This window comes from Pseudomonas saxonica, from assembly GCF_007858365.1.
GTDB lineage: Bacteria > Pseudomonadota > Gammaproteobacteria > Pseudomonadales > Pseudomonadaceae > Aquipseudomonas > Aquipseudomonas saxonica.
Genome location: NZ_VFIO01000003.1, coordinates 401,707 through 456,960, shown reverse-complemented (window position 1 = coordinate 456,960; position 55,254 = coordinate 401,707). Strand labels below are relative to the sequence as shown.

Genomic DNA, 55,254 nt, shown 5'->3' with positions numbered 1-55,254 from the left:
GAGTTTTGCTGCCAACCTGCAGCAGGTGGGTTTCAATGCCACTCACGGCGCACCGGCGGCACGCAATGTCAGCGGTTTGATCAGTGGTGATTTGGGCAAGGGTGAGCTGCGGCTCGACAGCAAGGATTTTTCGCTGCACCTGGACCCGATCTTCGCCAAACCCTGGCAGTACCTTCAAGCCAACGCCTTGCTCAAGTGGACGTTGGACAAGAACGCCTTCACGCTGATTGCACCCTATATCAAAGTGCTGGGCGAAGAGGGCAAGATTGCTGCTGACTTCCTGATCCGCATTCATCTGGATCATTCGTCAGAGGACTACATGGATCTGCGGGTGGGGCTGACCGATGGTGATGGTCGCTTCACTCCCAAGTACCTGCCCGAAGTCTTGAGTCCTGCACTCACTGAATGGCTGAGCACGGCCATTATCAAAGGTGCAGTTGAAGAGGGCTTCTTTCAGTATCAAGGTTCGCTCAGCCACGATGCAGTTGCAGCAGCGCGCAATATAAGTCTATTTTTCAAAGTGCACGGGGTCGAGTTGGCCTTTCAACCCGGTTGGCCTCACGTGCGCGATGTTTCGGGTGATGTATTTATCGAAGACAGCGGTGTACGCATCATGGCCAGCAAAGGCCTGTTGCTCTCCACCAAGGTACGTAATGTAGCGGTCAGCATCCCGCATGTTCCCACCGGAAAAGTCAGCCATTTGTTGTTGAACGGCGATTTTGATGGTGGTCTGGGCGATGGGCTGAAAATTCTTCAGGAGGCCCCCATCGGCACCGCTGAAACCTTTGCCGGATGGCAGGGCGAGGGCCCACTCAAAGGCCGTGTCGACCTCGATATCCCTCTGGAAAAAGACGTAGAGCCGAAAATTCTAGTCGACTTCAACACTGACAAGGCGCGCTTGAAAATCAGCGAGCCCGAGTTTGAGCTGACGCAACTCAAGGGCGCCTTTCGTTTTGACAGTGATAAAGGCCTGAGTGGTAAAGGCATCAGCGCACGGGCGTTCGATCGTCCTGTCACGGCGCAGATTTATGCCGATGGCAAACCCGGCAGGCTGAACACGCGTGTGGTGGCTAACGGTCAGGTCGGTGTTAAACAGTTGACCGACTGGCTCAAGTTCAATCAGCAAATTCCCGTGAGTGGTGTCTTGCCTTATCAGTTGCAGCTCACGCTGGACGGCGCGGACAGTCAGTTGCGGGTCAACTCCAATCTGCGCGGAGCGGTAATCGATTTACCTGCTCCTTTCGGCCTGGCTGCCAATGAAGTCCGCGACACAGTATTTCGCATGACCTTGCAGGGGGCCGAGCGCCGCTACTGGTTTGACTATGGCGATCTGGCCAACCTGACGTTTGCCGCACCCAATGGCAAGTTTGAAGACGGGCGGGGGGAGTTGTTTTTGGGGGGAGGCACCCCGGTGTTGCCGCCCACCAAAGGTGTACGCATTCGCGGCGTCTTGTCGGAACTGGATATAGCACCCTGGCAGGCTCTGGTGGAGCGGTATGCAGGCAAGGACCCGGGAGGCAGTGCAAAGCAAATGCTCAGCAGTGCGGATTTTAAAGTGGGCAAGTTGACCGGATTTGGCACACAGCTTGACCAAGTCAGCTTGAACATGAAGCGTACGGGCTCGGCGTGGGGCTTACAGATCGACAGTAAACAAGCTGTGGGTACGGTGAGACTTCCGGACGCCAAGAGCGCGCCCATCGTGGTCACGATGCAGACCATCCGTTTGCCCGCCCCTGATCCCAAAGCGGTGACCGACGACAATGCCCCGGATCCACTGGCCTCAGTCGACCCACGAAACATCCCGGCGCTGGACATCATTATTCGCCAGCTCTATCAAGGGCCGGATCTGCTGGGGGCCTGGTCATTGAACATTCGTCCGACCGGCCGTGGCATCAAAATGAGTTCGCTCAACCTGGGGCTCAAGGGCTTGCTGCTTGATGGCTCAGGTGGCTGGGAAGGCGTTGCCGGTGCTACCAACAGCTGGTATCAGGGACGTCTTGGCGGTCGCAATCTGGCCGATGTGCTTAAAAATTGGGGGTTCGCGCCGAGCGTGACCAGCGAAGACTTCCATGTCGACGTGGATGGTCGCTGGCCGGGTTCACCGGCCTGGATCGGTCTTAAGCGCTTCTCGGGCACACTGGATGCATCGTTGAGAAAAGGCCAGTTTGTTGAGGTTGATGGCAGCGCTCAGGTGTTGCGCATTTTTGGCCTGCTGAACTTCAACGCCATAGGCCGCCGCTTGCGTCTGGACTTCTCTGACCTGTTTGGCAAAGGCCTGAGTTATGACCGGGTCAAGGGTGTGTTGAACGCCAACAATGGCGTGTACAGCACGAGCAAACCTATTTTGATGACCGGGCCGTCCACTAATCTGGAGCTTAATGGCACGTTGAACATGGTGACTGATCAGGTCAATGCCAAACTCTTGGTCACATTGCCGGTCACTAACAACCTGCCGCTTGCTGCCCTGTTGGTAGGCGGTCCGGCGGCAGGCGGGGCGATGTTTTTGCTGAATAAGTTGATTGGTGATCAGGTGTCGCGTTTTGCCAGCGTGCAGTACAGCATTCAAGGCCCATGGACGGATCCGAAGATCACCTTCGACAAACCTTTTGAGAAAAACTAGGAGTAGCATGGTACGGGTTCGGGCCTAAACGCTTCTACACGATGCTTATCAGGAAAATGCCATGTCGCTTGCAGTGATTCAAATGGTCAGCCAGAGCGACGTGCTGGCTAACCTGGGCCAAGCCCGGCGGCTGCTTGAGCAAGCGGCCGAGGGCGGAGCGCAACTGGCCGTGCTGCCCGAAAATTTCGCTGCAATGGGCCGGCGTGACATCGCCGATATCGGCCGCGCAGAGGCACTGGGCCAGGGTCCGATTCTACCGTGGTTGAAACAGGCCGCTCGCGACCTCAACTTATGGATAGTGGCAGGCACATTACCCCTACCGCCTGCCAATCAGCCCGATGCCAAGGTCAATGCCTGTTCATTGCTCATCAGCGCTGACGGCGAGCAAGTTGCACGTTACGACAAGCTGCACTTGTTCGATGTTGACGTGTCTGACAGCCGTGGCCGTTACCGTGAGTCTGATGATTATTCACCGGGTGAGCGCGTGGTGGTCACCGACACCCCGGTTGGCAAGCTGGGCTTGACGGTCTGTTACGACTTGCGTTTTCCCGAGCTATACAGTGAGTTGAGGGCGGCAGGCGCTGAACTGATCACCGCGCCTTCGGCCTTTACGGCCGTGACCGGGCAGGCCCATTGGGAGGTGCTGATTCGCGCCCGGGCTATTGAAACCCAGTGCTATATCCTCGCCGCCGCTCAGGGCGGTGTTCATCCTGGCCCGCGCGAAACCTGGGGGCATGCCGCAATTATTGACCCCTGGGGACGTGTGCTGGCACAACAGGCACAAGGCGAAGGGGTATTGCTGGCCGAGCGCGACAGTGCAGAGCAGGCGTCTATCAGGGCGCGCATGCCGGTGGTCAACCACCGGAGATTTTTTTCGCAGGGCGCACAGCGGCCTGCAACGCACGACTAATTTTCAGGCCCGTGGGTTCAGCACTCAAAGATGCTGAAGCAGGGGCCAAGACGGAGTGAATATGAGCGAGTTGTTGACCTCAGTCAGCGAACACCTGTTGGCACCGGGCGGTGTCACCATCGAAAGTCTGCAAAGTGTGCTGGGCGATCTGGCCGGGCCGGGTATTGATGCGGCAGATTTGTATTTTCAGGGTCAGATTTCCGAATCCTGGGCACTGGAAGACGGCATCGTCAAAGAAGGCAGTTTCAACCTCGATCAGGGTGTAGGTGTGCGCGCCCAATCGGGTGAGAAAACCGGCTTTGCTTACAGTAACGCTATTACCCTCGAAGCCTTGGGGCTGGCCGCCCGGGCTGCGCGCTCAATCTCCCGTGCCGGGCAGAACGGTACCGTTCAGGCATTTACGGCTCAGGACGTTGCCCAGCTGTACGCGCCGGATAACCCGCTGGAAGTCATCAGCCGTGCCGAAAAGGTAGAGCTGCTCAAGCGCATCGATGCCGCCACCCGAGCGCTGGACCCGCGTATTCAGCAAGTTACCGTCAGCATGGCCGGCGTCTGGGAACGTATTCTGGTGGCGTCTACTGACGGTGGTCTGGCTGCCGATGTACGTCCATTGGTGCGCTTTAACGTCAGCGTGATCGTTGAGCAAAACGGCCGTCGCGAACGCGGTGGGCATGGCGGCGGCGGGCGTACGGATTATCGCTACTTCCTCACTGACGACCGTGCCATGGGGTATGCCCGTGAAGCGTTGCGTCAGGCACTGGTCAACCTTGAAGCTGTGCCTGCGCCTGCGGGTACCATGCCCGTTGTCCTGGGCTCTGGCTGGTCTGGCGTGCTGCTGCACGAAGCAGTTGGGCATGGTCTGGAAGGTGACTTCAACCGCAAGGGCAGCTCAGCCTACAGCGGACGCATGGGCGAAATGGTTGCTTCCAAACTGTGCACCATCGTCGATGACGGCACCTTGGCGGGTCGTCGTGGATCGTTGAGTGTCGATGACGAAGGCACCCCGACCCAATGCACCACGTTGATCGAAAACGGCGTGCTCAAGGGCTACATGCAAGACAAGTTGAATGCTCGACTGATGGGCGTAGCCCGTACCGGCAATGGTCGTCGTGAGTCGTACGCGCATTTGCCGATGCCGCGCATGACCAACACCTACATGCTGGGCGGCGAAAGCGATCCGGCAGAGATCATCGCCTCGGTGAAGAAAGGTATCTACTGCGCTAATTTGGGCGGCGGTCAGGTCGACATTACCAGCGGTAAGTTTGTGTTCTCCACCAGCGAGGCCTACTTGATCGAGGACGGCAAAATCACTCGCCCAGTCAAAGGCGCGACCCTGATTGGCAATGGGCCGGAAGCGATGAGCAAGGTGTCGATGGTCGGTAACGATCTGGCGCTGGACAGCGGTGTGGGCACGTGCGGCAAGGATGGACAGTCTGTGCCGGTAGGCGTGGGCCAGCCGACCTTGAAAATTGACGCGATTACGGTTGGCGGTACAGGCGCTTGAAGGGCGGTGAGCGGGTTGCTGGGCAACCCGCTCACGTACGAGATTTAACGCAGACCGCGTTGTGTCTCGTCCAACCCACGAATGTACTTGAACAATTTACGGCTGGAAGCCGGTGCCTTGTTTTGAGCCAGTTCGTGTTTGGCCTGACGGATGATCGAACGCATTTGCTGGCGATCAGCCTCAGGGAACTCGGCGACAAACTTTTCCAGTACGGCGTCATCGCCCTCAATCAGGCGATCACGCCAGCGTTCCAGACCATGGAAACGCTCGTTGTATTGACGCGAAGAGGCATCGACTTGATCGATCAGCGCAAGAATTTCATCCAGCGGTTGATCGCGCATCAGCTTGCCGATAAACATCATATGGCGCTTGCGCGCAATATTGGCCGTGTGTTTTGAAGCATCTGCCAAGGCCCGGCGCAGTGCGTCGGTCAAAGGCATTTTGTTGAGCAAGTCAGGCTTGAGTGTCGTGAGACGCTCGCCCAGTTCAACCAGAGCATGAAGCTCGCGTTTGACCTGTGATTTGCTTTTTTCGCCGTCGAAGGCGTCGTCGTAAGAATCAACCATGGTGGCAGTCCGCAAAGAAACGCCGCCATGATAACCAGTCGGGGGCCGCTTGTCCGGCCCGGTCGCTCGGCGGCCCTACCGAAAACAGAATTTGAGTGGAGAAAACCATGAGTGCAGTACAAAGCGTTGGCCCGCAGGCCCTGCCGGCACTGCAAGAGCAGGTCGAGCAAATCATCGCTGAAGCCAAGCGCCAAGGCGCCAGTGCCTGTGAAGTGGCGGTATCACTTGAGCAGGGTTTGTCGACGACTGTACGTCAACGTGAAGTCGAAACCGTTGAGTTCAACCGCGACCAGGGCTTCGGCATTACGCTCTATGTGGGACAGCGCAAAGGTTCGGCCAGCACCTCGGCTACGGGCCCTGACGCTATTCGCGAAACCGTCGCGGCAGCGCTGGCGATTGCCAAGCACACGTCTGAAGACGAAAGCTCGGGCCTGGCCGATGCCAGCCTGATGGCTCGCGACCTGAAAGATTTTGATGTGTTCCACACGTGGGATATCACTCCGGAACAAGCCATCGAAAAAGCGCTGGCCTGTGAGGCTGCGGCATTCGAAGCAGACAGTCGCATCAAAAATGCAGATGGCACCAGCCTCAGCACGCATCAAGGGTGCCGTGTGTATGGCAACAGCAACGGCTTTATCGGCGGTTCGGCATCAACCCGCCACAGCCTGAGCTGCGTCATGATCGCCGAAGGCGACGGGCAGATGCAGCGCGACTATTGGTATGACGTCAACTGCCAGGGTGAGTTGCTGACAGATGCTGTGATCATCGGTAAACGAGCGGCTGAGCGCGCTGCCCGTCGTCTGGGCGCACGACCGGTGCCGACCTGTGAAGTGCCGGTGCTGTTTTCGGCTGAATTGGCTGGCGGTTTGTTTGGTAGTTTTCTGGGGGCCATCTCAGGCGGCAATCTGTATCGCAAGTCATCTTTCTTGCTGGATGCGATGGGTCAGCAAATTTTCCCTGAGTGGTTGACGCTGGATGAACGCCCGCACCTGATGCGTGCGATGGGCAGTTCATCGTTTGATAACGATGGCCTGGCGACTTACGCCAAACCCTTTATCAAGGACGGCGAACTGGTGTCGTACATCCTCAGCACCTACTCGGGTCGCAAGTTGGGCATGCCGAGCACAGCCAACGCAGGCGGTGTGCATAACCTGTTTGTGACACACGGCGATGAAGACCAGGCGGCCTTGATCCGAAAAATGGACCGTGGTCTGTTTGTCACCGAGTTGATGGGCAGCGGCCTGAATATGGTGACGGGTGACTATTCCCGCGGCGCAGCAGGCTTCTGGGTCGAAAATGGCGAAATCCAGTTCCCTGTGCAGGAAGTAACGATTGCCGGCAATATGCGTGAGATGTTCAAACAGATCATTGCGGTCGGTAACGATCTGGAGTTGCGTAGCAATATCCGCACCGGCTCGGTATTGATCGAGCGCATGACGGTGGCGGGCAGTTAAGCTTTTTACAATTCATCAAGGCGTATCACTGTTGCGGTGATACGCCTTTTTTGTTTCTCGACCACAGGAATCAGAATGGTTGACTGGTGCACAGACGAGCGCACGAGACTCGAATGAGCACAGGTATACATATGTAGATAAGTTTAGAAGATCACCGGGTTCAGACTGCTCTGGTATTTATCCTCCCCTATACCCTGTAGCTCTACAGCATGGGTATCGGGATAACTGAGCATTCTTGAGTGTTTCCCTATGAGTGAAGTTTTTCAATTATCTGACGCCTTGAGTTCCGATCTGGTTGGCATCAGTCCAGAGGCCGAAAAAACACACGTCCTGAAATGGATGGCTATAGATGCTGAAATTCAAACCCTGTTGACCGACCAGCCCAGCCTGTCTTCAGTTATTCAAAATAAATTCAAAACCACTTTTACGGATGTCACCGAGGACATCGAGCCTGCGCATCTGCTGATTGTTTCCAAGTCGGGGGCAACGGTGCAAAGCGATGTTTCGACGGTGCCTCCTCCTCAATTTACAAATGTCATCGATACGGTAATCGAAACGTTGCGGGACAATGTGTTCCCTTCCTATTCCGCTGCAACCACAACGCTGATACGCGCCGGTGACTCCTCAGAGCTGGGGATTGATATCGCCCGTTTTGAGCTTTTTGTGGCGGATATACGCCGATACCTCGGGAGTTATATCAGATTACAAACCGCCGATTTCTGGCTGGCCAGTACTCCGCTTACCGGAACACGGTCAAGAAAGGACTGGCTTATAACCAAGCTCAGAGACGTACTGCGGGCTGAGTGCGAGATGCTCAACTTCGACAACACCCTGACGCCCGAACAGGTGCAAGTAGTGGACCTGATCGTGCGATACCCCTCGTTGTCGACCCGCGCTGCGTTAGCGGCCTATTCACGCCCGGCGGTCTATGCCTTAGCGCTGAAAGGGCAGAGTGGGCTTGCTCCTGTTTATTTTGCAGGGGCATTTGTGATGACAGCGCGCGATGGCTCCGGGGTGGAGGATCAATTCGGGGCTTTCACTATTGCGCCCAAAGGACCCTCGGTAGAGATCGATTATCAGGCAAACGCCGGTGTGGTGGTGCTCTATACGCCATCAGGCGGCCTGCAAGGTTTTAGTTCATTGCAGACGCTGCAAGCGGAACTAGAGCGCCGTTGGCGTGCAGTCACGGAATTCGAGTCCATGCTGGAGCTGACCTCATCCGCTGATTTGCCGCGCATCATGGCGTTGGAAAACGGGCCACAGGCAACACTGGAGCTGTTTTTCAGCGAGATCAAAGAGTCGGTCTTCGAGCATTGGTTCAAGGTACATGACGAGCAACGCCAGCAAAACTTGATCCATATTCTGTCTCATGCCGCGACTGCGAACGGTGCTGAGCTGGAGGGTGAACTGGCCCATGTGATCGATTATGCCCATCGGTTCAGGCAAGCCAGTGCGTTTAGTGCAAGAGTGCACAAACACTTATCGAAAAAAACCCGTGATTGGCTGGTTAAAGCCAACAGCGAAGATCGGGCCAGATGGCTCGAGGCTGCAGAGAAGTACAAAACGCAATCATTGCTTGCCAATGAAGATGGGGAGCCTTCACCTCATCAATTTGGCGATAAAGCCTTTCTTCTGCGCTATGCCCGAGAACACATTCAGCAGCATATTCAGTTGGAATATGGCATCCATATTGACCCGGATACGCTATTTATTACGACGACTGCCGCAGAGGCTGGATCAGGGCCGGTTATCCCTGTCAGTGGCTTTACCTCTTCCTCTTATACGTCGGTAAACAGCCTGTCCCGTACCGGCCCTTCCATCAACATGGTCAGTACCTCAAGGACAATGACCCAACTGTCTTTGGAGAATGTCAGTAAGTTTGATGTTGACTATGCCCTCACTGCCCGTATCAGCACAGGCAGTGCAACAGGGCCGCGGTCAACGCAATTGAGTGCATCTCAAGTCAAGAACATTATCAGAACGGTGAACATCGGGGATAACTACCAAGCCTTCCTGCAGGATAAGTTGATCGATTCTCCCAGGGCTGTTTCCCGACGTGAAACAGCCATGCAGTTAATGATTGCGCAGATGCGGATGGATGCACTGGAGGCAAAGATATCCAAAGATTTTTCTCCGGATCGCCTCGATCGTGGTTATCGCTGGGTCGAAGCGGTACTGGATAAAGCGCAACAACTGAAGCCTGTCGCCGAGGTGGAGGGGCATACAATCACGGTGTATCAACTCCTGATAGATGGGGCCACGGTGCGTGGCGTTCTCATTATCGCAACGCCTGCACTTGCTCCCGAAGCCTCATGGTCCAGTTTTGAGTGGTCCAGCCAGCATCCACAATTCAGTGTTAGCTCACTGGTTGTTTATACCCCTGAAGCACCAGATGGTAAGCGTTTTCGTGAGTTTGAAAATCGTGCGCACTTTGCCAATAAGTTTTTGCATGATGCTGCATTTACTGAGTATTTATCGGGGCGGGTCAGCATGGGGCATCAAACGCGGGTCAGTCAGCTGCTCAGGCAGGGGCTGCGCGCTCCCGATGTGAAGCTGTTGGTTATCGCTGATAATTTTATTGAACAGGGCTGTATTGCGCTGGCTCGACATGCGATTGCCAATGCCGATGCGTTAAGTAACTCAACGTCTGAAGTCAACGAGCTGACTGTTTGGAACAGTATCGAAATGGCCGTGGACATTGTGACATTCGCATTGCCTTTGAAAGCCACCATGCCTATTGCCCTCGGCCGGAGTTTGGTGTCGCTTTGGAATGGATTTGACGCATTAAAACGTGACAGTCAACTGGAAGCGCTCAGGCATTTTTTAGGCATGGTCGCGCATTGGGTGGATGCGAGCGTCGATCTCGGTGTCGCTGTTATCAAACTGCCGAACACGGGTGTCGTGACCTCGCCACCCGCACTTGATCCCAAACTGGCTTATACCAAAAATCTCACTGATCTGACCTTGCGTACTGATGGTGCTTACGCAGGCGTGTATGAAAAAGTGCCCAAGCAGGGGGGCTATTCTCAGTATTTCATTCAACAAGAGAAGCATTGGTATCAGCTCAAATATGACAAAGACCGCTTGGTCTGGCGGGTGATCGACATGCGTCGTCCGCAAGCCTGGTATCGGTCGCCCATTAGCAAAGACAGCGAGGGTATATGGCGGGTCAGTACTCCTGAATTAAGTTTGCTTGGCGGTGGCCCATCCACGCTCGCACCTTTTCGCGTTCGAGTGGCTTTTCCTAATCTCAGTCTCGAAGAAGCCCGAAGACTACTGGATCAATATAATTTTCCGGAGGGGAGAAGGGCTCATATGGAGCTTGCTATGGCTGAGTATCTGGTTAAACACAAAGAGCTACCGTTGTGGTCACATGCATACCTGAAACCCGGCCTGGAAGCCGCGAGACAAGCACGATTGCAACAGCCGCAGGACACTTCCAGTGTGTTGCTGAGCAACAAGCGAAAGGCGCCGGAGATTGCGCAGGAACAACCGGTTGCCCGCCCGCTGCAACCGGGGACTTCAACCAGTACGCCTCACTCCGGGGTTTCAATAAAGGACAGTTGGAAAAGTTGGGGGCAGAACGTTGAACCGGGGCTTTCCAGTATGGCGAGTATCAACCCGCCTATTTTCAAGGTGACTGCCCCTGAACGTACTTACAGAGCAATAAAAATTGATGATCTGCACTATGAGATTTTGCCTCAGGGCCTTGAAGCTCAAACTAACCGCGTTCTCCTCGTCAATCCTCACAAGCCGTGCAAAAGTTTCCAGCAGCTGGAAAAACTCATTCGTGAGAACAAATATTTTCAACCTCGACTGGCTGAATTCGCCAACGGTAACTGGACGATAAAAGAGCCATTTTTCTACAAACCCCTAAGTAACTTTGTGCGTACGATTTTTCCGTCGATGACTGCTCAATCACGCATCGAGCTTGCCCGCCGACTCTTTCGGTTTGCTGATCCGGGCAATACCGAATTGACCACCAGCCGCATGCTCAATATCAACCAAACTCTGTATGGTTGGATCACCAAGAGCTCTGCACTGCTGAGTGTGCATCTGGGGGATCCTTTCGCGCTGTTGGCACATGGGCCCCGCATCGGTGAGCGTATTTATAATGTAGGCACGAAAGTGAGCGCCGGAATGTTCAGCCGAATGGACTTTGTATTGCTGGCGAGTGAACACGCCTTAATCACAAGGGCTGCAACCGCGCTTAATCAATCACTTAATGACGTGATGAAAAGTCTTTTGCAACGACTTGGGTATGAAATCTACCCAGGGGTGTCCGGTTATTCCCACCTTGTGTTCCGGCGCCGTGGCAGCAAAACCCTCAATTTCATGCAGCTGCATAAAACTGACTCACCACTGATCACCATGACCAAAGCACTCACAGACTCGCTTGAGGAGCTGATTAGTGAAAATCCTTTGTCTCCATTGTCTTTGGCATTGAGCAACGCGAGAACTGAAGGGAAATTGGTCTTTTTGATTGGGGGCTTGCAGCAAGCTGCTCCATCGGATTTGCCTGTCGGGTTCGTTTACCGCGTGTAGCCCTTTAAGGACGGCCCTTCGGCAAGGCGCAAATGCCCCAAGGCTTGTTTTGATAATCAATATCGCTTAATAATGAATCTCATTATCGAGTGAGCCAGGGTCATGAGTTCAGCCTTGCATGAAGGGCCTTATCTGGAAAGCTGGCGGTGGATGAGCCGCCAGATCCGTTGCGGGCTGGCGCCCGACGAGCCGCGTCTGATTGACCATTATCTGGCTGAAGGCCGTTATCTTGCTGCCTGTACGGCCACTTCCCCGTGGGGAGTGGCTGTGACCTCTTTCAGGCTGTTGCTCGACACGGCAAGCGATACCGCCTTGCCCTGGCATTGGCGAACCGTCTGTCTGGACAACGCGTGGCGTCCGCTTCGCGACCTCGAAACTCAAGCCCTGTGCGCGTGCCGACTCAAACGCTGGCAAAGCTTTGCCTGGCAATTGGCAACCTGCGAGCTCGAGCCATCGATTTCTTTAACCGAACTGTTGCAAGGATTTCACGATGAGTAATACCCGTATCGAACGTGACAGCATGGGTGAACTGCATGTGCCTGAAGATGCCCTGTACGGCGCTCAAACCCAGCGTGCGGTGAACAACTTTCCCATCAGTCATCAGCGCATGCCCGCACAGTTCATTCGGGCACTGATCTTGGCCAAAGCCGCAGCAGCCAAGGCCAATATCGAGCTCAAGCAAATAACCGAGGAGCAGGGTAAAGCCATTGTAGAGGCCACTCAGATCCTGCTGTCCGGCGATTATATGGAGCATTTCCCGGTCGACATATTCCAGACGGGGTCGGGTACCAGCTCCAATATGAATGCTAATGAGGTGATCGCCACACTGGCGACGCGGGTTCTGGGTGAGCCGGTCAATCCCAACGATCACGTTAACTGCGGGCAAAGCAGTAACGACATCATCCCTACCGCCATCCATGTAAGTGCGGCTCTGGGCCTGCATGAAGAACTGCTACCCGCGCTGACTCATTTGGTGCAAGTGATAGAGCACAAGGCAGAAGAGGTTCATGCCTACGTCAAAACCGGCCGTACCCATCTGATGGACGCCATGCCCGTGCGCATGAGTCAGGTGCTCAATGGCTGGGCGCAACAACTCAAAGCCAATATCGAGCATTTGCATAATTTACAGCCGGCCCTGCAGTCACTGGCTCAAGGTGGCACGGCGGTGGGTACTGGTATCAATGCTCATCCGCTATTTTCCGAATTATTCAGTCAGCAACTCAGCGCGCTGACTCACCTGACATTCACCCCTGGCAAAGACCTGTTCGCATTGATCGGATCGCAAGACACGGCGGTTTCGGTTTCAGGCCAGCTCAAAGCCACGGCTGTGTCGCTGATGAAAATTGCCAATGATCTGCGCTGGATGAACTCAGGCCCATTGGCCGGTTTGGGAGAAATCGAGCTGCAGGCCTTGCAACCGGGTTCTTCGATCATGCCGGGCAAGGTCAACCCGGTGATCCCGGAAGCCACGGCAATGGTTGCAGCTCAGGTCATCGGTAACGACGCGGTGATCACTGTCGCCGGTCAGTCTGGCAACTTCGAGCTCAACGTCATGCTGCCGGTGATTGCCCAGAACCTGTTAAGCAGTATTGAGCTGCTGGCCAATTCGTGCCGCTTGCTGGCCGACAAAGCCATTGCCAGCTTCAAGGTCAACGAGGCCAAGCTCAAGGAGGCGCTGTCGCGCAATCCGATTTTAGTGACTGCGTTGAACCCGATCATTGGTTATCAAAAGGCCGCAGAAATCGCTAAGACCGCCTACCAACAAGGGCGTCCGGTGATTGATGTAGCGCTGGAGTTCACTGACTTGCCCCGTAGCCAGCTTGAGGTCCTGCTCGACCCCGAGAAACTGACCGACGGCGGCGTTTAACTCACGACACTGCTTTGGAGGTTTCACATGGAGCACTGGAAACGCACGATCGAAAGAGCGAACCGCTGTTTCGCTCAGGGCGAACTGGTCGACGCCCGGGAGCACTACTTGCAGGCCCTTGCTCTGGCACAGGTTCTGTTTGAGCGCTGGAGTGATGCCGACGAAGCAGTGGCTGCGTGTGTGATATCGCACCACAACCTGGCGGATTTGCATTTGCGCCTCAACCAGCCAGAAGAAAGCGTTGAGTACCTCTGTGCGATTCATCAACGATTACTGCACACCATGCAGAACGACCGTTTGGTCCCCGCGTTGCGCCAGGCTGCGCTGCGTCATAGCAGCAAGACCTATGTAGAACTGTTGAATTTCATTGGCGAATACGGTGAATACCCGCGCTCCAGCCTGTTGCTTAAAAACAGCGTGGCTCAAACCACCCTGGAGCGTTCAGTACACAGCGGCCATCACTCAGGAGTACATTGATATGACTTACACATTGCCTGCTTTGCCTTATGCCTATGACGCCCTTGAGCCGCATATTGATGCGCAAACCATGGAAATTCATCACACCAAACACCACCAGACCTATATCAATAATCTCAATGCGGCTGTGCAGGGAACCGAATGGGAAGACTGGCCAGTGGAAAAACTGGTCGCCAGCGTTCAGCAATTGCCCGAGCAACTGCGACCGGCAGTGATCAATCATGGCGGTGGACATGCCAATCACTCTCTATTCTGGGAAGTGATGAGCCCTAAAGGGGGAGGTATTCCAGAAGGCGCACTGCTTAAGGCGATTGATGAGCAGTTGGGAGGGCTTGATGCGTTCAAAGAAGCCTTTACCAAGGCTGCATTGACCCGTTTTGGCAGTGGCTGGGCATGGTTGAGTGTCACGCCACAAAAAACACTGGTCGTCGAAAGCAGCGGTAATCAGGACAGTCCGCTGATGAATGGCAACACGCCGATTCTTGGGCTGGATGTGTGGGAGCACGCGTACTACCTGCGTTACCAAAACCGTCGTCCCGAATACATCAGTGCGTTTTATAACGTTATTAATTGGCCAGAAGTGGCGCGTCGTTATCAGGCCGCTATTGGCTGACTCAACAGGATTCAGGCAGATTATGGGCACGCAAATATTAGCGGTCGGGGGCGTGCGAATGTTTCGCTATGCCCTTGGCACGCTCTTGCTGTTGGCGGGCACGGCCTTGCTGGTAGCCAAGGGATTGGTCTGGCTGGATCTGGAGCCCAGGATGTTACGGGCGCTGCAAGGCGGAGCGCTCTGCGCGTTGGGTACGGCGCTGGGCGCGGTGCCGGTGCTGGTTATTCGCAAGATGCCGGTGGCGGTCAGCGATACCTTGTTGGGCTTTGGTGCCGGGGTGATGCTGGCCGCCACGGCCTTCTCGCTGATTGTTCCCGGCATAGCAGCGGCTCAAAGTCTTGGCTTGTCAGCTTGGGCCGCCAGCGGGTTGATCAGTGCGGGTATCTTGCTGGGCGCTTTCTTTTTGTTTCTGGTGGACCGCAAGGTCGCGGGAGGCGGGCCAGAAGTCTTGGTCAGTCGTCCCGGTGAACCCGTGATTGCACCGCGCATCTGGTTGTTCGTGATTGCCATCGTGGCGCATAACATCCCCGAAGGCATGGCGGTCGGGGTGTCGGCAGGCGGCGGAATGCCAGACGCCGATAGTCTGGCGATGGGCATTGCGCTTCAGGATGTGCCAGAGGGGCTGGTAATTGCATTGGTGTTGGCTGGCGCGGGCATGTCGCGGGTCAGGGCATTCTTGATCGGGGCTGCCTCAGGCCTTGTCGAGCCGGTGTTCGCCTTGCTTTGTGCCTGGTTGGTCAATCTGGCCGAAGTATTGTTGCCAATGGGGTTGGCATTGGCGGCGGGGGCCATGCTGCTGGTGGTCACGCAAGAAGTCATCCCCGAATCACGCCGCAATGGCCACGAAAAACTGGCCAGTCTGGGCTTGTGTGTAGGGTTTTGCTTGATGATGGTGATGGATACGGCGTTGGGTTAAGCGTGGCTTACTCGCCTTCATCAAAGTAGTTATTGATGAGTTTGGTTAGGGCATCAAGGGCTTCCTGCTCTTTCTCGCCTTCAGTCTTGAGGTGGATAGTCGTGCCCTTGCCAGCGGCAAGCATCATCATGGCCATGATGCTTTTGCCATCCACCATCGAGTCAGCGGTACGTCCTGCTCTGACCAGACATGGAAACTGTCCTGCGATACCTACGAACTTGGCCGATGCCCGGGCGTGCAAGCCCAGCTTGTTGATGATTTCAATTTCCAGTGCAGGCATCGCGGTAGTGATCCTTTCAGGTAAGGTCGCGGTGGCGAACCTGGACGTTCTTCAGGGTTTCTTGCAGGCATTTACCGAGGCGTTCAGTCAGGTAGACCGAGCGATGATGCCCGCCTGTGCAGCCAATGCCAATGGTGACATACGCCCGGTTGCTGGCTGCGAAGCGGGGCAGCCATTTAAGCAGGTAGCTGGAGATATCCTGGAACATCTCTTCGACATCCGGCTGTGCTGCCAGGTAGTCTGCAACAGGCTTGTCCAGCCCCGATTGCTCGCGTAGCTCTGGCTTCCAGTACGGGTTAGGCAAGCAGCGCACATCGAACACCAAGTCGGCATCGACCGGCATGCCACGCTTGAAACCAAACGACTCAACCAAAAATGCGGTCCCGGCCTCAGGTTTGTTCAGCAAACGCAGCTTGATGGTATCGCGCAGCTGATAGAGGTTGAGGTTGGTGGTATTGATCGTCAGGTCAGCCAGGTCGGCAATGGGCCCGAGCAAGAGGTTCTCGTCACGTATGGCTTCGGCCAGAGAGCGACTGGCGCTGCTCAGTGGGTGACGCCGGCGTGTTTCAGAGAAGCGTTTAAGCAAGGTTTCTTCGTCGGCATCCAGAAACAGCACATCGCACTGTATGTGCCGGTTGCGCACCTCTTCAAGCAGTTGCGGAAAACGCGACAAATGGCTGGGCAAGTTACGTGCGTCAATGGACACGGCAACCAGCGGCTGTGCCAATTCGGTATGAATCAGCGCACGCTCTGCCAGCTCTGGCAGCAGCCCGGCGGGCAGATTATCGATGCAATAGAAACCGTTGTCTTCGAGGACAGCCAGTGCAGTGCTTTTTCCGGAGCCTGAGCGTCCGCTAACGATGACTAAGCGCATGATTAATGATCGCTCTGTACGTCCAGAACAACCTTATACAGCTCTTCGTTGCTGCTGGCTGCGCGCAGTTGGTCGCGCACGTCTTTGCGGTCGAGCATGCTGGCGATCTGCCTGAGCAGTTCCAGATGAGCATCGGTGGCCGCTTCAGGCACGAGCAAAACGAATAGCAGGTCGACTGGCGCGCCATCAATGGCGTCGAAATCTATGGGCGCATCGAGGTGCAACAAGGCGCTGACAGGCGACTCGCAACCCTTGAGGCGGCAATGAGGTATGGCAATGCCGTTACCAAAACCGGTGGAACCCAGTTTTTCACGGGCAAGCAAACTCTCGTAAACGTCCTGCATGGCCAGATCAGGCACCTGATCGTGAATCAGCTTGGCAGTGTGTTCGAGTACGCGCTTTTTACTGCCGCCCGGCACGTTCACAAGGGAACGGCCAGGGGTCAGGATATTTTCAAGTCGAATCATGGGTATGGAGTATTAACGCCCCGTTGCGCCTTGAAGCAGGCTTTGGGACTTTTCCTTATGTTTTTTCAGTTGGCGATCGAGCTTGTCAGCGAGCAGGTCGATTGCAGCATACATATCGGTATGCTCTGCGTTCGCAACGACTTCCTTCGGACCCTTGGGGATATGCAGGGTGGCTTCAATCTTCTGCTGAAGTTTTTCGACTTTCATGATGACCTGTGCATTGGTGATCTTGTCGAAATGGTTCTCCAGGCGTTTGAATTTTTCGCCTATGTAAGCGCGTAACGCGTCGGTGACTTCCAGATGCTGTCCACTGATGTTGATTTGCATGCAGTTTCTCCTTCGGTTGCCATTGCATAAAGTGGCAGGCCGAACAGCCTGCCACTGAAACGCGGTGGCCCGTGGCTTACATCAACCTCTTGCGTTCGCTGGAAGGCGCTATCCCGAGGGATTCGCGGTACTTCGCGACGGTGCGACGGGCCACTTGAATACCTTGTGCCTCCAGTAAACCAGCGATCTTGCTGTCACTCAACGGCTTTTTCTGATTTTCAGCCGCCACCAGTTTTTTAATGATGGCGCGGATCGCTGTGGACGAGCATTCGCCCCCTTCAGAAGTGCTGACGTGGCTGGAGAAAAAGTACTTCAACTCATAAATGCCGCGGGGCGTATGCATGAACTTTTGCGTGGTCACCCGGGAAATGGTCGACTCGTGCATGCCTACTGCTTCGGCAATGTCATGCAGCACCAAAGGCTTCATGGCTTCATCACCATATTCCAGAAAGCCGCGCTGGTGCTCGACGATTTGCGTCGCCACTTTCATCAGCGTTTCATTGCGGCTTTGCAGGCTTTTGATAAACCAGCGAGCTTCTTGCAACTGATTGCGCATGAAGGTGTTGTCGGCGCTGGTATCAGCGCGGCGCACAAAACCAGCGTATTGAGGGTTTACCCGCAAACGTGGCATGGACTCCTGATTAAGCTCAACCAGCCAGCGATCATTGTCCTTGCGCACAATCACGTCCGGTACCACGTATTCGGCTTCGCTGGACTCGATTTGCGAGCCGGGGCGCGGGTTGAGGCTTTGTATCAGTTCAATGACCTGACGCAGCTCATCTTCCTTGAGCTTCATGCGGCGCATGAGCTGACTGTAATCGCGGGCGCCCAAGAGGTCGATGTAGTCAGTCACCAGGCGCTTGGCTTCATTGAGCCATAGCGTTTTGGACGGCAGCTGGCGCAATTGAAGAAGCAGACACTCACTGAGGTTGCGGGCGCCAATCCCTGCTGGTTCGAATTGCTGAATGCGGTGCAGAACGGCTTCGATCTCATCGAGTTCGATGTCGAGTTCTGGGTCGAATGCCTCAAGGATTTCGTCTAGTGACTCGTCGAGATACCCTTGATTGTTGATGCAGTCGATGAGCGTTACGCCAATCAGCCGGTCAGTGTCTGACATGGGAGCCAGATTCAGTTGCCACAGCAGGTGGCTTTGCAGGCTTTCGCCGGCCGAAGTGCGGGTGGTGAAGTCCCACTCGTCATCATCGTTGCTTGGCAGGCTGCTGGCGCTGGTTTGGTAGACGTCTTCCCAAGCCGTGTCGACAGGCAGCTCATTGGGAATGCGTTCGTTCCATTCACCTTCTTCCAGGTTGTCCACGGTGGGTGTGGACTCCTGATACGACGGCTCCTGAATATCGTTATTGGGTTTTTGCTCGATGTTGTCGGCCAGAGGGTCTGAATTGTCGAAGTCGTCGCCTTCTTCCTGGCGCTCGAGCATTGGATTTGATTCCAGAGCCTCCTGGATTTCCTGTTGCAGATCCAGGGTGGACAATTGGAGCAGACGGATGGCCTGTTGCAGCTGCGGTGTCATCGTCAGCTGTTGGCCCATTCTCAGGACTAGCGATGGTTTCATGGCTGGGGCTTAAGACCTTATTCGCCGGCGCGCATGGCGCCATCCACTACCAAGGCGCGTGAGCGCCAAACATAAGCAAATTATATGCCTGAACCCAGTACGTTTGACTAGGGGCGTTTCCAATTAGTTTGAGATGTTTTCAGAAGCGGCGTGCAAGCGGGCCCCAAATGCGAAAAAACCTTGACCGTCATATTGATGTTCAAGGTTTATCGCTACAAGGGGCCACTCACGATGGGGTTTACAAGCGGAACTCATGCCCCAGATACACTTCGCGAACCAGCTTGTTGGCCAAAATGGTTTCAGCATCGCCTTCTGCGATCAGTTGACCGTCGTTGACGATGTAGGCGGTTTCACAGATATCGAGGGTTTCACGCACGTTGTGGTCTGTGATCAGCACGCCAATGCCTTTGGCTTTGAGGTGGTGAATGATCTGTTTAATATCACCCACGGAAATGGGGTCAACGCCGGCAAAAGGTTCGTCGAGCAGGATGAACTTCGGAGCGGTAGCCAGAGCGCGGGCAATTTCTACCCGGCGTCGCTCACCACCGGACAAGCTCATGCCCAGGCTGTCGCGGATATGATTGATATGGAATTCCTGCAGCAGGCTTTCCAGCTCTTTACGGCGACCGGCCTTGTCGAGCTCCTTGCGCGTTTCGAGAATCGCCATGATGTTGTCGGCAACCGACAGCTTGCGGAAGATTGACGCTTCCTGTGGCAAGTACCCGATACCGGCACGTGCGCGGCCGTGCATGGGTTGGTGGCTGACATCCAGATCATCGATCAGCACGCGACCCTGATCGGCCTGAACCAGGCCGACAATCATATAAAAGCACGTGGTCTTGCCTGCGCCGTTAGGGCCAAGCAAGCCTACGATTTGCCCGCTGTCGATTGACAAGCTGACATCGCGTACCACTTGGCGACTCTTGTAGCTTTTAGCCAAATGCTGGGCTTTCAGAGTAGCCATTAACGGGCCTTCTGCTGGTCAGTTTTCTTCTTCGGCTGGATGACCATATCGATGCGTGGTCGCGGTGCGGTGACATTAGAGCCATTGGCACGGCCAGCGTTAGCCACTTGCTTGACGGTGTCGTAGACGATTTTCTCGCCTTCGGTGGTGTTGCCGTCATTGATAACCTTGGCCTTGTCGATCAGTACGATGCGATTTTGAGGCGCATGGTATTGGATCGTTACGGCATAGGCCTGCACGGGCTTTGGATCAGTGGCTTTTTGCAATTGCTCGAAGTAAGCCAGATTGCCCACCGACGTCACAACGTCAATTTCGCCCGCAGCGTTACGGGTGATGGTTACCTTGTTGCCGGTAATCTTCATCGAGCCTTGGGTGATGATGACGTCGCCCTTGTAGGTAGCGACCCCGTTTTTGTCATCCAGCTGCGCATCATCAGCCTGGATGTGAATAGGCTGTTCATTGTCGTTCGGCAGAGCCCAGGCGCTCGCGCTTCCCAGTGCTGCGCTCAGGCTGAGCAATAATGGGAGGGTTTTAACGAGACTCATACTGTCCTCTTACGTTGGACAGCAGGTCCATCCTGCCGTCTTTCAAATATGCTTTCATTCCCTTGCCAGTCGTTACACCGCCAGCGCCGTCGATTCTAACGTCTCGGTCGGTCTGCGCATATTGCTTCTGAGGGAAAACAGTCATGCGGGTGCTGGTAATAATGGTGGTGCGATCTTTTTCGTCGGTACGGGCTACGCGCACCGAGTCGATCAGCTCAACTTCAGTACCGTCCGGGTTCACTTCACCGTGCTCGCTTTGTACGTGCCACGGATAGGCTGTGCCGCGATACATTTGCAGGTCGGGAGTGGTCAGCAAGGTGACTTCGGATGCCTTCAAGTGTTCAACCTTGTCGGCGGTCATTTCGTACTGCAACTTGCCGTCCGGTAAATATTGAAGGCTGCGCGTTTTCAGGGCGTAGTAGTCAATGGCGCCTTCATCAACAGCCACGGGAGGGCGGTCGAGAAAGCGTTCCGGGCTGATATTCCAGTAGCCAACAGCCGCGAACAACGCGGCAATGACTGTGAATAGCAGGATGTTGCGAATCTTTTTGCTCAGCATATAAAGCTCTATAGGTAGGCGGCGAGGGCAGCATCAAGGCGGCCTTGGGCTCGCAGAATCAGCTCGCAAAATTCGCGCGCTGCACCTTCGCCGCCTCGCGCCTGAGTAACCCCATGGGCGTGCTGGCGAACAAAACTTGCCGCATTGGCAACCGCCATGCCCAAGCCTACGCGGCGTATAACCGGCAAGTCGGGTAAGTCGTCGCCCAAATAAGCAACCTGCTCATAGCTTAGGTTGAGTTGGCCGAGAAGCTCGTCCAAAACCACTAATTTGTCTTCGCGGCCCTGATACAGATGTGGGATGCCCAGATTTTGCGCGCGACGCTCAACCGCAGGCGTCTTGCGACCGCTGATAATGGCTGTTTGAACGCCCGCAGCCATCAGCATTTTAATGCCCTGACCATCGAGTGTACTGAACGACTTGAATTCGCTGCCGTCTTCAAGGAAGTACAGCCGCCCATCTGTCAGCACGCCATCGACGTCGAAGACGGCCAGCTTAATACCTTTACCGCGTTTAAGCAGTTCTTGAGTCATTACATCACTCCTGCGCGCAGCAAGTCGTGCATGTTCAAGGCGCCTACCGGGCGGTCTTCCTTGTCGACAACCACCAGTGCGCTGATTTTATGGTCTTCCATGATCTTCAGGGCTTCGGCTGCGAGCATGTCGGCTCGTGCCGTTTTGCCATGTGGGGTCATGACCGTGTCGATGATGGCATTGCGAATATCGATCTCGCGATCCAGCGTGCGACGCAAGTCGCCGTCGGTGAAGATCCCGGCCAGACGGCCATCTTCTTCTATAACCACGGTCATGCCGAGGCCTTTATGGGTCATTTCCATCAACGCATCTTTGAGCAAGGTGCCGCGAACCACGTGCGGCAATTCATCACCCGAGTGCATGACGTTTTCGACTTTCAACAGCAAGCGTCGACCCAGAGCGCCACCTGGATGGGAAAAAGCAAAGTCTTCGGCGGTGAAGCCGCGCGCTTCAAGCAAAGCTATGGCCAGTGCGTCGCCCAGTACCAATGCCGCAGTGGTCGAGGAGGTGGGCGCCAGATTGAGTGGGCAAGCCTCTTGTGCCACGCGAGCATCCAGGCTGACATCGGCGGCTTTGGCCAATGGTGATTCGGGATTGCCGGTCATGCTGATCAATTTGATGCCCAGGCGCTTGATCAGGGGCAGCAGGGTCACGATTTCAGCGGTCGATCCGGAATTGGACAGCGCGAGGATAATGTCGTCGCGGGTAATCATGCCCATGTCGCCATGACTGGCTTCAGCCGGATGGACGAAGAAAGCAGTGGTGCCGGTGCTGGCCAGGGTCGCGGCGATTTTATTGCCGATGTGCCCGGACTTGCCCATGCCGACCACAACTACACGGCCTTTACTTGCAAGAATCATCTCGCAAGCGCTCACGAAATCAGCGTCGATATGGGTCAGCAAGCCTTCTACAGCTTCCAGCTCGAGGCGGATGGTGCGTTGGGCAGATTGAATCAGGTCGCTGGATTGGCTCATGTTTGAAGTCGGGTAGCCTGAGAAAAGGCAAAGATTATAGCGGTTATGTGCTGATCACTCACGCGCGATCGTCGTAGTTTGTGGTCTGCACCTGTAAAGAGGTCACGGCCTTGGTGCTCAATGGGATTAATTTCGCTGTCTGGATGCTTACAGGGCACTCCTTCGGCCTTGGGCGGTCAGTAAGAGCAGTGGTATAGTTCGCCGCCAGTTCGGCCCGCTCAGGGAGCATGCTTCTTTTTACTGAAGGAGCCGGGTGTCCGAGTGAGAGGCAGAGGCTGCATCGCAAGGAGTTTAGATGAGCGCTGATAACGCCTACGCGGTCGAGCTGAAGGGAGTGTCCTTCAAGCGCGGCACGCGCAGCATCTTCAATAATGTCGATATTTTGATCCCGCGTGGCAAAGTCACTGGGATCATGGGCCCTTCGGGCTGTGGCAAGACTACCCTTTTGCGTTTGATGGGGATGCAACTGCGTCCCAGCAGCGGTGAAGTGTGGGTCAACGGTCAGAACCTGCCGACGCTGTCGCGCAGTGACCTGTTTGATGCGCGCAAGCACATGGGCGTTTTGTTTCAGAGCGGTGCGTTGTTCACCGATCTGGACGTATTTGAAAACGTAGCCTTTCCGCTACGTGTTCATACCCATTTGCCTGAAGAAATGATTCGCGACATCGTGCTGCTCAAGTTGCAGGCAGTGGGACTGCGCGGAGCCATCAATCTGATGCCGGATGAGCTGTCCGGCGGCATGAAACGTCGAGTTGCCCTGGCACGGGCCATTGCCCTTGACCCGCAAATCCTGATGTATGACGAGCCGTTTGTCGGGCAAGACCCTATCGCAATGGGTGTTCTGGTGCGTCTGATACGCTTGCTCAATGATGCGCTGGGTATCACCAGTATTGTTGTTTCGCACGATCTGGCTGAAACCGCGAGTATTGCTGACTATCTCTACGTGGTGGGTGATGGTCAGGTGCTGGGGCAGGGTACGCCAGAAGAACTGATGAATGCCGATAACCCGCGTATTCGTCAATTTATGAACGGCGACCCGGACGGTCCTGTTCCGTTTCACTTTCCGGCGTCGGACTACCGAACCGATTTACTGGGGAAGCGCTGATGCGCAAGCATTCAATAATGGACCGCATCGCGTTATTTGGCCGGGCCGGGATCGACATGGTTTCGGTCTTGGGGCGTTCGGTGATCTTCCTGTTTCACGCTTTGCTGGGGCGTGGTGGCATCGGCGGCATGTTTGGGCTATTGCTCAAGCAATTGCACTCTGTTGGCGTCATGTCGCTGGTCATCATCGTCGTGTCCGGGGTGTTTATCGGCATGGTGCTGGCCTTGCAAGGTTTCAGCATTTTGTCCAGTTATGGTTCCGAGCAGGCTGTCGGGCAGATGGTTGCCCTGACCCTGTTACGTGAACTGGGACCCGTGGTGACTGCGCTGTTGTTTGCCGGGCGGGCGGGCTCAGCCCTGACCGCTGAAATCGGCAACATGAAATCCAGCGAGCAATTGTCCAGCCTTGAAATGATCGGTGTGGACCCGCTCAAGTACATCATTGCGCCTCGCTTGTGGGCCGGTTTTATTTCCCTGCCGCTGCTGGCGATGATTTTCAGCGTGGTCGGGATCTGGGGCGGTTCGTGGGTGGCGGTCGACTGGTTGGGCGTTTATGACGGCTCGTACTGGGCAAACATGCAAAACAGCGTGACCTTCAGTGGTGATGTGCTCAACGGGATCATCAAAAGCATCGTGTTTGCCTTTGTGGTGACCTGGATTGCTGTGTTTCAAGGTTATGACTGTGAGCCCACTTCAGAGGGGATCAGCCGTGCCACTACCAAGACCGTGGTGTATGCCTCGCTGGCAGTCCTCGGGCTGGACTTTATTTTGACTGCCTTGATGTTTGGAGATTTCTGATGCAAAACCGCACCATGGAAATCGGTGTCGGCCTGTTTTTGCTGGCTGGCATCCTGGCTTTATTGTTGCTTGCCCTGCGAGTCAGTGGACTGTCTCCGACGGCCAGCACCGACACTTATAAGCTCTACGCTTACTTTGACAACATCGCCGGTCTGACCGTGCGCGCCAAGGTCACTATGGCGGGCGTGACTATCGGCAAGGTCACGGCGATCGACCTGGACCGTGACAACTTCACGGCCCGCGTCACCTTACAAGTCGACAAGAGCGTCGATAACCTGCCGACCGACTCGACAGCGTCTATTCTCACGGCGGGTCTGCTGGGCGAGAAATACATCGGTATCAGCGTCGGTGGCGATGACACCCTGCTGAAAGATGGCGGCACCATTCACGACACCCAGTCGTCCCTGGTGCTTGAAGATCTGATCGGAAAATTTCTGATGAATACCGTTAGCAAAGAAGCCAAATAAGGAGCTTTTAGATGATTTCTCTCTTGCGCCGTGGCCTGCTGGTTATTCTGGCAGCCGCACTGCCGATGATGGCTAACGCCGCACCGGGCCAGTCTGCCCATGACATCGTTTCTGATACGACCACACGGCTGCTGGCCGATCTGGCTGCTAATAAAGAGCAGTACAAGCAAAATCCAGCCAAGTTTTACGATGCTCTGAACAACATCGTTGGCCCTGTTGTGGATGTTGATGGTATTTCGCGAAGCATCATGACCGTGAAATATTCGCGTAACGCCACCCCTGCGCAAATGCAGCGCTTTCAAGAAAACTTCAAGCGCAGCCTGATGCAGTTCTATGGCAACGCCTTGCTTGAGTTCAAGAACGAAGGCATCACTGTTTCTCCTGCCAAGGATGAAAGCGGCGATCGCACCAGCGTTGATATGACCGTGAAGGGTGAGAAGGGCGCTATCTATCCGTTGTCCTATACCCTTAATAAGGTGAATGGCGAGTGGAAGGTGCGTAACGTCATCATTAATGGCATCAACATCGGCAAGTTGTTCCGCGATCAGTTCGCTGATGCCATGAGCCGTAACGGCAACAATCTGGACAAGACCATCGATAACTGGGCTGGCGAAGTCGCCAAAGCCAAGGAAAAAACCGATGAGAAGCTGAGCCAATGAGTGAAGCCGCCATCACCCTGGCCGGCGAAAGCGAATTGCGCCTCAGTGGCGTACTCGATTATCAGACCGGTCCTCGTTTACGCAAGGAAGGTCAGGCGCTGATCAAAAAAGCCTTGGCCAAAGCCCTGGTGGTGGATTGCTCTGCGGTCATTAAATCCAGCAGCGTGGGTTTGTCGCTGCTGTTGTGCTTTATCCGGGACGCAGACGCCCAGAACAAGTCATTAAGCATTCGTGGATTACCCGAAGACATGCGCGAAATCGCCCAAGTGTCGGGTTTGACCGAGTTGTTGGCACACCATTAATCGCCACATACAGCAAAGCCCCCCGTCAGAGTCCTGTTAAGTGGGGTTCGCAGGCGCGGGGCTTTTTTGTATGATGGCCGACCCGCGCGCGTTAGGCGCCGATTGAGGTTGAGCATGCAGGCCGTAGAAGTGAAGAGCTTTCTTGAGGGAAAGCTGCCTGGAATCCAGGTAGAAGTTGAGGGCGAAGGCTGCAACTTTCAGCTGAACGTGATTAGTGACGAACTGGCGGCCTTGAGCCCGGTTAAACGTCAACAAAGCATCTATGCCCATTTGAACCCGTGGATTGCTGATGGCAGCATCCATGCGGTCACTATGAAATTCTTCAGCAGCGCGGCCTGGGCCGAGCGCACCTGAGCCCCCTGAGCCCATTGGCGTCGAGATTGTTATGGATAAATTGATTATTACCGGCGGTGCCCGTCTTGATGGCGAAATCCGTATTTCCGGTGCGAAGAACTCTGCTCTGCCGATTCTGGCAGCGACCTTGCTGTGCAATGGCCCGGTAACGGTTGCCAACCTGCCACATTTGCATGACATCACCACCATGATCGAGCTGTTCGGTCGCATGGGCATTGAGCCGGTGATTGATGAAAAGCTCAGCGTAGAAATCAACCCGAATACCATCAAAACCCTGGTGGCGCCGTACGAACTGGTTAAAACCATGCGTGCGTCGATTCTGGTTCTGGGGCCGATGGTGGCTCGCTTCGGTTACGCTGAAGTTGCATTGCCGGGCGGTTGCGCCATTGGTTCGCGTCCGGTCGACTTGCACATCCGTGGCCTTGAAGCCATGGGCGCGGTGATTGATGTTGAAGGCGGTTACATCAAAGCCAAGGCACCTGAAGGTGGCTTGAAGGGTGCTAACTTCTTCTTCGATACCGTGAGTGTGACCGGTACTGAAAACATCATGATGGCCGCAGCACTGGCCAATGGCCGCAGTGTATTGCAGAACTCTGCTCGCGAGCCTGAAGTCGTTGACCTGGCCAACTTCCTGAACGCCATGGGCGCCAAGGTAAGCGGTGCTGGCACTGACACCATCATCATTGATGGCGTCAAAGAGCTGCACCCTGCCACTTACCGCGTGATGCCAGACCGTATCGAAACGGGTACTTATCTGGTTGCTGCTGCCGTGACCGGTGGCCGCGTCAAGGTCAAGGACACCGATCCGACCATCCTTGAAGCTGTGCTTGAAAAGCTCAAGGAAGCCGGCGCTGAAGTGACCACCGGTGAAGACTGGATCGAACTGAACATGCACGGCAAACGCCCTAAAGCGGTGAATGTGCGTACAGCTCCGTACCCTGCATTCCCGACCGACATGCAGGCGCAGTTCATCTCGCTCAACGCCATTGCCGAAGGCACGGGTGCAGTGATCGAGACCATCTTTGAAAACCGTTTCATGCACGTGTATGAACTTCACCGCATGGGCGCCAAAATTCAGGTCGAAGGCAACACCGCCATCGTAACCGGCACTGAAACGCTAAAAGGCGCCCCAGTGATGGCTACGGATCTGCGTGCTTCCGCAAGCCTGGTGATTTCGGCACTGGTTGCCGAAGGTGACACCCTAATCGACCGCATCTACCACATCGACCGTGGTTACGAGTGCATCGAAGAAAAACTGCAAATGCTGGGTGCCAAAATTCGCCGCGTTCCGGGCTAGTTTGTTGGCGTTTGGCCTCATGGGCACATGGATCGTGTCCAGCTGTCAGGTGACGTAACGGCGTACACGCGTTATCTTACCTGGCCTTGAATCGTTCAAGTCGAGCCTGATTATCAGGCTCGATGCTTGTCCGGCGCCGATTGCGTACGGGCAAAAGTACCCTGATAAGGACTTACGTTTCCCATGTTGACCATTGCACTGTCCAAGGGCCGTATCCTTGACGACACCCTGCCGCTTCTGGCTGAAGCAGGCATTGTGCCGACCGAGAATCCGGACAAAAGCCGCAAGCTGATCATCCCGACCTCACAGCCAGACGTCCGCCTGCTGATTGTACGTGCGACCGATGTGCCGACTTACGTTGAACATGGTGCTGCCGACCTCGGTGTTGCCGGTAAAGACGTGCTGATGGAATACGGTGGCCAGGGTCTTTACGAGCCACTCGACCTCCAGATTGCCCAGTGCAAGCTGATGACCGCCGGAGCCATCGGTGTGCCTGAACCTAAAGGCCGCCTGCGCATTGCCACCAAGTTCGTCAACGTTGCCAAGCGCTACTACGCCGAACAAGGCCGTCAGGTCGACATCATCAAGCTGTATGGCTCGATGGAGCTGGCGCCATTGATTGGCCTGGCCGACAAAATCATCGACGTGGTCGATACCGGTAACACCTTGCGTGCCAATGGCCTGGAACCTCAGGAATTCATTGCCGCCATCAGCTCCCGTCTGGTGGTTAACAAGGCCTCGATGAAAATGCAGCACGCCCGAATTCAAGCCCTGATCGACACCCTGCGCAAAGCAGTGGAGTCGCGACACCGCGGCTGACTCACCTGCGCGACCAGGGTCTAATCCCTGATGTCGCGCCCATCCATCCGCGTAATAGCCAGAAATTTCAGGTACCCACGCGGATGGCTTGGTAGTCTTGCCGTGCCTGATCCTTGCAAAAAACCATTCCAAGCTAACGCCCATTACCGAGGCCCTCGCTATGACCGCTCCCACTGCAATTCGCCGACTCAACGCTGCTGACCCGGATTTCGCGCAGCATCTGGATCATCTGCTGAGCTGGGAAAGTGTGTCAGACGACTCGGTCAATCAGCGCGTACTCGACATTATCAAAGCGGTGCGCGAACGCGGAGACGCGGCGCTGGTTGAATTTACTCAGCGCTTTGACGGGTTGACCGTGAATTCAATGGCCGACTTGATTCTGCCGCGCGAGCGTCTGGAATTGGCCTTGACCCGCATCACCGTGCCTCAGCGTGAGGCACTGGAAAAAGCCGCTCAACGCGTGCGCAGCTACCACGAAAAACAGAAGCAGGATTCCTGGAGCTACACCGAAGCCGATGGCACGGTGCTGGGCCAGAAAGTTACGCCTCTGGATCGTGCAGGCCTGTACGTGCCGGGTGGTAAAGCTTCATACCCGTCGTCGGTATTGATGAATGCAATCCCGGCCAAAGTGGCCGGCGTGACTGAAGTGGTCATGGTTGTTCCGACCCCGCGCGGTGAAATCAACGAACTGGTATTGGCGGCGGCCTGCATTGCCGGCGTTGATCGGGTGTTCACCATCGGTGGTGCTCAAGCGGTTGCTGCGCTGGCGTACGGCACTGAAAGCGTACCCAAAGTCGACAAAGTGGTAGGCCCTGGCAACATCTATGTGGCCACGGCCAAGCGTCACGTGTTCGGTCAAGTGGGCATCGACATGATCGCCGGGCCATCGGAGATTCTGGTGGTGTGTGATGGTCAGACGGATCCGGACTGGATCGCCATGGACCTGTTCTCCCAAGCTGAGCATGACGAAGATGCGCAAGCTATTTTGGTCAGCCCGGATGCAGAGTTCCTCGACAAAGTCGCAGCCAGTATTGCCAAGCTGCTGCCGACCATGGAACGTGCCGAGATAATCGAAACTTCGATCAAAGGCCGTGGCGCCTTGATTCTGGTCAAGGACTTGCAGCAGGCGATTGACGTGTCCAACCGCATTGCTCCGGAGCACCTGGAGCTCTCAGTGGCTGACCCTCAAGCCTGGTTGCCGCAAATCCGTCATGCGGGTGCCATCTTCATGGGCCGTCACACCTCTGAAGCCCTGGGTGATTATTGCGCCGGGCCTAACCACGTGCTGCCGACTTCCGGCACCGCGCGTTTCTCCTCGCCGCTGGGCGTGTACGACTTCCAGAAACGCTCCTCGATCATCTTCTGCTCCGAGCAAGGCGCATCGGAGCTAGGTAAAACCGCCTCAATTCTGGCGCGTGGCGAATCGCTGACCGGGCACGCCCGCAGCGCTGAATACCGAATCATCGCTGACACCGAGCAGGGGCAATAAGCATGAGCAAATTCTGGAGTCCGTTCGTTAAAGAACTGGTGCCTTATGTGCCGGGTGAACAACCGAAGTTGACCAAACTGGTCAAACTCAACACTAACGAAAACCCTTACGGGCCTTCGCCTAAAGCGCTGGCAGCGATGCAGGCCGAGATTAACGACGACCTGCGTTTATATCCGGATCCCAACAGTGACCTGCTCAAGCAGGCTGTGGCTGAGTATTACGGCGTACAGACCGATCAGGTGTTTCTGGGGAATGGGTCTGACGAAGTGCTGGCCCATGTGTTTAACGGTTTGTTCCAGCACGACAAGCCGCTGTTGTTTCCGGACATCAGCTACAGCTTCTATCCGGTTTACTGCGGTTTGTATGGCATTGAGTTTGATGCGGTGCCACTGGATGAGCAGTTCCAGATTCAGCCTGCGGACTATGCCAAGGCCAATGGCGGGATTATTTTTCCGAACCCCAACGCGCCGACGGGTTGCTTGTTGGCACTGCAAGCCATTGAGCAGATTCTGTTGGCCAGCCCGGATTCTGTGGTCGTGGTGGACGAAGCCTACATCGACTTTGGGGGTGAGACGGCCATCAGCTTGGTCGGTCGCTATCCGAATCTGTTGGTGACGCAAACCTTGTCCAAGTCGCGCTCTCTGGCCGGTCTGCGAGTTGGATTGGCTGTGGGCCATCCAGACCTGATTGAAGCGCTGGAGCGGATCAAGAACAGCTTCAACTCCTATCCTCTGGATCGCATCGCGATTGCTGGAGCAGCGGCAGCGTTTGCTGACCGTGAGTATTTTGATCACACCTGCCAGCTGGTGATGGATAGCCGCGAGCAACTCGTGGGTCAGTTGCAGGCGCTGGGGTTTGAGGTGCTGCCGTCGGCGGCCAACTTCATCTTTGCTCGTCACCCGGAGCATGATGCCGGTGCGCTGGCTGCGAAGTTGCGGGGGCAGGGGGTGATCGTGCGTCACTTCAAGCAACTGCGTATCGCACAGTTCTTGCGTATCAGCATTGGGACGCCGGAGCAGAATGCGGCGTTGATTGAAGGGTTGTCAGCGCTGTAACCGCGCCCTCACCCTAACCCTCTCCCAGAGGAGAGGGGACTAAAATCAAACGCAGATATACGTAACTGCCCCCCATCAAGCCCCCTCTCCCAGAGGGAGAGGGGACTAAAATCAAACGCAGATCTACGTAACTTCACCCATTAAGCTCCCTCTCCCTTTGGGAGAGGGCTGGGGTGAGGGTTAGGCCTGCTTACTCCTCTTTCTGCGGCGGCTGCTCTTGCGGCGGACGCAAGCCCACTTCAGCGGTGAGCTTCAGTTCTTTGCCATTGCGCATGACCTGAATCGAGATTTTGTCCGACGGCTTGATACGAGCGACCTGATTCATTGAGCGACGTCCGTCGCTTGCCGGTGCGCCATCGATACTCAAAATCACATCACCCAATTGCAGTCCGGCTTTCTGCGCCGGGCCATCGCGGAAAATACCCGCCACTACAATCCCCGGGCGACCGCTCAAACCAAATGACTCGGCCAGATCCGCGGTCAGCGGCTGCACCTCAATCCCCAACCATCCGCGAATCACCTGGCCGTGCTCAATGATGGCCTTCATCACTTCCATGGCCAGGTTGATCGGGATCGCAAAACCAATGCCCTGTGATCCCCCGGACTTGGAGAAAATAGCCGTGTTGATCCCGGTCAGATTGCCATTGGCATCCACGAGCGCACCGCCCGAGTTACCGGGGTTAATGGCGGCGTCGGTCTGGATAAAATCTTCGTAGTTGTTCAAGCCCAACTGATTGCGGCCCGTGGCACTGATGATGCCCATGGTAGTGGTCTGGCCGACCCCGAACGGGTTGCCGATTGCCAGGGCAATATCGCCGATACGCAGGGTGTCCGATCGACCGATGGTGATCGATGGCAGGTCCTTCAAATCGATCTTGAGCACCGCAAGGTCAGTTTCCGGATCACTACCGATCACCCGGGCCAGTGTTTCCCGACCATCTTTCAGGGCTACTACAATTTGATCTGCGCCGGTAACCACGTGGTTATTGGTGAGCAGATACCCTTCGGGGCTCATCAGCACTGCTGAGCCGAGGCTCGATTCCATACGCTTTTGCTTGGGTGCGTTGTCGCCGAAGAAGTGCCGGAACTGCGGGTCTTCAAACAAGGGCCGGGCATTTTTGTTAACCACCTTGGTGGTGTACAGGTTAGCCACGGCTGGGGCTGCACGGGTCACGGCGTCGGCATAGGTGACGGGACCCTGTTGCACATAATTGGTTTGTGGCGCTTGTTGCAGGTTGACGTCAAGGCTCGGCAGCCCGACCCACTGCGGGTAACGCTGAATAATCAGCATCGCGATAAGCACGCCAGCCAATAGTGGCCAGCCAAAAAAACGCAAAGCCTTAAACATTGAACTCAGTCCTGAAGGTTGCAGAGCCATCTCGACAGCTCATAATGACGGCCATTATACGAGGGCCGAACGGCTCTGAACGCTATATTTAGGAGTCTTTTATGGCAGTAGCCCTGAGCACGCTGGTAGAAGAAGCAAATCGTTACCTGAATTGCGCCACAATCAGCGATTATTGCCCCAACGGTCTGCAAGTCGAAGGGCGCCCGCAGGTGATGCGAATCGTCAGCGGCGTAACGGCCAGTCAGGCGCTGCTCGATGCAGCCGTTGAAGCCCAGGCGGATCTGGTGTTGGTGCACCACGGTTATTTCTGGAAGGGCGAAGACCCCTGCGTCACCGGCATGAAGCAACGCCGGTTGAAAACCTTGCTCAAACACGACATCAGTCTGCTGGCGTTTCACCTGCCCCTCGACGTGCACCCTGAAGTGGGCAACAACGTGCAGTTGGCGCGTCAGTTGGACATCACTGTCGAAGGCCCGTTGGACCCCACAAATGCCAAAATAGTGGGCCTCGTAGGCTCACTGGCTGAACCCATGACCGCTCGCGATTTTGCCCGCAAGGTGCAAGAAGTACTGGGGCGTGAGCCGCTGGTGATTGAAGGCAGCGAGATGATCCGCCGGGTTGGCTGGTGCACCGGAGGCGGGCAGGGGTACATCGATCAAGCCGTTCTGGCAGGGGTCGATTTGTACTTGAGTGGCGAAGCCTCTGAGCAAACTTTCCACAGCGCGCGTGAAAACGACATCAGCTTTATAGCGGCCGGGCACCACGCCACCGAGCGTTATGGTGTGCAGGCTCTAGGCGACTATCTGGCTCGCCGTTTTGCCCTTGAGCATCTCTTTATAGACTGTCCGAATCCTATTTGAGCGATTGGCTGCGCAGCACTAAGGCCAAACCCGGCGATCTATTCTTAGACCGTTTCGATCTAGTAAGCGCCCTCAATATAAGAAGGCGCTGTGCTAGGATTCGCCCTCGAACACGGCCCGCAGGCCGTTCATAAGATAGCTTTCGTGAGTAGCCATGGTCGACAAACTGACGCACCTGAAACAGCTGGAGGCGGAAAGCATCCACATCATTCGCGAGGTGGCCGCCGAGTTCGATAACCCGGTGATGCTGTACTCAATCGGTAAAGATTCCGCCGTGATGCTGCACCTTGCCCGCAAGGCATTCTTCCCTGGCAAGCTGCCATTTCCGGTGATGCATGTCGACACTCGCTGGAAATTCCAGGAGATGTACAGCTTTCGCGACAAGATGGTTGCGGAGCTGGGACTTGATCTGATCACTCACGTCAACCCTGATGGGGTGGCGCAGAACATCAACCCGTTCACCCACGGCAGTGCCAAGCACACCGACATCATGAAAACCGAGGGCCTGAAGCAGGCTCTGGACAAATATGGTTTTGATGCCGCCTTCGGGGGCGCTCGCCGTGACGAAGAGAAGTCGCGCGCCAAAGAGCGTGTGTACTCGTTCCGTGACAGCAAGCACCGCTGGGATCCAAAAAACCAGCGCCCCGAGTTGTGGAATGTCTACAACGGTAAGGTCAACAAGGGCGAATCGATCCGCGTATTCCCGTTGTCGAACTGGACCGAACTCGACATCTGGCAGTACATCTACCTCGAAGGCATCCCGATTGTGCCGTTGTATTTCGCGGCTGAGCGTGAAGTCATCGAGAAGAACGGCACGCTGATCATGATCGACGACGAGCGTATTCTTGAGCACCTGTCTGATGAAGACAAGGCGCGCATCGTCAAGAAAAAGGTCCGTTTCCGCACTCTTGGCTGCTACCCGCTGACCGGCGCGGTGGAGTCAGAGGCTGAAACCCTGACTGACATCATTCAGGAAATGCTCCTGACGCGAACTTCCGAGCGCCAGGGCCGAGTCATCGATCACGATGGCGCCGGCTCAATGGAAGATAAAAAACGTCAGGGTTATTTCTAAGGGGTTGTCATGTCGCACGTATCTGATTTGATCAGCGAGGACATCCTCGCCTACCTGGGCCAGCATGAACGCAAAGAGATGTTGCGCTTTCTGACCTGCGGCAACGTCGATGATGGCAAGAGCACCCTGATCGGGCGCCTGCTGCACGACTCCAAGATGATCTATGAAGACCATCTGGAAGCCATTACCCGTGACTCGAAAAAAAGCGGCACCACGGGCGATGATATCGACCTGGCGCTGTTGGTAGACGGTCTGCAAGCAGAGCGCGAGCAGGGCATCACCATCGACGTGGCGTATCGTTACTTCTCAACCGCCAAGCGCAAATTCATCATTGCCGACACACCCGGCCATGAGCAATACACCCGCAACATGGCCACCGGTGCGTCGACCTGTGATCTGGCGATCATCTTGGTGGATGCCCGTTACGGCGTGCAGACCCAAACCCGTCGCCACAGCTTTATTGCGTCTTTGTTGGGCATCAAGCACATCGTTGTGGCCATCAACAAAATGGACCTCAAGGGTTTCGACGAAGGCGTATTCGAGTCGATCAAGGCCGATTACCTGAAGTTCGCCGAAGGCTTGAAACTCAAGCCGACCAGCCTGCACTTTGTGCCGATGTCTGCCCTTAAAGGCGACAACGTGGTGAACAAGAGCGAGCGTTCGCCTTGGTACACCGGCCAGTCATTGATGGAAATTCTTGAAACCGTGGAAGTGGCGGCTGACCGCAACCTCACCGACCTGCGCTTCCCGGTGCAATACGTAAACCGCCCGAACCTGAATTTCCGTGGGTTTGCCGGTACGCTGGCCAGCGGTATCGTGCGCAAGGGCGACGAAATCGTGGTGCTGCCTTCGGGCAAAAGCAGCCGGGTTAAATCCATTGTCACCTTTGAAGGTGAGTTGGAGCACGCCGGCCCAGGTCAGGCCATTACCCTGACCATGGAAGACGAGATCGACATCTCCCGTGGCGACCTGTTGGTGCATGCTGACAATGTGCCTGTGGTGACCGACAGCTTCGAAGCCATGCTGGTATGGATGGCTGAAGAGCCGATGTTGCCGGGCAAGAAGTACGACATCAAGCGTGCGACCAGCTACGTACCGGGTTCGATTGCCAGCATCGTCAACAAAGTTGATGTGAACACGCTGGAAGAAGGACCGGCCAGCGCCTTGCAGTTGAACGAAATCGGCAAGGTCAAGATCAGTCTGGACGCTCCGATTGCGCTGGATGGTTATGAAAGCAACCGCACCACGGGTTCGTTCATCATCATCGACCGCCTGACCAATGGCACGGTCGGGGCCGGCATGATCATCGCTCAGCCACTGGGCCATGGCAGCGCCAGCCATCACGGCGACCTTGCCCACGTGACCACAGAAGAGCGCGCCCAGCGTTTTGGTCAGCAGCCGGCGACCGTCTTGTTCAGCGGCTTGTCGGGTGCGGGTAAAAGCACGCTGGCGTATGCGGTAGAGCGCAAGTTGTTCGACATGGGCCGTGCGGTGTTTGTGCTGGATGGCCAGAACTTGCGCCATGACCTGAATAAAGGTCTGCCTCAGGACCGTGCCGGGCGGACTGAAAACTGGCGTCGTGCTGCACATGTAGCGCGTCAGTTCAACGAAGCTGGTTTGCTGACACTGGCTGCGTTTGTGGCGCCGGATGCCGAAGGTCGCGAACAGGCTAAAGCGCTGATTGGTGATGACCGACTGTTGACAGTGTATGTCCAGGCATCGCCAGCCGTGTGTGCCGAGCGCGATCCGCAAGGCCTGTACGCGGCGGGCGGTGACAACATTCCGGGCGAATCCTTCCCGTATGACGTGCCGTTGAACGCCGATCTGGTGGTTAACACGCAATCGTTGTCGCTGGATGAAAGCGTGAAGTTGGTGCTGGATCTGTTGCGTCAACGCGGCGCGATTTAAGCCGTAAACAAAAAGCCCGCCACCGAGAGATCGGTGGCGGGCTTTTTAGTGGGTGAAGGCTTTACCCTCACCCCCAGCCCTCTCCCAGAGGGAGAGGGGGCCGATTTGCGCTATCGAGAATGTTGTAACAGTTACATTCTTGGCTCGTGCGGTCTGACCCTATAAACATCCTTGTACGCGGGCTCAGTAGCTCTTTATGAAAACAGGGTGCAGCAATGAACAGTATTCACTTCAACCACGTCATCGATCTCAGCCATTGCATCACGACATCGATTCCTCTTTGGCCCAATGATCCTGAGGTGCAATTTGAGTTGTTAGCCTCCCATGAGCAGGACGCTTATTACCTTCGCCGTTTCAGCATGGGCGAGCACAGCGCAACTCACATGAATGCGCCGAATACGTTTTATCCGGATGGCATTGCTATAGATGGCTATACCCCCGAGTCACTGGTGCGGCCTGCGGTTGTGATTGATGTGCAAGACAAGGCGCGGGAAAGCGCTGATTATGTGATCACTGTTGAAGATGTTATGAACTGGGAGCACGTACATGGCCGTATTGAGGCGGGATCAATTGTCGTCTTCTATACCGGCTGGCAAGGCCTCTGGCACGACCCCGAACAGTTCATGAATGAGGACGAGCAGGGTCTGCATTTCCCGGGTGTAGGGGCCGGGGCTGCACAGTTTTTGTTGGATGAGCGTCGTATAGCAGGTATTGGAATTGATACGCATGGCGTTGATCCGGGTCAGGACACCACCTTTGCCAGTAACCACTTGGTGTTGGCCAAGGCGGGTATCATTCTTGAGTGCCTTACCCGGTTAGACCAACTGCCTCCTAAAGGGAGCACGCTAGTTATCGGCCTCTTGCGTCTGGAGGCCGGTTCCGGTTCACCTGTCAGTGTGCTGGCGTTCGTGCCCTGATAGGTGACGACCGCGTCCTCGCCTGTTTTCGCCTTGCCTAACCTTCACTCGAAAACAATTCGTACAGAACCTGGGTCTTAGCAGCGCCCCAATCAGTCCCCTCTCCCTCTGGGAGAGGGCTAGGGTGAGGGTGCTTCTAGTATTCGCGATGCAGCTGGTCCAACAAACGATCTTTGTCTTCCCACAGCCGATTGATCCAGCTTTGGAACGCCAATCGGTACTCGGCATCCTGATCGTAGTTTTTACCCAAAAACTCATTCGGGATTTGCAGTTCTTCAAACACCACAACCACGTCCTTCACATTGCCACACAGCAAGTCCCAATACCCCGGACGCCCGCCCGGGTAGTGAATCGTCACGTTGACGATGGACTTCAACTGTTCACCCATCGCATCCAGCACAAAAGCGATACCTCCGGCCTTTGGCTTGAGCAGGTAGCGAAACGGTGACTGCTGTTGCGCGTGTTTGCCCTCGGTAAATCGCGTGCCTTCGACGAAGTTGAAAATGGCGACGGACTGATTTTTAAACTTGGCACAGGTTTTACGCGTGGTTGCCAGGTCGGCGCCTTTCTTCTCGGGGTGTTTGGCTAAGTAGGCCTTGGAGTAGCGCTTCATAAACGGGAAGCCCAGTGCCCACCAGGCCAGACCGATCACCGGCACCCAGATCAGCTCTTGTTTAAGGAAGAACTTGAGCGGGCGAATACGTTTGTTGAGCACGTATTGCAGCACCATGATGTCGACCCAGCTCTGGTGGTTGCTGGTCACGAGGTAGGAGTGCTCATAGTCCAGGCCTTCGAGGCCTTTGATGTGCCAACGGGTTTTACGGATCAAGTCCATCCAGCGCGAGTTATTGCTGACCCATGCTTCGTGAATACGCCGCATCAACTCGTCTGTCACCCGCTGCGCGGCCGGGAAGGGCAGGCACAGTTTGAAAATGGCAACGATGAACAGCGGCGTGCAGCACACGATGGTGTTGATCGCCAGCAACAGCGATGCAATAACGCCACGAACTGGCGCAGGCAGAGAATCCAGCATTTACACATCCATTGGTCGGTTGGCGGCTTGAATTGCCGTAAGGGCGATGGTGTAGACGATGTCGTCTACCTGGGCGCCGCGAGGCAGGTCGTTAACCGGTTTGCGCAGGCCTTGTAACATCGGCCCCAGGCTGACGCAATCAGCACTGCGTTGCACGGCCTTGAGCGTGGTATTGCCGGTGTTCAGGTCGGGAAACACGAACACTGTTGCCCGACCCGCCACTTGGCTGTTCGGGGCCAGTTGCCTGGCTATCTTGTCGTTGGCGGCGGCGTCGTATTGCAAGGGGCCGTCGATCAATAAGGCATGCTGGGCTTCGTGGGCCAGTAAGGTCGCTTCGCGCACTTTTTCGACCTCTTCGCCGCTGGCTGAGTCGCCGCTGGAGTAACTGATCATGGCCACGCGCGGAGTGATCCCGAACGCTGCGGCAGAGTCGGCGCTTTGCAGGGCAATTTCGGCCAGTTCCGTGGCTGACGGGTGCGGGTTCATGATGCAGTCGCCGTAAACCAGTACTTGCTCCGGGAACAGCATAAAGAACACCGACGACACCAGTGTGCAGCCGGGTGCGGTTTTAATCAGCTGCAGGGCCGGGCGAATGGTGTTGGCCGTCGAGTGCACGACACCCGATACCAGCCCATCGACCTCGTCCAGCGCCAGCATCATGGTGCCAATCACTACCGGGTCTTCGAGTTGCTGCTCGGCCATTGGGGCGTTAATGCTTTTGCTCTTGCGCAGCGCCACCATCGGTTCTACGTAGCGTTCGCGAATCAGATCCGGGTCCAGAATTTCCAGGCCTTCAGGCAGCTCGAAGCCATGCGCCTTGGCCACCGCGTGAACGTCTTCGGGCTTTGCCAGCAAGACACAGCGAGCAATCCCGCGGGCATGACAAATAGCCGCCGCTTGCACGGTCAACGGCTCATTGCCCTCGGGCAGCACGATCCGTTTATTGGCGTGCTGGGCGCGCTGTATCAGTTGGTAGCGGAACACCGCCGGGGTCAGGCGCATTTCTCGCGGCGTGCCACAGCGCTGATGCAGCCAGTTGGCGTCCAGATGGCTGGCAACAAAGTCAGTGATGATCTGTGCCCGCTCGCGGTCATCAATGGGGATTTCCTTGTTTAACTGATTAAGCTGGTTGGCCGTGTCATAAGAACCGGTGCTCACCGACAGTACCGGCAGACCCGCTTGTAAGGCTCCGCGGCAGAGCTCCATCAAACGTGGGTCAGGTGTAGTGCCACTGGTCAGCAGCAAGCCGGCCAGCGGAACGCCGTTCATCGCCGCCAGGCTAACGGCGAGGATAATGTCGTCTCGATCACCGGGGGTCACCACCAGTACACCGGGTTTAAGCAGTTGCAGGGTGTTGAGCACGGTGCGCGCGCACAGGATGATTTTGGACATGCGCCGTGTTTCATAGTCCCCGGCGTTCAGCACCTGCGCGCCGAGCAATTCGGCCACGTCGCGGGTGCGTGGGGCATTGAGTTCAGGCTGGTAGGGAATACAGCCCAGCAGCTTGAAATCACCACTGCGCAGCAACGGAGAGTGCTCTTTGAGGCGCGCTGCGAACACGTCCATGCTTTCGTCGGTGCGCACTTTATTGAGGATGACACCCAGAACCTTCGGGTCTTTAGGGCCGCCAAACAACTGAGCCTGCAACTCAACGCGGCCCGAAAGCTCGGTCAGTACCTCGTTTTCAGGGGCCGAGACCAAAATCACTTCGGCATCCAGACTCTTGGCCAGGTGAAGGTTAACGCGTGCGGCATAACTGGCGGTGCGGGTGGGCACCATGCCTTCAACGATCAGCACATCTTTGCCGATGGCCGCCTCTTGATAAAGGCTGATAATTTCTTCGAGCAGTTCATCCAGCTGGCCATCCCCAAGCATGCGCTCCACGTGGGCCAAACCCAAAGGCGTAGGCGGTTTGAGGCCGTGGGTGCGGGCGACGAGTTCGGTCGAGCGCTCGGGGCCGACGTCGCCGGGATGAGGCTGGGCAATCGGTTTGAAAAAACCGACTTTCAAACCCGCGCGCTCCAGTGTGCGAACCAGACCAAGGCTGATAGAGGTCAAGCCCACACCAAAGTCAGTGGGGGCGATAAAGAAAGTTTGCATGCGAGCTTCCTGACGTGGCAGTACTCAGGCAACACCTTTGAATCGGGGGGCGTGTGTCTGAGTCAATTGTGAAGATTAGCGCTATCTGCCGCTTGAGCACACCAGCCGCAGGCAAAGGGCTGACCTATTTTTTTACGTCGTAGTTCAGCGTCAAGTACCCAAGGGCGTGATTGCCACGGTGGTTGGTGTCGATGATGCTGAGTGTGGCCGCAAGAAAGGACGGCAACCCAATGTTGCTCCTCGTCCTGGTGCCAGCCAATGATCATTGATGTTTTCAAAATTATCCGTTGGTCTTGGTTGTGTTCGCTTTCGGGCGTTTGCTTGGTTAGACTTGCGCACTCTTTATTATTTTGCAAAAGGTCTCGCCCCATGACGATCGCCACCAACAAGGCAGTCTCCATCGAATATACCCTGACCAACGACGCTGGTGAGGTCATCGACAGCTCTGCTGGCGGTGCTCCACTGGTTTACCTGCAAGGCGCAGGTAACATCATTCCAGGTCTGGAAAAGGCACTGGAAGGCAAGGCTGTTGGCGATGAGCTGGACGTGACCGTTGAACCGGAAGACGCTTACGGCGAATACTCTGCCGAACTGGTCAGCACCTTGAACGCAAGCATGTTCGAAGGCGTTGACCAACTGGAAGTGGGCATGCAGTTCCACGCTTCTGCGCCGGACGGCCAAATGCAGATCGTGACCATCCGTGATCTGGACGGCGACGACGTGACTGTAGACGGCAACCACCCGTTGGCAGGCCAGCGTCTGAACTTCAAGGTCAAGGTTGTTGCAGTACGTGACGCCAGCGAAGAAGAACAGGCTCACGGCCACGTTCACGGTGAAGGCGGTCATCAGCACTGATAAGTGCTGCTACGCTCATTTGTGAGCTAGCCAGAAAAGGGCGCCTACGGGCGCCTTTTTTATTTTTGGTCATTACAGCAATCGGCAGTCGTGCGATTGTTTGAATGTTAAGATGGGAATTGTGGAGTCGGTCATGAGTGCTTTTCACGAACTTACCTTAGAGGCGCTGGATGGCGAGCCTCTGCCTCTGAGTACCTTTAACGGCAAGGTGGTGCTGGTGGTGAATGTCGCCTCCAAGTGTGGTTTGACCCCGCAGTACGCCGCACTGGAAAACCTCTACCAGCAATACAAGGACAAGGGTTTCAGCGTTCTGGGCGTGCCTTGCAACCAGTTCGCAGGTCAGGAACCAGGAACCGAGCAGGAAATTCAGGAATTCTGCAGCCTCAATTACGGGGTGACGTTCCCCTTGAGCAGCAAACTGGAGGTCAACGGGCCTGATCGTCATCAGCTGTACCGTTTGCTGGCTGGCGAAGGCGCCGAGTTCCCGGGCGACATTACCTGGAATTTCGAGAAGTTTTTGATGGGCAAGGACGGTCGGGTGCTGGCGCGCTTTTCGCCTCGTACGGCGCCTGATGAACCGTCGGTCATTCAAGCCATTGAAAAAGCGCTGGCCTAAGGCGCTATGTGGGCCGGTACTTCCACTGCATCGGCCTCACGATGGCAGGCGCGCCGTAATTGAGTTTCAAATTGCTCAATACTCTGCGCCCAGCCCTGACGACTGGCGTGTTTACGGGCATTGAGGCGTATGGTGCGCAAGGTCTCCGGAGCTTCCAGCAACCAGCAGGCGGCTTCGATCCAGGCATCTTCATCACCCGGCATGGCCAATACACCGCTGTAGCCATGGCGGATGTGCTGCCCGGCTGCGGCTTCGTCATAGGCCACCACACCCAGCCCTGATGCTTGCGCTTCAAGCACCCCGTTGCCAAAGGTCTCGGACAAGCTGGGAAATAAAAACACATCAGCGCTGGCGTAATGATTGGCCAACGCTTCACCACTTTGTACCCCGCAAAACAGGGCTTCTGGCAGAGAGGCTTCCAGCGTGACGCGTTTCGATCCTTCGCCAACCACAATCAACTTGAATCGTCGTGAGGGGTAGCGAGTTTGAAGCGCATCAAGAGCAGGCCTGAGGGCGTGCAGATTTTTTTCCGGGGCCAAGCGGCCCACATAGAGCAAGGCTATGTCGTTTTCTCGCAGGCCCCAGCTTTGACGCAATGCTGTTTGCCGTCGGCAGGGATTGAACAACTGGCTGTCGACACCTCGCGAGAGCAGTTCCAGGCGATCAAATTGACGCCGTGCCAGCTCAACGCGCTGGCTGGCGCTGGGTACCAGGGTCAAGACCGAGCGGTTATGGAACCAGCGTAAATAATGCGTCAGCGAACGGGAAAACAGGCCGAGACCGTGTTGGTTCACGTACTGCTGAAAGTTGGTATGGAAACCGCTGACGACAGCGATACCCAAACGCCGGGCTACGCGCAGGGCACATAATCCCAGCGGCCCTTCGGTGGCAATGTACACAACGTCCGGGCGCTGTTGTTGCCAGCGCCTGCTCAGGCGTTGTGTTGAGGTCATGCCCCATTGCAGGCCCGGATAACCCGGTAAAGGCCAACCTCTGCACAACATGAGTTCGGGAGTGCTGCGCTGGCGGCCATCGTCCGGTTGACGTGGGCGTACCAGTTCTACGAAATGCTGGCGTGCGCGCAAACCTTCGAACAAATGGCCAAGGGTATTGGCCACGCCATTGATTTCGGGAGCGAAGGTGTCGCTGATCAGTGTTATATGCAGGGCTGTCGTCATGGTTCCAGTATCGGCTGGAGCCATGACGAAGCTGTTTCATCGACATGATGGATTGATGAAACTGTCAGCTGCGGCTTGAGGCAGCCAATGCGTCTTCACCGCGTTCTCTGACCCAGAACAACGTGGCACCTGCAACGGCAGCAGGCATCATCAGGATGTTGACCACTGGAATGAGCAGCACCAGATACACAACGCCGCCGAAGCTCATGCTCTGCCAGCGTTTTTCGCGCAACCAGGCGAGCATTTCGTTCCAGCCCAACTTGTGGTTGTCCGCCGGGTAGTCAATGTACTGAATGGCCATCATCCAGATCCCGAAAATCAGCCACAGAGGGGCTGCAATCAGGTTGAGTACCGGGATAAATGACAGGATCAGCAAGGCAATGGCCCGGGGCAGAAAGTAGCCCAGTTTGCGCATTTCACGTGCCAGCGTCCGCGGCACCATCGCCACCAGTTCGCCCCAGCTGAAGGGGGGAGCATTGTCGGCACCGCGCACGACCGCTTCGACTTTTTCCGAGAGAAAGCCGTTGAAAGGGGCCGCAATGATATTGGCCAGCATGGTGAAGGTAAAAAACACCATCAAGGCGACCAGTACTACAAACAAAGGCCACAGCACGTAATTGAGAAAGCTCAGCCAGCTGGGCAGCGTGGGCATCAGGGTATCGACCCACAGGCTGAACTGATGGCCAGCGAAGTAGATCAGTCCGACGAACAGCACCAGGTTAATCAGCAATGGCAGGAGTACAAACAGGCGAAGTCCGGGGCTGAGGACTAACGTCAACCCTTCACGCAGGTACTGCGGGCCAGAAAGAACGGGGGCGGGCATAGTGTGCTCCGAGCAGTGATAAACGGGGCGACCTTAGCGGCTTTATCTGTAGGACGAAAGCCTTGAGTCAGGATCGACAATTACTGTAACAAAGACGTTGAAACGTCACGTTGACTGCATAGAGACCTGCTATGAGCTGGATTGTTATTGCGTATTTCCTTACTCTCTGCGGCCTCTATACGCTGCACCTACTTTTCCAGGATCTGCGGATTTCAGGCACAGCCTGAGCAGATATGCGGTTTTTTTTTATTCCCGCCGCCAAAGCGGCGTTCCGACCCGGTGTTGATACGGGCGGTCATAGGAGTGAGTCATGTCTGAAGTACGTCATTCGCGAGTGATTATTCTGGGTTCCGGCCCTGCCGGCTACAGCGCCGCCGTCTACGCGGCCCGTGCCAACCTCAAGCCACTGTTGATTACAGGCATGCAGGCGGGCGGTCAATTGACCACGACCACTGAAGTCGACAACTGGCCGGGTGATGTTCACGGCCTGACCGGCCCTGTTTTGATGGAGCGTATGCGTGAGCACGCCGAGCGTTTCGAAACGGAAATCGTGTTTGATCACATCAACGCTGTTGATCTGAAAAATAAACCGTTCAGCCTGACCGGCGACAGCGGCACCTACACCTGTGACGCGCTGATCATTGCCACGGGCGCCAGCGCTCGTTACTTGGGCCTGCCATCTGAAGAAGCGTTCATGGGCAAAGGCGTTTCAGCCTGTGCGACCTGTGACGGTTTCTTCTACCGCAACAAGCCGGTAGCCGTGGTCGGTGGTGGTAACACCGCTGTTGAAGAGGCTTTGTACCTGGCCAATATCGCCAGCAAAGTGACGTTGGTTCACCGTCGCGAAACTTTCCGCGCCGAGAAAATCCTGATCGACAAGCTCAACGCCCGTGTGGCCGAAGGCAAGATCGAGCTTAAGCTGAACGCGACACTGGATGAAGTGTTGGGCGACAACATGGGTGTTACCGGCGCTCGTCTGAAAAACAACGACGGCAGCTTCGATGAACTGAAAGTCGATGGTGTGTTCATTGCCATCGGTCACACCCCGAACACCTCGTTGTTCGAAGGCCAGTTGGAGCTTAAAGACGGCTATCTGGTTGTGCAGGGCGGTCGTGAAGGCAACGCTACGGCCACCAGCATCGAAGGTGTGTTTGCAGCGGGTGACGTGGCAGACCACGTTTACCGTCAAGCCATCACCTCGGCAGGTGCCGGTTGCATGGCAGCGTTGGACACCGAGCGCTACCTGGACGGTTTGCAGAACGCCGAATTCAAGTAAGCGTCAGTCCCAAAAAAAACCGGCTTCGGCCGGTTTTTTTATGTTTGGAGGAAAAGTGGCCTTGGCTAATGACGTGTAGCCGCTGCCGAAGGCTGCGATCGAGCGCGAAGCGGTCGCAAAAGGGGCCACCGTGTTGTTCTGGTTTTGCGACGGCTGCGCCGCCGATCGCAGCCTCGCAGAGCTCGACAGCTGCTACGAGGGCATAGATTCAGGCTTTACGCGTCAACGGCTGAGCGTCAAATTTAACCCCAGCCAAGCCGTGGGCAATCAAAGCACGAATATTGCTGTGATCAGTGCCTTCAGGGGTCGCCAGCACTGAGCGGTAGTGCTCGCCAAAAGCCAGCAAGGCTTCTTGATCACTCAAGCCTTCCAGCAATGCCATGCCTAATGTTTTGCACGAACCTTCATTTTGCCCGGCTGCGTTTTCAACGCCGCCGTTGCTGAACGCTTGCGGCTGGTACTCATAGTTCGCGGCAATAAAGGCCAGCGTGTCCGCGAACAGGTGTTCGCCGCTGATGAGGCTGGCGCGCAGGGTATTCAAATCAGTCATGCTTTTTTCCTTGGGCAAACGCTTGGGTTTGTTCGGCGCTTGCTTCTTTCTGGTAGAGGGATTTCCATTCGGCGTACGGCATGCCGTACACCGCTTCACGGGCGTCATCGAGGCTCAACTCAATGTGACGCTCGTCTGCTTCGGCCTTATACCACTTGGACAGGCAATTGCGGCAAAACCCGGCGAGGTTCATCAGATCGATATTTTGCACATCCTTGCGGCTGTCCAAGTGCGCGACGAGGCGACGGAAGGCGGCGGCTTCGAGTTCCAGTTGTTCTTGGGACGTCATGTTGATTCTCGCTGGATAGTGAATAGGGGGTGACGCAGCAGCACGCTGCACGTTTCAAGCTGCAAGCCAAAGCCGGTTCTGTCGGTCTCTTGCCGCTTAGCGGCTAGCCGCTAGCGTAATCGACACCGATTCGGCAAAGCGCAAGGCATGCGGTTTGTCGACCTCGACTTCGGCATACAGCACGGCCGTGTTGGTCATCACCAGGTCCAGTAACTCTTGGGTCAGGCGCTCCAGCAGGGCGAAGCGGTTTTCTTCGACGTGTTGAATCACCGCTTTGGTGATGGTGCGGTAGTTCAATGCGTGATCGATATCGTTATCGCGCACTGCTTCTTGAGCGGCGTAAAGAATGGTGAGGTTGATCAGCACATCCTGCTTGTTGAGGATTTCGTCTTCGTTGATCCCGATATAAGTGCGCAGGCACAGGTCCTTGACGCGGATGCGGGCCATTCCTGGCTGAAGTTGAGGCATTACGATTTGCTCCGTCCAATCAATTGCAGGAACTCCATGCGGGTGCTCGGCTCGCGGAAGGCGCCAAGCATCACCGAAGTGTTCATGGTCGAATTCTGTTTCTCTACGCCGCGCATCATCATGCACATGTGCTTGGCCTCAATCACCACGGCGACGCCGGCTGCCTGAGTGATGCCCTGAATGGCGTCGGCTATTTCCCGGGTGAGGTTTTCCTGGATTTGCAGTCGGCGGGCAAACATGTCGACGATGCGAGCAACTTTCGACAGGCCCAGCACCTTCCCGGTGGGGATATAGGCCACATGGGCCTTGCCAATAAACGGCAGCAAATGGTGCTCGCATAGCGAGTACAACTCGATATTGGCGACGATCACCATTTCATCGCTGTCTGAGGCGAAGAGGGCGCCATTGACGATGTCGTCGACGCTCTGTGTATAGCCGTGACACAGGTATTGCATGGCTTTGGCGGCGCGTTTTGGGGTGTCGAGCAGGCCTTCGCGGTCGGGGTCTTCGCCAAGACCCACTAGAATCTCGCGGTATTGCTCAGGCAGGGTGGTGCTCATGGAAAGGCTTCCTCGCGGACGACTTACTTAAGGTGTCGTCCGCCGTTGACAGTCAAAGTGGTGCCGGTCACATACAGGTTATCCAGCAGGTAGCGCAGGCTTTGGTAAATCACCTTGGCGCCGGGTTCGATACCCAGTGCAGACTTGGCCAAGGCGTTGACGCGGTATGCCGCGTCATCGTCGGGGTTAAACATCAGCAAGGCGGGAGCAATGCCGTTGACTTTAATGTGTGGCGCCAGTTTGGCGGCGAACGACAGGGTCAGGCTGTCGAGCCCGGCCTTGGTGGCGCAATAGGCAATGTGCTTACTGCTGCCCTTGCGCGTGACATCGTCGCTGATATGGACGATGTCAGCCGGGGTGGAGCGCATCAGCAATTCGCTGCAGTGCAAGTTGATCAAATAGGGCGCGAGCATATGCACGCTGAACATCTGGGTGAACGCGCTGAGTTCTGTGCCCGGTGTTTCAGCCAGCCAGGCTGAAGCGTTATGCACAATTGCACGCAGGCAATCGGTGTGGTTTTTGAGTCGTTGAATGAAGTCGAGAATGCCGGCTTGGCTTGAAAAGTCGCCAAACAGGGCAATAGCACCGAGTTCGCGCAGCCTCTGTACACCGGGTTTTTCACTGCGATAGCTGAAAATAACAGGATGGCCGTCAGCCAGCAGTTGCTGGGCGCAATGCAGGCCAACGCGTTGGCCTGCGCCAGTTATCAAAATGGGTGCAGATGAGGGTGTCATCTAGAACTCTGTGTAGGTAAGACGCAAGCGGTTCCGGCGTAATGGCAAAACTATAGCAGCCTGTACGCCGTTACAGCCAAGCCCGCGTTTATAAACGATGGCTTGCGATTGAATGTCGCGAGGCTTTATTGGGCGTACTCAGCAGCCAACTGGCCAGCAGATGCGTTGAAAGTGGAATAAACAGATATACCATCAAAGGGGTCAGGGCCAGTGTGCTCACAAAGACCCGAGGCAATAAGCTCAACTCGCTCAGTAATGGGCCCAAAACGAAGTTGAAAATCAATGACACGGGGAAAAAGGCCAGCCAGATCGCAACGGCTTGCTTCCAGCGTGGCGGCCGTTGCCCGGCAGCGCCGAACCACCCGTCAATACCGCTGACTCGCTGTTCAGAAGGGTGGGCAAACAGATCGCTGCCGCGCAGTAGCCATGACTTGCGCGAGACGGAGTGCTCCCATGCCTGCAAAGTGGTTTCATCGGCAAAGCGAAAAATAATTTGAAATTCGTCATCGCCAGGAGGCGGAGCCAATACACCGGAACCCAGGTAACCGGGGAAGTCCGTGGCCAATTGTTCGCCCTCGTGTAGCCAGGCGATCAGTTCCTGATAGCGGCCTTTGGTGACACGGCGCGCAACGAGCAAGGTGACAGGGGAGGTAGACATTGTGTATCTCCATGAGGCTGATGCTGTCCGGGTAGGTCAGGCATAAAACACAGCGCCGGGGTGATGGGCTGTGTCCTTAAAAACAAGCAAGGTTTGTTCCTTAATAGCCCTAAGGCTTGGGGAGCGATAAAACCCCACAACGCGTAGAATGCCTCATCCCCTTAAGATTCGTGCCTGCCCAATGCCCGTAATGACTGATGTCGAGCCCCTTTCAGTGACTGAATCCGGCGCTGAATCGAACGGTTTATTCCCGATTAGAGAAGTGTCTCGTCTCACCGGCATCAACCCGGTGACATTGCGTGCCTGGGAGCGGCGTTATGGCTTTATCGAGCCAAAACGCACCAATAGTGGGCACAGGCTGTATTCCGTGACCGATATTGAAACAGTACGCCGCGTACAAGGCTGGATTGAGCGGGGTGTGTCGGTCAGCAAGGTGGGTGAGTTGCTCGCTCGCGGCACGCCTGCCATTTCGCGGCATGAGGGGGTTCAGTCAACTGAATACCGCGAATGGCAGCTACAGATCAGCGCAGCGCTCACCGCATTCAATGAGGCGCAACTGGAGCGTCTGTACGGGCAGATTTTTTCCAGCTACCCACCTGAAGTCGCGTTTCAAGACATTCTGATGCCGCTATGGCATCAGCTTTTCAAAACGCGGGATGAGTTTGGCCGCACCAGTGAGTGGCTGCTGCTGGATGGATTTTTGCGGGGGAGGGTGCAGCATCGTCTGCAATTTCAGTTACAGGTGGCTCCCGCATCCACGTGTGTCGTGGTGGTTGCGCTTGCCGACTTGTGTCGCGAGCTGGAGTTGTTGGTCGCAGGTCTACTGCTCAGCCGCGCAGACCGTGTCATCCGCGTGTTACCGATGGGGCAGCCGTTGGATGAGCTGGCTCTGGTCTGTGAAAAAATCCAGCCCGCGGCCGTGGTTGTGTTTGCCCAGCGTGCGTTAACCACCGCTCACCATCGACGTCTGCTGAAGCTGGCGCAAACCCTGGACTGTTCAACCTTGTTGGCGGGCGAGGCTGCGAATGTCGCCCAGCCTGCGCTGAACGACTCCTCTATTGGCTGCCTGGGTCATGACGCCCGCTTGATGAATCAAAGGCTGGATGCCGAACTCAAAGGGCACGTGGCTTTTTAGGCCCGATCAGGCGTGCAGGGCGGGGTGTGCGAGGCGATGCTGTTGCAGGATGAACTGGCGCAAGCGCTCGGTTTCGTCCACATCGCGCTGACTGAGACGGTAGGCATAGAAGCCTTCTTCGGTTTTGCGTTCTAACGTGGCGCGAACGGCGATGCGCTCATAGCCGGTGGGGCTGAACCACTGGGAAAATTGGCGAGGCGGGCGCCTGTTGTTGCGTACATCAACCAGCAGCCCCTTGAATGAAACCTCTGTAATCCACAAATACCCGGGCCTTGCCCGAACGTCCTCCAGCGCCACCGGCTCAGCCAGTGTCAGGCGCCACGGGCGAATCACAGGTCCTTCTTCGAAAATACTCGGTGCACCCAACTGCAAGTGTTGAGCATGAAATTCATCCTCCACCAGGCGCAGGGGAAAGCTCATTTTCTGATCGGCAACCTGAGCCTGAATGGTGACGTGTTCATGGGCGGCCAGACGGGTCAGAAGGTCGCGCACTTGCGTGCCCCCCTTAACCGTGAGGCTCGACAACACGTCCCGCGGATTAAGCAGCGGGTTTTGATGCACCGATTGAATAAAGTCCAACTCATCCTGAGTCAGAAGGGTCTCGTAAGACATGTCTGGCTCTAATTTTCACTGAGGCAACAGGGATCGTAGTCGTAAGACCGCTAAATCGGCGATTGGTTTAAACCATTTGTCATTTTTAATGCTTCAAGTTCGGCTTTGACCTCTGCCAGTTCCAGTTCGAGTTGCTGAACCTTGTTCTGGGCTTTTACCTGTTGGGTGACATCTTTTTGCACCCCAATGAAATAGGTGAGCTGATCGGCCTCGTTAAACACCGGGGTGATCGACAGCTCATTCCAGAAATGTGAACCATCCTTGCGGTAATTGCGCAGGATCTGGCGCGTCGGCAAGCCGCTTTCAATCGCTTCGCGAATCAGTTGCAGGCCAATTTGATCGCGGTCCCCAGCCTGCAAAAACCGGCAGTCCTGATACAGAATGTCATCACGGCTGTACCCGGTCAGGGCTTCAAATGACTTGTTCACATAGATAAGGATGTTGTCTTCGCCCTCTTGCTCGGCGACTACAATGCCGTCTTGAGAGGCGTCGACCATGCGTTGTAACAAGCGAGCGTTGATCATCGTGCGGGTCTCCGAAGGTGTACGCGAATAGTAAGGCATGACCGAAAGCGCCGTCTCACCTGTTAAGATTGCGGCCTTTAAGTCTGTTACAGGATCAGTTAGATGAAAGTAGCCATCCTTTGTGGTTCGGTGTACGGCACCGCTGAAGAAGTTGCGCGCAATGCCAAACAACTGCTGACCGCTGCCAAATGCGAGGTATTGCTCAACACGCGTGCCACGCTGGCGGATGTACAGGCATTTGCCCCTGATGCTTTTTTAGCCGTGACGTCGACCACTGGTATGGGTGAGCTGCCGGACAACCTGATGCCGTTGTACTGTGCCATTCGTGACGTGCTGCCCGCCGCTTGGCGCGGCCTGCCCGGCGCCGTGATTGCACTGGGAGACGAGAGCTACGGCGACACGTTCTGCGGCGGTGGCGAGCAAATGCGTGAGCTGTTCGCCGAGCTGGGTCTGCGCGAAGTGCAGCCCATGCTGCGACTGGACTCCAGCGTCACGGTCACCCCGGAAAGCGATTCTGAACCTTGGGTTGAAGAATTCATCCGGGCACTGACGCAGTAACGGGTCGTTCACGCAGCAGTTCAAGCCAGGCTTGGGCTGCACGTGACAAATAGGCGCCATCGCGCCAGATAAAAGCAATATCCCAGCGCAAATAGTCGGGTGCTACCAGCTTCAGACGCACGACGCCCGGTCGCACCAATGCGCGAGCGACCACACTGGGTAGCAGCACCACGCCCTGACCTGCGGCTACCAAGGCAACCAAAAAATCCGATTGCCCGCTGCGGCCGCCTTCTTTGGGCGTGAACCCCAGTTGTTGGCAGGCGAGCAAAAGACGGTCGTTCAGTACAAAACTGCGCTGATAAAGCAAAAAGGGCGTTTCAGCCAGTTGCTCAAGACGTACGCTGCCTCCCTGCGCCAGCGGATGATCAGCCGGTAACAACGCGTCCAGCGGCTCATCACAAAAAGGCTGAGAGGCAAACAACGGATTCTTCGGTGTCAGACTGCCGCCCAGCTCCAGCTCACCACTTAAAACCGCCTTCTCAATATTCAGACTGCCTCCTTCAAGCAGACTCAACTGGATATTCGGATAACGTCGACGGTACTCGGCTATCAGGCTGGCAAACAAGGTGCTGCTGCCTAGCAATGGCAAGCCAAGGCGCAACTCGCCCCGGGTCAAATGGGTTAAATCATCGAGCTCGCTAAGCAGTTCGTTGTGCAGGCGCAGCATGGTGTTGGCGCGTTCTAGCACCACGCTGCCCGCCGCGGTCAGACGTACATGCGAACCCAGTCGGTCGAACAGCGGTGTCCCCAGGCTATGTTCCAGTTGCGCGACCTGTTTGCTGACGGCTGACTGGCTGATATGCAGTGAATGAGCCGCTTGAGTGAAGCCACCCATCAGGGCGACTTCAACAAATGTACGCAGGTGTTTGAATTCCATGTGTGTGATTCCGTTTTGGAATGGCTTGTAGTCTAACAATTCGTTTTCGGGATGGAAGGGCTGTCTTTAAACTGCAGTCCAGTCTGCGATGGAAACAACATGAAACGCTTCGATGTGAAACATGTGGCAAGGGTTGTCAGTGAAATGGCCGTGTTGCTGGCCATTTACTTTATCGGCTGTCAAATAGTGGCAGCACTGCACATGCCGATACCGGGTGGCGTAATTGGCATGGCCTTATTGCTCCTGGCCTTCGCCACAGGCTGGGTCAACCCGGCAACCCTGCAATTGGGTGCAGGTGTGTTAATGACCGAAATGCTCCTGTTTTTTATTCCTGCACTCATGAGCCTGCTCGATTACGGCACGCTGGTGCGCACAGAAGGCTGGCGCATCTTGCTGGTTATCGGGGTGAGCACGTTGTTGGTTATGGTGGTGACAGCCTTTACGGTGGAAGCGGTGTGCCGCTGGAGGTTGCGTCATGACGCTTGAATGGATGCCCGTGTTCTGGTTGTTGCTCACGCTGGGTGCGTATGGCTTCAGCCGCTGGATATACCGCCGTACCGGGCGCTACCTGCTGTCGCCGCTGATTCTGGTGCCGGCACTATTGCTGGCGGTGGCTGTGCCGATGCACACCGCGTATGCCGAGTACTCCGCCGATACTCATTGGCTGATGCTGGTATTGGGGCCGGTCACCGTCGCGTTCGCCGTGCCCATCTGGCAACAGCGTCAGTTGTTGGCGCGCCACTGGATGGCCTTGTTGCTGGGAATGCTGGCAGGCAGCGCGGCGTCCATCGGCAGTTCATTCTGGCTAGCCAAGGCGCTGGCGCTTGATACCTCGCTGGCAATGTCACTGGTGCCGCGTTCTATCACCACACCCTTTGCCATGCCGATGGCGCAAAACCTGGGCGGTGTGCCGGAGCTCACGGCCGTATTTGTGATGTTTACCGGCGTGTTCGGTGCGTTGCTCGGCGGTATCTTGCTCAAGTGGCTGCCGCTGCGCAGTAGCTTGGCGCGTGGTGCCCTGTTTGGTATCGGCGCTCACGGGGCGGGTGTCAGTCGTGCCCGTGAAGTGGGCAGCGAAGAAGGCTCAGTGGCGGGCTTGGTCATGGTACTGACCGGCATTCTCAACCTCTTCGCAGCACCGCTATTGATGAAGCTTTTGTAAGGCGACGAGGCGCTCGCCCAACGTCACCTTCGGCAGCTGCCAAGGGTGTTGCATGCCCGGTATTTATTTCAGGCATAAAAAAGGCCGCTGCAAGGCAGCGGCCAAAGAAGACGTTCATCAAGGAGCTACAAATCAACGTCAGGGTAAAAATGTCTCGCAGAGTCACTGCGACTCGATGCGTGTACCAGCATAGCTGCTGGAAAGTTCGACAAGCATAAAACCTCAACTCATGCAGAGTAAGCCTGCTTTGCGACAATCACTTTTACAGCTTCGGCAATAGTTTTTTCATGCTTCGAAGGCTCTGGAACAAGGCTTGTGCAACTCACAGAGCGCCCAATAACTATGTACTGCATAGCGCAGGGGCAGTGCAGGTTGAATGCGTGGCTACAGGGTTTCTTTCGGCAGACTTCATCGCAGCAAGACGCTGGATGGGCCGGGAGCAATGACAGGAGCTACAGCATGAAAAAACTGGATAATTCTATATTCGACTCGCACGACTTCACCCTTAAACCCAGCCCGAAAGTCGTAGAGCGGGCGCGTGACTTTCTCAATCAGCAACTGCAGACCTATGCAATCGACTGTGAAAGCCTTCATATCAATACCGTGAAAGACATCGTCGAACTTCGTGTGGTCTTCAGCCAGACCTTGCTGGATCTTGGCATGGATACCTTGGAGTGGGGCATGGTGCAATCATTCGATGATTGGCTGACCGGGGTGTTCTCGGAAGACTGGACATTCGAAGACCGCTATCGGATAAAAAAACCGTCGCTGGAGCATATCGAAATAATCATGAACGACCTGCTCGATGCCGCCAAGTACGAGTGGATGGTGTGATGCCATCAACCCCTAACCAGGCTCATAACCCATCCGCCAACTGACGGCCTGGCTCGCAGCCAACAGCTGTTTGGCTGCGGGTCCATGTTCATCGGCGTGAAACAGCGAGGCCGGGCCAACAACGGTCAATACGCCCGCGACTTGGCCGGTGGCATCAAAGACAGGAGCCGAGAGCGCATCAACGCCGGGCATCAGCAAACCGTTAACAAAGTGCAGCCCGCGCTGGCGAATCTGCTCACTCAGCGCCGCATAGGCAGCGGGTGTTTGCAGAGGGTGAACCTGCTCACTTCTTAGTTCCTGCTCGCGCAACCCGGCGGTTTCGCGGTCGGGTAAAAACGCATTGAACACAAGGCCTGTGGATGAACTCAGCAAGGGCAAAACCGACCCCGGCTTGGTCACCACTGTGACAGCGCGAACGGCAGCCTCAATGTGTACCACGGTCGCACCTTGATTACCCCACACCGCCAAAAAGCAGGTTTCGTTCAAGTGGTCGCGTAATTGGGCCAAGGGCAGGGCCGCTGCTTTCAGTACATCCATGCTGTTCAGCGCAGCCAACCCTACGCGCAAGGCCTCTCGACCCAGGCCGTAATGATTGGTGGCCACATTCTGCTCGGCAAAGCCACTGGCAATCAGCGCCTGTAAATAGCGATGCACTTTGCTTGCGGGCATTTGCACGTGTTCGGCCAAGCGCGACAGCGAGGTCGACGGTGACAGCTGTGCCAAGGCCTTGAGGATGTCGGTACCCACCTCGGCGGAGCGCACTTTTTGCTTGCCTGTGCTGTCGTTGCTGTTGCGGGGCTTTTCCATGGTGGCGCTGTTACCTCGTGACGGGAGGGCGTCTTTATAGCTTGACGCTTAAAAGCAATCAAATTACGTTATGCGTAATTGGATTACGATAAAAATAACCCAGTGACGCTCTGGCAGTTGCATTGCCGGGTGCAGTCTCTGCTTTCTCCATTTCGGAGGCTCCATGAATCTCGACCCGCCTGCGTCAGCTTTGGCCTATCAGTCCGGTTTTGGCAACGAATTCAGCAGTGAAGCACTGCCCGGCGCCCTGCCGATTGGTCAGAACTCCCCGCAAAAAGTCCCCTACGGTCTGTACGCCGAGTTGCTGTCGGGTACTGCGTTTACCATGGCGCGCAGCGAGTCGCGGCGAACATGGATGTATCGCATCAAGCCGTCCGCCAATCACCCTGCATTTATCAAGTTGGAGCGGCAATTAGCGGGCGGAGTATTGGGGGCTGTCACACCCAACCGTTTGCGCTGGAATCCACTCCCTGTTCCAGAAGAACCTACAGATTTCATCGATGGCCTGGTGGCGATGGTTGCCAACAGCAGCCCGGAAAAGCCCGCCGGCATCAGCATCTATAACTACCGTGCCAACACATCGATGCAGCG

Annotated in this window: 60 protein-coding genes (2 of these 60 cut by a window edge); 33 read left to right on the top strand and 27 right to left on the bottom strand. The window is 55.9% G+C overall.

Going from position 1 to position 55,254, the window contains the following annotated elements:
* From FJD38_RS11835 to tldD, 3 genes are all read left to right on the top strand, one after another.
* Positions 1-2,620: the 3' portion of a YhdP family protein gene (locus FJD38_RS11835; RefSeq protein ID WP_146385438.1), read on the top strand. The gene continues 1,193 nt to the left of window position 1, outside the view; 2,620 of the gene's 3,813 nt are visible here — the last part of the coding sequence; its start codon lies beyond the left edge, outside the window; its stop codon occupies positions 2,618-2,620.
* A 61-nt stretch (positions 2,621-2,681) separates the two neighbouring features.
* Positions 2,682-3,530 (top strand): carbon-nitrogen hydrolase family protein, encoded by an 849-nt coding sequence (locus FJD38_RS11830; RefSeq protein ID WP_122786383.1) that lies wholly within the window; start codon positions 2,682-2,684, stop codon positions 3,528-3,530.
* Positions 3,531-3,591: 61 nt separating this feature from the next.
* Positions 3,592-5,034, top strand: coding sequence for a metalloprotease TldD (tldD, locus tag FJD38_RS11825; protein ID WP_122786384.1), 1,443 nt, complete (start codon positions 3,592-3,594; stop codon positions 5,032-5,034).
* A gap of 44 nt (positions 5,035-5,078) precedes the next feature.
* On the opposite strand, the gene yjgA is transcribed toward tldD, so the two are convergent.
* Positions 5,079-5,600, bottom strand: coding sequence for a ribosome biogenesis factor YjgA (gene yjgA / locus FJD38_RS11820; protein ID WP_122786385.1), 522 nt, complete (start codon positions 5,598-5,600; stop codon positions 5,079-5,081).
* Between the two features lie 107 nt (positions 5,601-5,707).
* Between yjgA and pmbA the strand changes: the two genes are divergently transcribed.
* The 7 genes from pmbA to FJD38_RS11785 all read left to right on the top strand — a co-directional run bounded on the left by pmbA (position 5,708) and on the right by FJD38_RS11785 (position 15,472).
* Positions 5,708-7,054: a metalloprotease PmbA gene (gene pmbA, locus FJD38_RS11815; RefSeq protein WP_146385436.1), complete on the top strand. Its 1,347-nt coding sequence runs from the start codon at positions 5,708-5,710 to the stop codon at positions 7,052-7,054.
* Positions 7,055-7,303: 249 nt separating this feature from the next.
* Positions 7,304-11,599 carry a dermonecrotic toxin domain-containing protein gene (locus tag FJD38_RS11810; protein ID WP_146385434.1) on the top strand — a complete coding sequence of 1,432 codons (4,296 nt, stop codon included), beginning with the start codon at positions 7,304-7,306 and terminating at the stop codon, positions 11,597-11,599.
* 102 nt (positions 11,600-11,701) lie between these two features.
* Positions 11,702-12,097, top strand: a complete 396-nt coding sequence (locus FJD38_RS11805; protein ID WP_122786388.1) for a FagA protein — start codon at positions 11,702-11,704, stop codon at positions 12,095-12,097.
* Positions 12,090-13,466, top strand: coding sequence for a class II fumarate hydratase (locus FJD38_RS11800; RefSeq protein WP_146385432.1), 1,377 nt, complete (start codon positions 12,090-12,092; stop codon positions 13,464-13,466). The genes FJD38_RS11805 and FJD38_RS11800 overlap by 8 nt, the downstream gene beginning before the upstream one ends.
* 27 nt (positions 13,467-13,493) lie before the next feature.
* Positions 13,494-13,943: a hypothetical protein gene (locus FJD38_RS11795; protein ID WP_146385430.1), complete on the top strand. Its 450-nt coding sequence runs from the start codon at positions 13,494-13,496 to the stop codon at positions 13,941-13,943.
* A 1-nt stretch (position 13,944) separates the two neighbouring features.
* Positions 13,945-14,556 carry a superoxide dismutase gene (locus tag FJD38_RS11790; protein ID WP_122786391.1) on the top strand — a complete coding sequence of 204 codons (612 nt, stop codon included), beginning with the start codon at positions 13,945-13,947 and terminating at the stop codon, positions 14,554-14,556.
* A gap of 22 nt (positions 14,557-14,578) precedes the next feature.
* Positions 14,579-15,472 carry a ZIP family metal transporter gene (locus FJD38_RS11785; RefSeq protein WP_122786392.1) on the top strand — a complete coding sequence of 298 codons (894 nt, stop codon included), beginning with the start codon at positions 14,579-14,581 and terminating at the stop codon, positions 15,470-15,472.
* A 7-nt stretch (positions 15,473-15,479) separates the two neighbouring features.
* Here the strand turns inward: FJD38_RS11785 and FJD38_RS11780 are convergent, their stop codons facing one another.
* From FJD38_RS11780 to FJD38_RS11735, 10 genes are all read right to left on the bottom strand, one after another.
* On the bottom strand, positions 15,480-15,752 hold the full coding sequence (locus FJD38_RS11780; protein WP_122786393.1) for an HPr family phosphocarrier protein: 273 nt from the start codon (positions 15,750-15,752) through the stop codon (positions 15,480-15,482).
* A gap of 16 nt (positions 15,753-15,768) precedes the next feature.
* A complete protein-coding gene (rapZ, locus tag FJD38_RS11775) occupies positions 15,769-16,626 on the bottom strand; it encodes an RNase adapter RapZ (RefSeq protein WP_122786394.1) in 858 nt (285 codons plus the stop codon).
* Positions 16,627-16,628: 2 nt separating this feature from the next.
* Positions 16,629-17,093 (bottom strand): PTS IIA-like nitrogen regulatory protein PtsN, encoded by a 465-nt coding sequence (gene ptsN, locus FJD38_RS11770; RefSeq protein WP_146385428.1) that lies wholly within the window; start codon positions 17,091-17,093, stop codon positions 16,629-16,631.
* A gap of 12 nt (positions 17,094-17,105) precedes the next feature.
* Entirely contained in the window at positions 17,106-17,420 is a 315-nt protein-coding gene (hpf, locus tag FJD38_RS11765; RefSeq protein WP_122786396.1) for a ribosome hibernation-promoting factor, HPF/YfiA family, read from the bottom strand.
* Between the two features lie 76 nt (positions 17,421-17,496).
* Entirely contained in the window at positions 17,497-18,990 is a 1,494-nt protein-coding gene (locus tag FJD38_RS11760) for an RNA polymerase factor sigma-54 (protein WP_122786397.1), read from the bottom strand.
* Positions 18,991-19,228: 238 nt separating this feature from the next.
* On the bottom strand, positions 19,229-19,954 hold the full coding sequence (gene lptB / locus FJD38_RS11755) for an LPS export ABC transporter ATP-binding protein (protein ID WP_122786398.1): 726 nt from the start codon (positions 19,952-19,954) through the stop codon (positions 19,229-19,231).
* A complete protein-coding gene (gene lptA / locus FJD38_RS11750) occupies positions 19,954-20,499 on the bottom strand; it encodes a lipopolysaccharide transport periplasmic protein LptA (RefSeq protein ID WP_122786399.1) in 546 nt (181 codons plus the stop codon). Before lptA ends, lptB begins: the two co-directional genes overlap by 1 nt.
* On the bottom strand, positions 20,486-21,058 hold the full coding sequence (gene lptC, locus FJD38_RS11745; protein WP_122786400.1) for an LPS export ABC transporter periplasmic protein LptC: 573 nt from the start codon (positions 21,056-21,058) through the stop codon (positions 20,486-20,488). Before lptC ends, lptA begins: the two co-directional genes overlap by 14 nt.
* Positions 21,059-21,066: 8 nt before the next feature.
* Positions 21,067-21,591, bottom strand: coding sequence for a KdsC family phosphatase (locus FJD38_RS11740; RefSeq protein ID WP_122786401.1), 525 nt, complete (start codon positions 21,589-21,591; stop codon positions 21,067-21,069).
* Positions 21,591-22,565 carry a KpsF/GutQ family sugar-phosphate isomerase gene (locus FJD38_RS11735; protein WP_122786402.1) on the bottom strand — a complete coding sequence of 325 codons (975 nt, stop codon included), beginning with the start codon at positions 22,563-22,565 and terminating at the stop codon, positions 21,591-21,593. The genes FJD38_RS11740 and FJD38_RS11735 overlap by 1 nt, the downstream gene beginning before the upstream one ends.
* Before the next feature lie 295 nt (positions 22,566-22,860).
* Between FJD38_RS11735 and FJD38_RS11730 the strand changes: the two genes are divergently transcribed.
* From FJD38_RS11730 to hisC, 10 genes are all read left to right on the top strand, one after another.
* Entirely contained in the window at positions 22,861-23,670 is an 810-nt protein-coding gene (locus FJD38_RS11730) for an ATP-binding cassette domain-containing protein (protein WP_146385426.1), read from the top strand.
* Entirely contained in the window at positions 23,670-24,467 is a 798-nt protein-coding gene (mlaE, locus tag FJD38_RS11725; protein WP_122786404.1) for a lipid asymmetry maintenance ABC transporter permease subunit MlaE, read from the top strand. The genes FJD38_RS11730 and mlaE overlap by 1 nt, the downstream gene beginning before the upstream one ends.
* Entirely contained in the window at positions 24,467-24,934 is a 468-nt protein-coding gene (gene mlaD / locus FJD38_RS11720) for an outer membrane lipid asymmetry maintenance protein MlaD (protein ID WP_122786405.1), read from the top strand. The genes mlaE and mlaD overlap by 1 nt, the downstream gene beginning before the upstream one ends.
* Before the next feature lie 11 nt (positions 24,935-24,945).
* The gene (locus FJD38_RS11715) at positions 24,946-25,593 is read left to right on the top strand and encodes an MlaC/ttg2D family ABC transporter substrate-binding protein (RefSeq protein ID WP_122786406.1); all 648 of its coding nucleotides are present in this window, start codon (positions 24,946-24,948) and stop codon (positions 25,591-25,593) included.
* A complete protein-coding gene (locus tag FJD38_RS11710; protein WP_122786407.1) occupies positions 25,590-25,895 on the top strand; it encodes an STAS domain-containing protein in 306 nt (101 codons plus the stop codon). The genes FJD38_RS11715 and FJD38_RS11710 overlap by 4 nt, the downstream gene beginning before the upstream one ends.
* Positions 25,896-26,009: 114 nt before the next feature.
* A complete protein-coding gene (locus FJD38_RS11705) occupies positions 26,010-26,249 on the top strand; it encodes a BolA family protein (protein WP_008070578.1) in 240 nt (79 codons plus the stop codon).
* Between the two features lie 31 nt (positions 26,250-26,280).
* Positions 26,281-27,546 (top strand): UDP-N-acetylglucosamine 1-carboxyvinyltransferase, encoded by a 1,266-nt coding sequence (gene murA / locus FJD38_RS11700; protein WP_122786408.1) that lies wholly within the window; start codon positions 26,281-26,283, stop codon positions 27,544-27,546.
* Between the two features lie 183 nt (positions 27,547-27,729).
* A complete protein-coding gene (gene hisG, locus FJD38_RS11695; RefSeq protein WP_122786409.1) occupies positions 27,730-28,365 on the top strand; it encodes an ATP phosphoribosyltransferase in 636 nt (211 codons plus the stop codon).
* Positions 28,366-28,525: 160 nt separating this feature from the next.
* A complete protein-coding gene (gene hisD / locus FJD38_RS11690; protein WP_146385424.1) occupies positions 28,526-29,854 on the top strand; it encodes a histidinol dehydrogenase in 1,329 nt (442 codons plus the stop codon).
* Between the two features lie 2 nt (positions 29,855-29,856).
* Entirely contained in the window at positions 29,857-30,909 is a 1,053-nt protein-coding gene (hisC, locus tag FJD38_RS11685; protein WP_146385422.1) for a histidinol-phosphate transaminase, read from the top strand.
* A 190-nt stretch (positions 30,910-31,099) separates the two neighbouring features.
* Here hisC and algW read toward each other — a convergent pair whose 3' ends face one another.
* Positions 31,100-32,257, bottom strand: coding sequence for a Do family serine endopeptidase AlgW (gene algW, locus FJD38_RS11680; RefSeq protein WP_122786412.1), 1,158 nt, complete (start codon positions 32,255-32,257; stop codon positions 31,100-31,102).
* Between the two features lie 101 nt (positions 32,258-32,358).
* Here algW and FJD38_RS11675 point away from each other — a divergent pair, with 101 nt between their 5' ends.
* The 4 genes from FJD38_RS11675 (at position 32,359) to FJD38_RS11660 (ending at position 37,014) form a co-directional block, all read left to right on the top strand.
* A complete protein-coding gene (locus FJD38_RS11675) occupies positions 32,359-33,117 on the top strand; it encodes a Nif3-like dinuclear metal center hexameric protein (protein ID WP_146385420.1) in 759 nt (252 codons plus the stop codon).
* 154 nt (positions 33,118-33,271) lie between these two features.
* Positions 33,272-34,189, top strand: coding sequence for a sulfate adenylyltransferase subunit CysD (cysD, locus tag FJD38_RS11670; RefSeq protein WP_122786414.1), 918 nt, complete (start codon positions 33,272-33,274; stop codon positions 34,187-34,189).
* Between the two features lie 9 nt (positions 34,190-34,198).
* The gene (cysN, locus tag FJD38_RS11665; RefSeq protein WP_122786415.1) at positions 34,199-36,097 is read left to right on the top strand and encodes a sulfate adenylyltransferase subunit CysN; all 1,899 of its coding nucleotides are present in this window, start codon (positions 34,199-34,201) and stop codon (positions 36,095-36,097) included.
* 215 nt (positions 36,098-36,312) lie between these two features.
* Positions 36,313-37,014 carry a cyclase family protein gene (locus tag FJD38_RS11660; RefSeq protein WP_146385418.1) on the top strand — a complete coding sequence of 234 codons (702 nt, stop codon included), beginning with the start codon at positions 36,313-36,315 and terminating at the stop codon, positions 37,012-37,014.
* Between the two features lie 136 nt (positions 37,015-37,150).
* Here FJD38_RS11660 and FJD38_RS11655 read toward each other — a convergent pair whose 3' ends face one another.
* The 3 genes from FJD38_RS11655 to FJD38_RS11645 form a co-directional block, all read right to left on the bottom strand.
* Complete coding sequence (locus FJD38_RS11655; protein WP_146385416.1) at positions 37,151-38,047, bottom strand: acyltransferase; 897 nt, start codon at positions 38,045-38,047, stop codon at positions 37,151-37,153.
* Entirely contained in the window at positions 38,048-40,147 is a 2,100-nt protein-coding gene (pta, locus tag FJD38_RS11650; protein ID WP_146385414.1) for a phosphate acetyltransferase, read from the bottom strand.
* A gap of 62 nt (positions 40,148-40,209) precedes the next feature.
* Positions 40,210-40,548 carry a DUF3565 domain-containing protein gene (locus FJD38_RS11645; RefSeq protein ID WP_122786491.1) on the bottom strand — a complete coding sequence of 113 codons (339 nt, stop codon included), beginning with the start codon at positions 40,546-40,548 and terminating at the stop codon, positions 40,210-40,212.
* Here FJD38_RS11645 and FJD38_RS11640 point away from each other — a divergent pair.
* Together FJD38_RS11640 and FJD38_RS11635 are read left to right on the top strand one after the other, a co-directional pair.
* A complete protein-coding gene (locus tag FJD38_RS11640) occupies positions 40,517-41,002 on the top strand; it encodes an FKBP-type peptidyl-prolyl cis-trans isomerase (RefSeq protein ID WP_146385412.1) in 486 nt (161 codons plus the stop codon). The two genes, FJD38_RS11645 and FJD38_RS11640, sit on opposite strands and share 32 nt — an antisense overlap.
* A 133-nt stretch (positions 41,003-41,135) precedes the next feature.
* A complete protein-coding gene (locus tag FJD38_RS11635) occupies positions 41,136-41,618 on the top strand; it encodes a glutathione peroxidase (protein WP_122786420.1) in 483 nt (160 codons plus the stop codon).
* On the opposite strand, the gene FJD38_RS11630 is transcribed toward FJD38_RS11635, so the two are convergent.
* Together FJD38_RS11630 and cysZ are read right to left on the bottom strand one after the other, a co-directional pair.
* Positions 41,615-42,820 carry a glycosyltransferase family 4 protein gene (locus tag FJD38_RS11630; protein ID WP_146385410.1) on the bottom strand — a complete coding sequence of 402 codons (1,206 nt, stop codon included), beginning with the start codon at positions 42,818-42,820 and terminating at the stop codon, positions 41,615-41,617. The two genes, FJD38_RS11635 and FJD38_RS11630, sit on opposite strands and share 4 nt — an antisense overlap.
* Before the next feature lie 40 nt (positions 42,821-42,860).
* Complete coding sequence (cysZ, locus tag FJD38_RS11625; protein ID WP_122786422.1) at positions 42,861-43,619, bottom strand: sulfate transporter CysZ; 759 nt, start codon at positions 43,617-43,619, stop codon at positions 42,861-42,863.
* A 310-nt stretch (positions 43,620-43,929) separates the two neighbouring features.
* Between cysZ and trxB the strand changes: the two genes are divergently transcribed.
* Positions 43,930-44,895: a thioredoxin-disulfide reductase gene (trxB, locus tag FJD38_RS11615; RefSeq protein ID WP_122786423.1), complete on the top strand. Its 966-nt coding sequence runs from the start codon at positions 43,930-43,932 to the stop codon at positions 44,893-44,895.
* Between the two features lie 208 nt (positions 44,896-45,103).
* On the opposite strand, the gene FJD38_RS11610 is transcribed toward trxB, so the two are convergent.
* From FJD38_RS11610 to FJD38_RS11585, 6 genes are all read right to left on the bottom strand, one after another.
* Positions 45,104-45,445 (bottom strand): HopJ type III effector protein, encoded by a 342-nt coding sequence (locus tag FJD38_RS11610; RefSeq protein WP_122786424.1) that lies wholly within the window; start codon positions 45,443-45,445, stop codon positions 45,104-45,106.
* Positions 45,438-45,734, bottom strand: coding sequence for a DUF1244 domain-containing protein (locus FJD38_RS11605; protein ID WP_122786425.1), 297 nt, complete (start codon positions 45,732-45,734; stop codon positions 45,438-45,440). The genes FJD38_RS11610 and FJD38_RS11605 overlap by 8 nt, the downstream gene beginning before the upstream one ends.
* A 96-nt stretch (positions 45,735-45,830) precedes the next feature.
* Positions 45,831-46,202 carry a dihydroneopterin triphosphate 2'-epimerase gene (gene folX, locus FJD38_RS11600; RefSeq protein WP_122786426.1) on the bottom strand — a complete coding sequence of 124 codons (372 nt, stop codon included), beginning with the start codon at positions 46,200-46,202 and terminating at the stop codon, positions 45,831-45,833.
* On the bottom strand, positions 46,202-46,762 hold the full coding sequence (gene folE / locus FJD38_RS11595) for a GTP cyclohydrolase I FolE (RefSeq protein WP_122786427.1): 561 nt from the start codon (positions 46,760-46,762) through the stop codon (positions 46,202-46,204). Before folE ends, folX begins: the two co-directional genes overlap by 1 nt.
* A 23-nt stretch (positions 46,763-46,785) precedes the next feature.
* The gene (folM, locus tag FJD38_RS11590; protein WP_146385408.1) at positions 46,786-47,496 is read right to left on the bottom strand and encodes a dihydromonapterin reductase; all 711 of its coding nucleotides are present in this window, start codon (positions 47,494-47,496) and stop codon (positions 46,786-46,788) included.
* A gap of 88 nt (positions 47,497-47,584) precedes the next feature.
* Positions 47,585-48,154 carry a putative antibiotic biosynthesis monooxygenase gene (locus FJD38_RS11585; RefSeq protein WP_146385406.1) on the bottom strand — a complete coding sequence of 190 codons (570 nt, stop codon included), beginning with the start codon at positions 48,152-48,154 and terminating at the stop codon, positions 47,585-47,587.
* A 181-nt stretch (positions 48,155-48,335) separates the two neighbouring features.
* On the opposite strand from FJD38_RS11585, the gene FJD38_RS11580 reads away from it, so the two are divergent.
* Entirely contained in the window at positions 48,336-49,289 is a 954-nt protein-coding gene (locus FJD38_RS11580; RefSeq protein WP_146385404.1) for a MerR family transcriptional regulator, read from the top strand.
* Positions 49,290-49,295: 6 nt separating this feature from the next.
* On the opposite strand, the gene FJD38_RS11575 is transcribed toward FJD38_RS11580, so the two are convergent.
* Both FJD38_RS11575 and FJD38_RS11570 read right to left on the bottom strand, forming a co-directional pair.
* Entirely contained in the window at positions 49,296-49,901 is a 606-nt protein-coding gene (locus FJD38_RS11575) for a hypothetical protein (RefSeq protein ID WP_122786431.1), read from the bottom strand.
* Positions 49,902-49,951: 50 nt separating this feature from the next.
* Entirely contained in the window at positions 49,952-50,425 is a 474-nt protein-coding gene (locus tag FJD38_RS11570; protein ID WP_122786432.1) for a PAS domain-containing protein, read from the bottom strand.
* Between the two features lie 102 nt (positions 50,426-50,527).
* Here FJD38_RS11570 and FJD38_RS11565 point away from each other — a divergent pair, with 102 nt between their 5' ends.
* On the top strand, positions 50,528-50,983 hold the full coding sequence (locus FJD38_RS11565) for a flavodoxin (protein WP_122786433.1): 456 nt from the start codon (positions 50,528-50,530) through the stop codon (positions 50,981-50,983).
* Here the strand turns inward: FJD38_RS11565 and FJD38_RS11560 are convergent.
* The gene (locus FJD38_RS11560) at positions 50,961-51,860 is read right to left on the bottom strand and encodes a LysR family transcriptional regulator (protein WP_122786434.1); all 900 of its coding nucleotides are present in this window, start codon (positions 51,858-51,860) and stop codon (positions 50,961-50,963) included. The two genes, FJD38_RS11565 and FJD38_RS11560, sit on opposite strands and share 23 nt — an antisense overlap.
* A gap of 99 nt (positions 51,861-51,959) precedes the next feature.
* Between FJD38_RS11560 and FJD38_RS11555 the strand changes: the two genes are divergently transcribed.
* The 3 genes from FJD38_RS11555 to FJD38_RS11545 all read left to right on the top strand — a co-directional run bounded on the left by FJD38_RS11555 (position 51,960) and on the right by FJD38_RS11545 (position 53,856).
* Entirely contained in the window at positions 51,960-52,346 is a 387-nt protein-coding gene (locus FJD38_RS11555) for a CidA/LrgA family protein (RefSeq protein WP_122786435.1), read from the top strand.
* Positions 52,336-53,022, top strand: a complete 687-nt coding sequence (locus FJD38_RS11550; RefSeq protein ID WP_122786436.1) for an LrgB family protein — start codon at positions 52,336-52,338, stop codon at positions 53,020-53,022. Before FJD38_RS11555 ends, FJD38_RS11550 begins: the two co-directional genes overlap by 11 nt.
* A gap of 459 nt (positions 53,023-53,481) precedes the next feature.
* Positions 53,482-53,856, top strand: coding sequence for a hypothetical protein (locus tag FJD38_RS11545; protein ID WP_122786437.1), 375 nt, complete (start codon positions 53,482-53,484; stop codon positions 53,854-53,856).
* Positions 53,857-53,868: 12 nt separating this feature from the next.
* Here the strand turns inward: FJD38_RS11545 and FJD38_RS11540 are convergent, their stop codons facing one another.
* Positions 53,869-54,663 carry an IclR family transcriptional regulator gene (locus FJD38_RS11540; RefSeq protein ID WP_146385402.1) on the bottom strand — a complete coding sequence of 265 codons (795 nt, stop codon included), beginning with the start codon at positions 54,661-54,663 and terminating at the stop codon, positions 53,869-53,871.
* A gap of 163 nt (positions 54,664-54,826) precedes the next feature.
* Between FJD38_RS11540 and hmgA the strand changes: the two genes are divergently transcribed.
* Positions 54,827-55,254, top strand: the 5' end (the start) of a protein-coding gene (gene hmgA / locus FJD38_RS11535) for a homogentisate 1,2-dioxygenase (protein ID WP_146385400.1). It continues 877 nt past the right edge of the window; only the first 428 of its 1,305 coding nucleotides appear in the window; it begins with the start codon at positions 54,827-54,829; the stop codon falls past the right edge of the window.

Coding starts and splice junctions, on each gene's coding strand:
- lptB (WP_122786398.1), bottom strand. CDS start 19,954: ATGGCTACTCTGAAAGCCCAGCATTTGGCTAAAAGCTACAAGAGTCGC.
- FJD38_RS11645 (WP_122786491.1), bottom strand. CDS start 40,548: ATGGAGACTGCCTTGTTGGTGGCGATCGTCATGGGGCGAGACCTTTTG.
- FJD38_RS11545 (WP_122786437.1), top strand. CDS start 53,482: ATGAAAAAACTGGATAATTCTATATTCGACTCGCACGACTTCACCCTT.
- FJD38_RS11710 (WP_122786407.1), top strand. CDS start 25,590: ATGAGTGAAGCCGCCATCACCCTGGCCGGCGAAAGCGAATTGCGCCTC.
- cysZ (WP_122786422.1), bottom strand. CDS start 43,619: ATGCCCGCCCCCGTTCTTTCTGGCCCGCAGTACCTGCGTGAAGGGTTG.
- FJD38_RS11760 (WP_122786397.1), bottom strand. CDS start 18,990: ATGAAACCATCGCTAGTCCTGAGAATGGGCCAACAGCTGACGATGACA.
- FJD38_RS11675 (WP_146385420.1), top strand. CDS start 32,359: ATGGCAGTAGCCCTGAGCACGCTGGTAGAAGAAGCAAATCGTTACCTG.
- pmbA (WP_146385436.1), top strand. CDS start 5,708: ATGAGTGCAGTACAAAGCGTTGGCCCGCAGGCCCTGCCGGCACTGCAA.
- FJD38_RS11735 (WP_122786402.1), bottom strand. CDS start 22,565: ATGAGCCAATCCAGCGACCTGATTCAATCTGCCCAACGCACCATCCGC.
- tldD (WP_122786384.1), top strand. CDS start 3,592: ATGAGCGAGTTGTTGACCTCAGTCAGCGAACACCTGTTGGCACCGGGC.
- FJD38_RS11800 (WP_146385432.1), top strand. CDS start 12,090: ATGAGTAATACCCGTATCGAACGTGACAGCATGGGTGAACTGCATGTG.
- FJD38_RS11605 (WP_122786425.1), bottom strand. CDS start 45,734: ATGACGTCCCAAGAACAACTGGAACTCGAAGCCGCCGCCTTCCGTCGC.
- hisC (WP_146385422.1), top strand. CDS start 29,857: ATGAGCAAATTCTGGAGTCCGTTCGTTAAAGAACTGGTGCCTTATGTG.
- FJD38_RS11795 (WP_146385430.1), top strand. CDS start 13,494: ATGGAGCACTGGAAACGCACGATCGAAAGAGCGAACCGCTGTTTCGCT.
- hisD (WP_146385424.1), top strand. CDS start 28,526: ATGACCGCTCCCACTGCAATTCGCCGACTCAACGCTGCTGACCCGGAT.
- lptC (WP_122786400.1), bottom strand. CDS start 21,058: ATGCTGAGCAAAAAGATTCGCAACATCCTGCTATTCACAGTCATTGCC.
- FJD38_RS11740 (WP_122786401.1), bottom strand. CDS start 21,591: ATGACTCAAGAACTGCTTAAACGCGGTAAAGGTATTAAGCTGGCCGTC.
- folE (WP_122786427.1), bottom strand. CDS start 46,762: ATGAGCACCACCCTGCCTGAGCAATACCGCGAGATTCTAGTGGGTCTT.
- FJD38_RS11730 (WP_146385426.1), top strand. CDS start 22,861: ATGAGCGCTGATAACGCCTACGCGGTCGAGCTGAAGGGAGTGTCCTTC.
- murA (WP_122786408.1), top strand. CDS start 26,281: ATGGATAAATTGATTATTACCGGCGGTGCCCGTCTTGATGGCGAAATC.
- yjgA (WP_122786385.1), bottom strand. CDS start 5,600: ATGGTTGATTCTTACGACGACGCCTTCGACGGCGAAAAAAGCAAATCA.
- FJD38_RS11780 (WP_122786393.1), bottom strand. CDS start 15,752: ATGCCTGCACTGGAAATTGAAATCATCAACAAGCTGGGCTTGCACGCC.
- FJD38_RS11660 (WP_146385418.1), top strand. CDS start 36,313: ATGAACAGTATTCACTTCAACCACGTCATCGATCTCAGCCATTGCATC.
- FJD38_RS11810 (WP_146385434.1), top strand. CDS start 7,304: ATGAGTGAAGTTTTTCAATTATCTGACGCCTTGAGTTCCGATCTGGTT.
- folX (WP_122786426.1), bottom strand. CDS start 46,202: ATGCCTCAACTTCAGCCAGGAATGGCCCGCATCCGCGTCAAGGACCTG.
- cysN (WP_122786415.1), top strand. CDS start 34,199: ATGTCGCACGTATCTGATTTGATCAGCGAGGACATCCTCGCCTACCTG.
- FJD38_RS11550 (WP_122786436.1), top strand. CDS start 52,336: ATGACGCTTGAATGGATGCCCGTGTTCTGGTTGTTGCTCACGCTGGGT.
- FJD38_RS11635 (WP_122786420.1), top strand. CDS start 41,136: ATGAGTGCTTTTCACGAACTTACCTTAGAGGCGCTGGATGGCGAGCCT.
- FJD38_RS11655 (WP_146385416.1), bottom strand. CDS start 38,047: ATGCTGGATTCTCTGCCTGCGCCAGTTCGTGGCGTTATTGCATCGCTG.
- FJD38_RS11560 (WP_122786434.1), bottom strand. CDS start 51,860: ATGGAATTCAAACACCTGCGTACATTTGTTGAAGTCGCCCTGATGGGT.
- FJD38_RS11715 (WP_122786406.1), top strand. CDS start 24,946: ATGATTTCTCTCTTGCGCCGTGGCCTGCTGGTTATTCTGGCAGCCGCA.
- hisG (WP_122786409.1), top strand. CDS start 27,730: ATGTTGACCATTGCACTGTCCAAGGGCCGTATCCTTGACGACACCCTG.
- hpf (WP_122786396.1), bottom strand. CDS start 17,420: ATGCAAATCAACATCAGTGGACAGCATCTGGAAGTCACCGACGCGTTA.
- lptA (WP_122786399.1), bottom strand. CDS start 20,499: ATGAGTCTCGTTAAAACCCTCCCATTATTGCTCAGCCTGAGCGCAGCA.
- FJD38_RS11630 (WP_146385410.1), bottom strand. CDS start 42,820: ATGGCTCCAGCCGATACTGGAACCATGACGACAGCCCTGCATATAACA.
- FJD38_RS11640 (WP_146385412.1), top strand. CDS start 40,517: ATGACGATCGCCACCAACAAGGCAGTCTCCATCGAATATACCCTGACC.
- FJD38_RS11705 (WP_008070578.1), top strand. CDS start 26,010: ATGCAGGCCGTAGAAGTGAAGAGCTTTCTTGAGGGAAAGCTGCCTGGA.
- cysD (WP_122786414.1), top strand. CDS start 33,272: ATGGTCGACAAACTGACGCACCTGAAACAGCTGGAGGCGGAAAGCATC.
- FJD38_RS11580 (WP_146385404.1), top strand. CDS start 48,336: ATGCCCGTAATGACTGATGTCGAGCCCCTTTCAGTGACTGAATCCGGC.
- trxB (WP_122786423.1), top strand. CDS start 43,930: ATGTCTGAAGTACGTCATTCGCGAGTGATTATTCTGGGTTCCGGCCCT.
- algW (WP_122786412.1), bottom strand. CDS start 32,257: ATGTTTAAGGCTTTGCGTTTTTTTGGCTGGCCACTATTGGCTGGCGTG.
- folM (WP_146385408.1), bottom strand. CDS start 47,496: ATGACACCCTCATCTGCACCCATTTTGATAACTGGCGCAGGCCAACGC.
- FJD38_RS11785 (WP_122786392.1), top strand. CDS start 14,579: ATGGGCACGCAAATATTAGCGGTCGGGGGCGTGCGAATGTTTCGCTAT.
- mlaE (WP_122786404.1), top strand. CDS start 23,670: ATGCGCAAGCATTCAATAATGGACCGCATCGCGTTATTTGGCCGGGCC.
- ptsN (WP_146385428.1), bottom strand. CDS start 17,093: ATGATTCGACTTGAAAATATCCTGACCCCTGGCCGTTCCCTTGTGAAC.
- FJD38_RS11565 (WP_122786433.1), top strand. CDS start 50,528: ATGAAAGTAGCCATCCTTTGTGGTTCGGTGTACGGCACCGCTGAAGAA.
- mlaD (WP_122786405.1), top strand. CDS start 24,467: ATGCAAAACCGCACCATGGAAATCGGTGTCGGCCTGTTTTTGCTGGCT.
- FJD38_RS11540 (WP_146385402.1), bottom strand. CDS start 54,663: ATGGAAAAGCCCCGCAACAGCAACGACAGCACAGGCAAGCAAAAAGTG.
- FJD38_RS11830 (WP_122786383.1), top strand. CDS start 2,682: ATGTCGCTTGCAGTGATTCAAATGGTCAGCCAGAGCGACGTGCTGGCT.
- FJD38_RS11805 (WP_122786388.1), top strand. CDS start 11,702: ATGAGTTCAGCCTTGCATGAAGGGCCTTATCTGGAAAGCTGGCGGTGG.
- FJD38_RS11610 (WP_122786424.1), bottom strand. CDS start 45,445: ATGACTGATTTGAATACCCTGCGCGCCAGCCTCATCAGCGGCGAACAC.
- FJD38_RS11790 (WP_122786391.1), top strand. CDS start 13,945: ATGACTTACACATTGCCTGCTTTGCCTTATGCCTATGACGCCCTTGAG.
- pta (WP_146385414.1), bottom strand. CDS start 40,147: ATGCAAACTTTCTTTATCGCCCCCACTGACTTTGGTGTGGGCTTGACC.
- rapZ (WP_122786394.1), bottom strand. CDS start 16,626: ATGCGCTTAGTCATCGTTAGCGGACGCTCAGGCTCCGGAAAAAGCACT.
- FJD38_RS11555 (WP_122786435.1), top strand. CDS start 51,960: ATGAAACGCTTCGATGTGAAACATGTGGCAAGGGTTGTCAGTGAAATG.
- FJD38_RS11570 (WP_122786432.1), bottom strand. CDS start 50,425: ATGATCAACGCTCGCTTGTTACAACGCATGGTCGACGCCTCTCAAGAC.
- FJD38_RS11575 (WP_122786431.1), bottom strand. CDS start 49,901: ATGTCTTACGAGACCCTTCTGACTCAGGATGAGTTGGACTTTATTCAA.
- FJD38_RS11585 (WP_146385406.1), bottom strand. CDS start 48,154: ATGTCTACCTCCCCTGTCACCTTGCTCGTTGCGCGCCGTGTCACCAAA.